Origin of the sequence: Blastococcus haudaquaticus (assembly GCF_900230285.1) — a bacterium.
GTDB classification, from domain to species: domain Bacteria; phylum Actinomycetota; class Actinomycetes; order Mycobacteriales; family Geodermatophilaceae; genus Blastococcus_B; species Blastococcus_B haudaquaticus.
In genome coordinates this window covers 282,239-333,537 of sequence record NZ_OCNK01000005.1, presented here as the reverse complement: position 1 = coordinate 333,537, position 51,299 = coordinate 282,239, and the positions used below count along the sequence as shown (strand labels likewise).

At 73.1% G+C, this 51,299-nt stretch carries 49 protein-coding genes, 1 tRNA gene and 2 riboswitches (1 of these 52 cut by a window edge); of the genes, 23 read left to right on the top strand and 27 right to left on the bottom strand.

What is annotated here, in order from left to right:
- Positions 1-294: 294 nt before the first annotated feature.
- Entirely contained in the window at positions 295-939 is a 645-nt protein-coding gene (locus tag CRP30_RS19515) for a dihydrofolate reductase family protein (RefSeq protein WP_097185653.1), read from the top strand.
- 4 nt (positions 940-943) lie between these two features.
- Here the strand turns inward: CRP30_RS19515 and CRP30_RS19510 are convergent, their stop codons facing one another.
- Positions 944-2,092 (bottom strand): ferredoxin-like domain-containing protein, encoded by a 1,149-nt coding sequence (locus CRP30_RS19510; protein ID WP_097185652.1) that lies wholly within the window; start codon positions 2,090-2,092, stop codon positions 944-946.
- Between the two features lie 89 nt (positions 2,093-2,181).
- Between CRP30_RS19510 and CRP30_RS19505 the strand changes: the two genes are divergently transcribed.
- The 10 genes from CRP30_RS19505 (at position 2,182) to cobN (ending at position 13,928) form a co-directional block, all read left to right on the top strand.
- Positions 2,182-3,792, top strand: coding sequence for an ABC transporter substrate-binding protein (locus tag CRP30_RS19505; protein WP_097185651.1), 1,611 nt, complete (start codon positions 2,182-2,184; stop codon positions 3,790-3,792).
- A complete protein-coding gene (locus CRP30_RS19500) occupies positions 3,774-4,880 on the top strand; it encodes an ABC transporter permease (protein WP_200814863.1) in 1,107 nt (368 codons plus the stop codon). The genes CRP30_RS19505 and CRP30_RS19500 overlap by 19 nt, the downstream gene beginning before the upstream one ends.
- Complete coding sequence (locus CRP30_RS19495) at positions 4,877-5,728, top strand: ABC transporter permease (RefSeq protein WP_097185650.1); 852 nt, start codon at positions 4,877-4,879, stop codon at positions 5,726-5,728. The genes CRP30_RS19500 and CRP30_RS19495 overlap by 4 nt, the downstream gene beginning before the upstream one ends.
- Positions 5,725-6,525, top strand: a complete 801-nt coding sequence (locus CRP30_RS19490; RefSeq protein WP_200814862.1) for an ATP-binding cassette domain-containing protein — start codon at positions 5,725-5,727, stop codon at positions 6,523-6,525. The genes CRP30_RS19495 and CRP30_RS19490 overlap by 4 nt, the downstream gene beginning before the upstream one ends.
- A complete protein-coding gene (locus tag CRP30_RS19485) occupies positions 6,525-7,154 on the top strand; it encodes an ABC transporter ATP-binding protein (RefSeq protein WP_097185649.1) in 630 nt (209 codons plus the stop codon). Before CRP30_RS19490 ends, CRP30_RS19485 begins: the two co-directional genes overlap by 1 nt.
- Before the next feature lie 58 nt (positions 7,155-7,212).
- On the top strand, positions 7,213-8,322 hold the full coding sequence (locus CRP30_RS19480) for a sensor histidine kinase (protein ID WP_097185648.1): 1,110 nt from the start codon (positions 7,213-7,215) through the stop codon (positions 8,320-8,322).
- The gene (locus CRP30_RS19475; RefSeq protein ID WP_097185647.1) at positions 8,319-8,975 is read left to right on the top strand and encodes a response regulator; all 657 of its coding nucleotides are present in this window, start codon (positions 8,319-8,321) and stop codon (positions 8,973-8,975) included. Before CRP30_RS19480 ends, CRP30_RS19475 begins: the two co-directional genes overlap by 4 nt.
- A gap of 78 nt (positions 8,976-9,053) precedes the next feature.
- The gene (locus tag CRP30_RS19470; protein WP_200814861.1) at positions 9,054-9,476 is read left to right on the top strand and encodes a hypothetical protein; all 423 of its coding nucleotides are present in this window, start codon (positions 9,054-9,056) and stop codon (positions 9,474-9,476) included.
- A 64-nt stretch (positions 9,477-9,540) separates the two neighbouring features.
- Positions 9,541-10,074, top strand: coding sequence for an FKBP-type peptidyl-prolyl cis-trans isomerase (locus CRP30_RS19465; RefSeq protein ID WP_097185646.1), 534 nt, complete (start codon positions 9,541-9,543; stop codon positions 10,072-10,074).
- Between the two features lie 85 nt (positions 10,075-10,159).
- Positions 10,160-10,245, top strand: a riboswitch (cobalamin riboswitch).
- A 50-nt stretch (positions 10,246-10,295) separates the two neighbouring features.
- Positions 10,296-13,928: a cobaltochelatase subunit CobN gene (cobN, locus tag CRP30_RS19460; protein ID WP_097185645.1), complete on the top strand. Its 3,633-nt coding sequence runs from the start codon at positions 10,296-10,298 to the stop codon at positions 13,926-13,928.
- Between the two features lies 1 nt (position 13,929).
- Here the strand turns inward: cobN and CRP30_RS19455 are convergent, their stop codons facing one another.
- The 3 genes from CRP30_RS19455 to CRP30_RS19445 all read right to left on the bottom strand — a co-directional run bounded on the left by CRP30_RS19455 (position 13,930) and on the right by CRP30_RS19445 (position 16,541).
- Entirely contained in the window at positions 13,930-14,892 is a 963-nt protein-coding gene (locus CRP30_RS19455; protein ID WP_097185644.1) for a tetratricopeptide repeat protein, read from the bottom strand.
- A gap of 74 nt (positions 14,893-14,966) precedes the next feature.
- A complete protein-coding gene (locus tag CRP30_RS19450; RefSeq protein ID WP_097185696.1) occupies positions 14,967-15,848 on the bottom strand; it encodes a siderophore-interacting protein in 882 nt (293 codons plus the stop codon).
- Between the two features lie 93 nt (positions 15,849-15,941).
- Positions 15,942-16,541, bottom strand: coding sequence for a helix-turn-helix transcriptional regulator (locus CRP30_RS19445; RefSeq protein WP_200814860.1), 600 nt, complete (start codon positions 16,539-16,541; stop codon positions 15,942-15,944).
- Between the two features lie 78 nt (positions 16,542-16,619).
- Here CRP30_RS19445 and CRP30_RS19440 point away from each other — a divergent pair, with 78 nt between their 5' ends.
- On the top strand, positions 16,620-17,576 hold the full coding sequence (locus CRP30_RS19440) for an NAD(P)/FAD-dependent oxidoreductase (RefSeq protein ID WP_097185642.1): 957 nt from the start codon (positions 16,620-16,622) through the stop codon (positions 17,574-17,576).
- 6 nt (positions 17,577-17,582) lie between these two features.
- Here the strand turns inward: CRP30_RS19440 and CRP30_RS19435 are convergent, their stop codons facing one another.
- Positions 17,583-18,662, bottom strand: a complete 1,080-nt coding sequence (locus CRP30_RS19435) for an aldose epimerase family protein (protein ID WP_097185641.1) — start codon at positions 18,660-18,662, stop codon at positions 17,583-17,585.
- A 207-nt stretch (positions 18,663-18,869) separates the two neighbouring features.
- Between CRP30_RS19435 and CRP30_RS19430 the strand changes: the two genes are divergently transcribed.
- Positions 18,870-19,697 carry a phytanoyl-CoA dioxygenase family protein gene (locus tag CRP30_RS19430; protein WP_097185640.1) on the top strand — a complete coding sequence of 276 codons (828 nt, stop codon included), beginning with the start codon at positions 18,870-18,872 and terminating at the stop codon, positions 19,695-19,697.
- 102 nt (positions 19,698-19,799) lie between these two features.
- Here the strand turns inward: CRP30_RS19430 and CRP30_RS19425 are convergent, their stop codons facing one another.
- The 3 genes from CRP30_RS19425 to CRP30_RS19415 form a co-directional block, all read right to left on the bottom strand.
- Positions 19,800-20,834, bottom strand: coding sequence for an acetamidase/formamidase family protein (locus CRP30_RS19425; protein WP_097185639.1), 1,035 nt, complete (start codon positions 20,832-20,834; stop codon positions 19,800-19,802).
- Positions 20,831-22,276, bottom strand: a complete 1,446-nt coding sequence (locus CRP30_RS19420; RefSeq protein WP_097185638.1) for an APC family permease — start codon at positions 22,274-22,276, stop codon at positions 20,831-20,833. Before CRP30_RS19420 ends, CRP30_RS19425 begins: the two co-directional genes overlap by 4 nt.
- Positions 22,277-22,363: 87 nt before the next feature.
- Positions 22,364-23,407: an ABC transporter substrate-binding protein gene (locus tag CRP30_RS19415; RefSeq protein WP_097185637.1), complete on the bottom strand. Its 1,044-nt coding sequence runs from the start codon at positions 23,405-23,407 to the stop codon at positions 22,364-22,366.
- 20 nt (positions 23,408-23,427) lie between these two features.
- Between CRP30_RS19415 and CRP30_RS19410 the strand changes: the two genes are divergently transcribed.
- Positions 23,428-23,883, top strand: coding sequence for a MarR family winged helix-turn-helix transcriptional regulator (locus CRP30_RS19410; protein WP_097185636.1), 456 nt, complete (start codon positions 23,428-23,430; stop codon positions 23,881-23,883).
- A gap of 20 nt (positions 23,884-23,903) precedes the next feature.
- Here CRP30_RS19410 and CRP30_RS19405 read toward each other — a convergent pair whose 3' ends face one another.
- Genes CRP30_RS19405 through CRP30_RS19390 form a run of 4 tightly spaced genes read right to left on the bottom strand, consistent with a single transcriptional unit; the run spans position 23,904 to position 26,442 of the window.
- Positions 23,904-24,647, bottom strand: coding sequence for an esterase/lipase family protein (locus tag CRP30_RS19405; protein ID WP_097185635.1), 744 nt, complete (start codon positions 24,645-24,647; stop codon positions 23,904-23,906).
- A gap of 29 nt (positions 24,648-24,676) precedes the next feature.
- On the bottom strand, positions 24,677-25,468 hold the full coding sequence (locus CRP30_RS19400) for a class E sortase (RefSeq protein ID WP_235003558.1): 792 nt from the start codon (positions 25,466-25,468) through the stop codon (positions 24,677-24,679).
- Between the two features lie 31 nt (positions 25,469-25,499).
- A complete protein-coding gene (locus tag CRP30_RS19395; RefSeq protein ID WP_097185634.1) occupies positions 25,500-25,805 on the bottom strand; it encodes a hypothetical protein in 306 nt (101 codons plus the stop codon).
- Between the two features lie 58 nt (positions 25,806-25,863).
- The gene (locus CRP30_RS19390) at positions 25,864-26,442 is read right to left on the bottom strand and encodes a hemerythrin domain-containing protein (RefSeq protein ID WP_097185633.1); all 579 of its coding nucleotides are present in this window, start codon (positions 26,440-26,442) and stop codon (positions 25,864-25,866) included.
- Positions 26,443-26,577: 135 nt separating this feature from the next.
- On the opposite strand from CRP30_RS19390, the gene CRP30_RS19385 reads away from it, so the two are divergent.
- Entirely contained in the window at positions 26,578-26,841 is a 264-nt protein-coding gene (locus tag CRP30_RS19385; protein ID WP_097185632.1) for a hypothetical protein, read from the top strand.
- 12 nt (positions 26,842-26,853) lie between these two features.
- On the opposite strand, the gene CRP30_RS19380 is transcribed toward CRP30_RS19385, so the two are convergent.
- Positions 26,854-28,053, bottom strand: coding sequence for an acyl-CoA dehydrogenase family protein (locus CRP30_RS19380; RefSeq protein WP_097185631.1), 1,200 nt, complete (start codon positions 28,051-28,053; stop codon positions 26,854-26,856).
- 116 nt (positions 28,054-28,169) lie between these two features.
- Between CRP30_RS19380 and CRP30_RS19375 the strand changes: the two genes are divergently transcribed.
- Positions 28,170-29,201 carry an ion channel gene (locus CRP30_RS19375; RefSeq protein WP_097185630.1) on the top strand — a complete coding sequence of 344 codons (1,032 nt, stop codon included), beginning with the start codon at positions 28,170-28,172 and terminating at the stop codon, positions 29,199-29,201.
- A 4-nt stretch (positions 29,202-29,205) separates the two neighbouring features.
- On the opposite strand, the gene CRP30_RS19370 is transcribed toward CRP30_RS19375, so the two are convergent.
- The 4 genes from CRP30_RS19370 to CRP30_RS19355 are packed head-to-tail and all read right to left on the bottom strand — an operon-like array spanning position 29,206 to position 33,255.
- Positions 29,206-30,429 (bottom strand): serine/threonine-protein kinase, encoded by a 1,224-nt coding sequence (locus CRP30_RS19370; RefSeq protein WP_097185629.1) that lies wholly within the window; start codon positions 30,427-30,429, stop codon positions 29,206-29,208.
- A gap of 27 nt (positions 30,430-30,456) precedes the next feature.
- The gene (locus tag CRP30_RS23245; protein WP_255407390.1) at positions 30,457-30,579 is read right to left on the bottom strand and encodes a hypothetical protein; all 123 of its coding nucleotides are present in this window, start codon (positions 30,577-30,579) and stop codon (positions 30,457-30,459) included.
- A gap of 53 nt (positions 30,580-30,632) precedes the next feature.
- The gene (locus tag CRP30_RS19360; protein WP_097185627.1) at positions 30,633-32,282 is read right to left on the bottom strand and encodes an AMP-binding protein; all 1,650 of its coding nucleotides are present in this window, start codon (positions 32,280-32,282) and stop codon (positions 30,633-30,635) included.
- A 4-nt stretch (positions 32,283-32,286) separates the two neighbouring features.
- Complete coding sequence (locus tag CRP30_RS19355; RefSeq protein WP_097185626.1) at positions 32,287-33,255, bottom strand: cyclase family protein; 969 nt, start codon at positions 33,253-33,255, stop codon at positions 32,287-32,289.
- Between the two features lie 134 nt (positions 33,256-33,389).
- Here CRP30_RS19355 and CRP30_RS19350 point away from each other — a divergent pair, with 134 nt between their 5' ends.
- The gene (locus CRP30_RS19350) at positions 33,390-34,679 is read left to right on the top strand and encodes a hydroxyacid-oxoacid transhydrogenase (protein WP_097185625.1); all 1,290 of its coding nucleotides are present in this window, start codon (positions 33,390-33,392) and stop codon (positions 34,677-34,679) included.
- Positions 34,680-34,777: 98 nt separating this feature from the next.
- Here CRP30_RS19350 and CRP30_RS19345 read toward each other — a convergent pair whose 3' ends face one another.
- The 3 genes from CRP30_RS19345 to CRP30_RS19335 form a co-directional block, all read right to left on the bottom strand.
- Positions 34,778-35,194 (bottom strand): PaaI family thioesterase, encoded by a 417-nt coding sequence (locus CRP30_RS19345; RefSeq protein WP_097185624.1) that lies wholly within the window; start codon positions 35,192-35,194, stop codon positions 34,778-34,780.
- Between the two features lie 71 nt (positions 35,195-35,265).
- The gene (locus CRP30_RS19340) at positions 35,266-36,315 is read right to left on the bottom strand and encodes a hypothetical protein (RefSeq protein ID WP_097185623.1); all 1,050 of its coding nucleotides are present in this window, start codon (positions 36,313-36,315) and stop codon (positions 35,266-35,268) included.
- Positions 36,316-36,486: 171 nt separating this feature from the next.
- Positions 36,487-38,457 (bottom strand): family 43 glycosylhydrolase, encoded by a 1,971-nt coding sequence (locus CRP30_RS19335; protein ID WP_097185622.1) that lies wholly within the window; start codon positions 38,455-38,457, stop codon positions 36,487-36,489.
- Positions 38,458-38,842: 385 nt separating this feature from the next.
- Here CRP30_RS19335 and CRP30_RS19330 point away from each other — a divergent pair, with 385 nt between their 5' ends.
- The gene (locus CRP30_RS19330; RefSeq protein WP_097185621.1) at positions 38,843-40,999 is read left to right on the top strand and encodes an acyltransferase family protein; all 2,157 of its coding nucleotides are present in this window, start codon (positions 38,843-38,845) and stop codon (positions 40,997-40,999) included.
- 312 nt (positions 41,000-41,311) lie between these two features.
- Here CRP30_RS19330 and CRP30_RS22355 read toward each other — a convergent pair whose 3' ends face one another.
- A complete protein-coding gene (locus CRP30_RS22355) occupies positions 41,312-41,815 on the bottom strand; it encodes a GyrI-like domain-containing protein (protein ID WP_159961810.1) in 504 nt (167 codons plus the stop codon).
- Positions 41,816-42,107: 292 nt separating this feature from the next.
- Here CRP30_RS22355 and CRP30_RS22350 point away from each other — a divergent pair, with 292 nt between their 5' ends.
- The gene (locus CRP30_RS22350) at positions 42,108-42,575 is read left to right on the top strand and encodes a hypothetical protein (protein WP_143278504.1); all 468 of its coding nucleotides are present in this window, start codon (positions 42,108-42,110) and stop codon (positions 42,573-42,575) included.
- Between the two features lie 112 nt (positions 42,576-42,687).
- On the opposite strand, the gene CRP30_RS19320 is transcribed toward CRP30_RS22350, so the two are convergent.
- Together CRP30_RS19320 and CRP30_RS19315 are read right to left on the bottom strand one after the other, a co-directional pair.
- The gene (locus CRP30_RS19320; RefSeq protein WP_097185619.1) at positions 42,688-42,867 is read right to left on the bottom strand and encodes a hypothetical protein; all 180 of its coding nucleotides are present in this window, start codon (positions 42,865-42,867) and stop codon (positions 42,688-42,690) included.
- A tRNA-Ile gene (locus tag CRP30_RS19315) sits at positions 42,840-42,916 on the bottom strand. Before CRP30_RS19315 ends, CRP30_RS19320 begins: the two co-directional genes overlap by 28 nt.
- A 174-nt stretch (positions 42,917-43,090) precedes the next feature.
- Positions 43,091-43,237: riboswitch (cyclic di-AMP (ydaO/yuaA leader) on the top strand.
- Positions 43,238-43,248: 11 nt separating this feature from the next.
- On the opposite strand from CRP30_RS19315, the gene CRP30_RS19310 reads away from it, so the two are divergent.
- The gene (locus tag CRP30_RS19310; RefSeq protein WP_235003557.1) at positions 43,249-44,478 is read left to right on the top strand and encodes a M23 family metallopeptidase; all 1,230 of its coding nucleotides are present in this window, start codon (positions 43,249-43,251) and stop codon (positions 44,476-44,478) included.
- A 31-nt stretch (positions 44,479-44,509) separates the two neighbouring features.
- Positions 44,510-45,169 (top strand): TVP38/TMEM64 family protein, encoded by a 660-nt coding sequence (locus CRP30_RS19305; protein WP_235003556.1) that lies wholly within the window; start codon positions 44,510-44,512, stop codon positions 45,167-45,169.
- A 12-nt stretch (positions 45,170-45,181) separates the two neighbouring features.
- Here the strand turns inward: CRP30_RS19305 and CRP30_RS19300 are convergent, their stop codons facing one another.
- Complete coding sequence (locus tag CRP30_RS19300; RefSeq protein ID WP_097185617.1) at positions 45,182-46,075, bottom strand: maleylpyruvate isomerase N-terminal domain-containing protein; 894 nt, start codon at positions 46,073-46,075, stop codon at positions 45,182-45,184.
- A 221-nt stretch (positions 46,076-46,296) separates the two neighbouring features.
- Between CRP30_RS19300 and CRP30_RS19295 the strand changes: the two genes are divergently transcribed.
- Both CRP30_RS19295 and CRP30_RS19290 read left to right on the top strand, forming a co-directional pair.
- Entirely contained in the window at positions 46,297-47,361 is a 1,065-nt protein-coding gene (locus CRP30_RS19295) for a GGDEF domain-containing protein (protein ID WP_159961808.1), read from the top strand.
- 377 nt (positions 47,362-47,738) lie between these two features.
- A complete protein-coding gene (locus CRP30_RS19290) occupies positions 47,739-48,239 on the top strand; it encodes a DUF3145 domain-containing protein (protein ID WP_097185615.1) in 501 nt (166 codons plus the stop codon).
- A 183-nt stretch (positions 48,240-48,422) separates the two neighbouring features.
- Here the strand turns inward: CRP30_RS19290 and CRP30_RS19285 are convergent, their stop codons facing one another.
- The 3 genes from CRP30_RS19285 to CRP30_RS19275 all read right to left on the bottom strand — a co-directional run.
- Positions 48,423-49,835, bottom strand: coding sequence for an acyl-CoA carboxylase subunit beta (locus CRP30_RS19285; protein WP_235003555.1), 1,413 nt, complete (start codon positions 49,833-49,835; stop codon positions 48,423-48,425).
- A gap of 79 nt (positions 49,836-49,914) precedes the next feature.
- Positions 49,915-51,156 carry a beta-ketoacyl-[acyl-carrier-protein] synthase family protein gene (locus CRP30_RS19280; protein ID WP_097185613.1) on the bottom strand — a complete coding sequence of 414 codons (1,242 nt, stop codon included), beginning with the start codon at positions 51,154-51,156 and terminating at the stop codon, positions 49,915-49,917.
- An 89-nt stretch (positions 51,157-51,245) separates the two neighbouring features.
- Positions 51,246-51,299, bottom strand: the 3' end of a protein-coding gene (locus CRP30_RS19275; protein ID WP_097185612.1) for an acyl carrier protein. The gene runs 192 nt beyond the window's last position; the window shows 54 of its 246 coding nt (coding positions 193-246); its start codon lies off the right edge, out of view — the gene reads right to left on this strand; the stop codon is at positions 51,246-51,248.

Below are 51,299 nucleotides of genomic sequence, written 5' to 3'. Positions count from 1 at the left end.
ATCCCGCCGAGCTGCTCCCGCGGCGAGAGACCCCGCACGTCCTCGGCGGCCAGGGCATCCAGCGCCGATTGCAACTCGCCCATGACCACCCTCCCCACCTGTTCGAACATGTGTACGAAGTCTATGCCAGTGAGCCGCTTCCGGCCAGATGAATCCCCAGGTGAGAGCGCTGTCCACAGTCTCGCGACGCGCTTGCTGAGTCGTGTCCGGTCCGATAGGCATGCGTGCCTGAACGCCGATGACTTCCGCGGACGGCGGCGGTCCTACGGACGTCGACCGATCAGAAGGAGCCCCGTGGACCAGCTGCTCAGAGTGCAGAACTTCACCGTCTCGAGCGACGGCTTCGGTGCCGGCGAGGGCCAGAGCCTGGAGCGACCGTTCGGGCACGCCGATCCCCGGGAGCTGATGGCCTGGGCGCTCGCCACGGCGAGCTTTCCCAACCGCAGCGAACCCGGGGGGAGTCGCGGTCTGGACGACTACTTCACGCGCGACTTCAGCCACGGCATCGGCGCCGAGATCATGGGCCGGAACAAGTTCGGGCCGCAGCGGGGTCCGTGGCAGGACCACGAGTGGCAGGGCTGGTGGGGCGACGAGCCCCCGTTCCACACGCCCGTGTTCGTCATGACCCACCACGGACGTCCGTCGTTCTCCCTCTCCGACACCACGTTCCACTTCGTCGGCGGGGAGCCCGCGACGGTTCTCGACCAGGCGAAGGGGGCAGCTCAGGGCAAGGACGTCCGGCTGGGTGGCGGGGCGACCGTCATCCGGCAGTTCCTCGAGGCCGACCTCGTCGACACGTTGCACGTCGCGGTCGCGCCGGTGGAGCTCGGTTCCGGGACGAGGCTGTGGACGTCACCCGACGAACTCGGTGACCGCTTCCACGTCGACGTCGTGCCCAGCGCGAGCGGTGTCGTCCACCACCTGTTCTGGCGGAGGTGACAGGTCAGCCGACGCGGTAGCCCGCCGGCGTCGCCACGACGTCCACGACCTCCCCGGAGGGGCGGCCGCAGCGCCGCTCGCAGCCGACCCAGTGCTGCCGGGCACCGTCCGCCGGGAGCGTCCGGCCGGCCACCGCCCGGGTCACGTCACCCCGGACGTCGGCCAGCGACCTGGCGCAGCCGGGCCGTCCGGCGCACGCGGTGACCCGCAGCCAGTCGCTGGCGGGGTCGAGGACGAGGTCGGCCGAGGCCAGCACCTCGGCGGCCGACGGGTCGGGCAGGTCGGGCACGACGATGCTCCGCCACGGGGTGAGCTGCACGTCGCCCCCGGCGGTGTCGGCGAGAAGATCGGCCTGGGCGGCCGTCAGTCGGCCGAGCGGGACGACGGCGACCACTGCGGTGCGGCCGTCGTCCTGCGCGACCGCCCCGGCCGGGCCGGTCGTCGGTGGCGAGGGGACGGTGAGAGGCTCGGCGCGCGACCCGGGCAGAGCCGCCGCGATCCGGGCGGGACCGCCGGCCAGCTCGCTCACCCGCCACGCGGTCCCGCCCTGAGCGGCGCGTTCGTCCAGGAAGGCGCGGGTGGCGGCGAGGGCCAGCGGGACGGCGTCCGCGGGTCGGCACCGCAGCCCGGTGTCCGTCCCCGCGAGCAGGAGCGCCACGTCGCCGGAGCCGCGCGCCAGGAGCCCGACGTCGGCCCCCAGCCCGGCCACGTCACCCCGGCCGTCGTCGAGAGCGGCGAGAAAGCGCCCGGGCAGCGCGGCGAGCGCCGGGTCGGCACAGAGGGCGACGTCGAATGCCGACACCCACGGGCGCACATCCAGGAAGCCGCCGACCCGACCGCTCAGCACGCTGGCGAGGACGTTGCGCGCCGTCTCGTGGGTGGCGCTGGGCAGCAGTCCGGCGTCCGTCAGCCGGGAGCCGAGCTCGACCTCGGCTCCCGGGCGCAGACCGCGCAGCTGCACGTTGGCGCGGCTGGTGAGCTCCAGCGCGCCGTCGCCGAGGTCGCGGGCGGCGGCGGCCAGCACCAGGAGCTGGGCCGCGGACAGCGCTCCGCCCGGCACCCGCACGCGCGCCAGTGCGCCGTCCGCGGCGGCATGGGTCTGCAGCGCACCGGGGCAGGCGTCGGCGCGGTGCCTCACGGGAGGAGCTGTCATCGCGCCAGCGAGGCTACTGCGACCTGCCCGGACGATCTCTTGCGAACTGTTTGCAATAGGCTTCGGTGCAGGTCGATGGAGGGACACGGATGGCTCCGCACGGACGAACGGCGCGCACGATGGCGGTGGGCGGGGCCATGGTGCTCGCGGTCAGCGCGTGCGGCGGGACCGCGGGCGGGACCGCCACGTCGGAGTCCCCGACGGAGCTGCGGCTGGCGATCGGCGGTGAGCCGGACGACGGCTTCGACCCCACGCTCGGCTGGGGAAGGTACGGCTCCCCGCTGTTCCAGTCCACGCTGCTGGCGCGCGACGCCGACCTGGGCATCGTGCCGGACCTGGCCACCGACTGGTCGGTGAGCGAGGACGGCCTGGTGTGGACCGTCGACGTCCGCACCGACGCCCGGTTCAGCGACGGCGAGCCGGTCACCGCGGCCGACGTCGCCTACACCTTCACGACGGCCAGCGAGAGCGGCGGCCTCACCGACGTCACCGCGCTGGCGGAGGCAGTCGCCGTCGACGACGACACCGTGGAGCTGCGGCTGCAGCGACCGCAGAGCACGTTCGTCAACCGGCTGGTGTCGCTCGGCATCGTGCCCGAGCACGCCCATGGCGACGACTACGCCCGCAACCCCGTGGGCTCGGGCCCCTTCGCCCTCGTGCAGTGGGACGAGGGGCAGCAGCTCATCGTCGAGCGCAACGACGACTACTACGGCGACCTGCCGGACTTCGAGCGGATCGTCTTCCAGTTCACCGGCGAGGACGCCTCCATGGCAGCGGCCTCGGCCGGCCAGGTGGACATGGCCGCCGTTCCGAGCCAGCTCGCCGGCACGGAGGTCCCCGGCATGCGGCTGGTGCCGGTCCCGTCGGTCGACAACCGGGGGATCATGTTCCCCTACGTCCCCGATGAGGGCCGGACGACCGAGGACGGCGCTCCGATCGGCAACGACGTCACCTCCGACCTCGCGGTGCGGCAGGCGGTCAACTCGGCCGTCGACCGCGAGCTCCTGGTGGAGGGCGTCCTCGAGGGCTTCGGCTCGCCGGCCACAGGACCGGTCGACGGCCTGCCCTGGTACGAGCCGGCCTCCGCCGTCGGGGACGCCGATCCCGCCCGCGCGGCGCGCCTGCTGGAGGACGCCGGCTGGGTCGACGGGGACGGCGACGGGGTCCGGGAGAGGGACGGCGTCCGAGCGGAGTTCGCGCTGCTCTACCCGGCCGACGACAGCCTCCGCCAGGGGCTCGCGCTGGCGGTGGCCGACATGCTGGCCCCGATCGGCCTCGAGGTCTCCGCGCAGGGGGAGAGCTGGGACGTCATCGATCAGCGCCTGCACGCCGACGCGGTGCTCTTCGGCTGGGGCAGCCTCGACCCGACCGAGATGTACAACCTCTACTCGTCGAGCCGGGCCGGCGTGGAGTACTGGAACCCCGGTTTCTACGCCGACGCCGACGTCGACGCGAACTTCGACGCGGCGCTCGCCGCGACGGACCAGGAGACGGCGAACGAGCACTGGCGCGCTGCCCAGCACGACGGGGCGGGCGGCGGCTTCGGTCCCTCCGGCGACGCGGCCTGGGCGTGGCTGGTGAACCTGGAGCACACCTATCTCGTCGACGAGTGCCTGGACCTGGGCGCCCCGCGGATCGAGCCGCACGGCCACGGCTGGCCGATCACGGCCGGGATCGCCGGGTGGCGGTGGACCTGCTGACCGCCCGGCTGCGCGGCGCCGTCGGGCGGCTGCTCCGGCTGGTCCTGCTGCTCGCCGCCGTGGCAGCGGCGTCCTTCACGCTGATGGCCCACTCGCCGATCGACCCGGTGGACGCCTACGTCGGTGGCGACATCGCGGCCATCGGCCCGGAGCAGCGGGCGCAGATCGCCGAGCGCTGGGGCCTCGGGGACCCGCCGCTGGAGCGCTTCGGCGCGTGGTTCGGCCAGCTGCTGCAGGGCGACCTGGGGCAGTCCCTGACCTTCAACCAGCCGGTGACCCAGGTGATCGGCGAGCGCTTCCCGGCCAGTCTCGCGCTCATGGCGACCGCCTGGCTCCTCTCGGGGCTCTTCGGCTTCTCGCTGGGCGTGGTGGCCGGCGTCCGGCAGGGGCGGGTCGCCGACCGGGCGATCTGCTGGTGGGCCTACACGCTGGCCTCCGCGCCGACGTTCTGGGTCGGGCTGCTCCTGCTCTACGTCTTCTCCGTCTCGCTGGGCTGGACGCCGGTGTGCTGCGCGGTGCCGGTGGGTGTGCTGGCCGAGGACGTGACGCTGCTCGACCGGCTGCAGCACCTGATCCTCCCGGCGCTGACACTGTCGATCGTCGGCGTCGCGCCGGTCGTGCTGCACACCCGCCACGCGGTGATCCACGCCATGGCCAGTGACCACGTCGCCTTCGCGCGGGCGCAGGGCGAGTCGACCCGGGGAGTGGTGGTGCACCACGTGCTCCGCAACGCCGCTGCGCCGGCCGTCCTGCTCCAGTTCGCCGCGCTCGGCGAGCTGTTCGGCGGCTCGGTGCTTGCCGAGCAGGTCTTCTCCTATCCGGGTCTGGGCGCCGCCACGACCGCGGCGGCACTCGGCCAGGACGTTCCGCTGCTGCTGGGCATCGTGCTGTTCACCACGGTGTTCGTCTTCGTGGGCAACCAGCTGGGCGACGTCGCGCACGCCCGGTTGGACCCGCGGGTCGGGCGTCGGCCGTCGAGGGGACGCCGAGGACGCGACGGCGAGCCGGCCGGCCTCCCGGCGGCACCGGAGGCGTTCCCGCCGCCGCCCACGGGGGAGCCCGAGCCCGCCGGCCGGGGTGTCCGGTGACCGCCCTCCTGGCGCTGCCGCGGCTCGCCCTCGGGGACCGCCGCCGCCGGACCCTCGCCTATGTCGGTCTGTCGTTGCTGGTCGTCCTGGGAGTGCTCGTCGCCGGGGGGCTGGCCGCCGACCCGGCGCAGACCACGAGCCTGGCCGACCGGAACCTGGGACCGTCGGCCGACCACTGGTTCGGCACCGACCGGCTCGGTCGCGACGTGCTCGCCCGCACCCTGACCGGGCTGCGGCTGAGCCTCCTGGTCGGGGTGGCCGCGGCCTCGATCTCCGCCGTCATCGCGCTGCTGCTGGCCTGCCTCGCGGCGGTGTTCGGCGGGGTGGTGGACCGGGCCGTGACCTGGCTGGTCGACCTCTTCCTGTCCCTGCCCCACCTGGTGCTGCTCATCCTCCTTGCGTTCGCCCTGGGAGGAGGCACTCGGGCGGTGGTCGTCGTCGTCGCCCTGACGCACTGGCCGTCGCTCACCCGGGTGCTGCGGGGGAGGGCGGGCGAGGTCATGTCGTCGGACTACGTGGCCGTGTCCCGTCAGCTGGGCCGGGGCCGGTGGTGGATCGCGCGCCGTCACCTGGCCGGTCACCTGACCGGTCACTTCCTCGTCGGCGCCGTCCTGCTGTTCCCGCACGCGATCCTGCACGAGGCCGCGCTGTCCTTCCTCGGCCTCGGGGTCGACCCGGGGGAGCCCTCCATCGGCGTGCTGCTGGCGGAGTCCATGCGCTACCTCACCGCCGGCGCGTGGTGGCTCGCAGTCCTGCCCGGGCTCTGCCTGCTGGTGGTCGTGAAGCTCGTCGACACGATCGGCGAGAACACCCGCGCCCTGCTCGATCCGCGGAGCCACCACCTGTGAGCGCGCTGCTGGAGGTCCGGGGGCTCGAGGTCGACTTCGTGCAGTACGAGCGCGGCCTGCGCCGCCGCTCGGTGCCCGCCCTGACCGGCATGGACCTCACCGCGTCCCCCGGGGAGGTGGTCGCCCTCGTCGGCGCGAGCGGCGCCGGCAAGAGCCTCCTCGCCCACGCCGTCCTGGGGCTCCTGCCGCCGAACGCGGTGGAGTGCGGCACCGTGACCTACGACGGCGTGCCCCGGGACCCGGCCGCGCGCCGGCGTCTGGCCGGCCGCGAGACGATGCTGCTGCCCCAGTCGGTGAGCTTCCTCGACCCGGTCAACCCCGTCGGCCGCCAGGTGCGCAGGTCCGCCCGGCTGGCCGGCCGGAGCGATCCCCGACGAGCCGCCGAGGAGGCGCTGGCGCAGCGCGGTCTGGGCCCCGAGGTGCTGCGGCTGTACCCGCACGAGCTGTCCGGAGGGATGGCGCGCCGGGTCATGGTCGCCATGGCGACCCTGCGCGCGCCGCGGCTGCTGCTCGCCGACGAACCCACCACCGGCCTCCCGCCCGAGACGGTCCGGACGACGCTCGCCGAGTTCCGGCAGCTGGCCGACGACGGGTGCGCGGTCGTCGTGGTCACCCACGAGCTGCTGGCCGTGCTCGACGTCGCCGACCGCGTGGTCATCTGCTCGGCGGGGCGCACCGTCGACGTCGCCGATCCGGCCGACTTCACCGGCGACGGCTCGCGGCTGGGGCACCCCTTCAGCCGGGCGCTGTGGCAGGCGCTGCCGGTCAACGGCCTGCACGTGTCGGGGGTGTCCTGATGCTGCAGGCGCAGGACGTCTGGTTCCGCTACGGAGCACGCCGGCCGTGGGTGCTCGAGGCAGTCGACCTCGCGGTCGCACCGGGCGAGGTCGTCGGTCTGTGCGGTCCCAGCGGTGGCGGCAAGAGCACCGCCGGCCGGCTCCTCGCCGGGCTCCTCCCGCCGGCGCGCGGGCGGGTGACGGTCGACGGCGCGACGCCCCGGCCGCGGCGGACCCCGCATCCGGTGCAGCTGGTCCTGCAGCACCCGGAGCGGGCGATGGACCCCCGCTGGACCCTCCGCCAGGTCCTCGCCGCCACGGGCGCGGGTCCCGGAGCGGTCGCCGCGCTGGACCCCGAGCTGGTCGCTCCGGGGTGGCTGGACCGCTATCCGCACGAGATCAGCGGCGGCGAGCTGCAGCGGGTGAACCTGGCGCGGGCGCTGCTCGCCCGGCCGCGGTACCTGGTCGCCGACGAGCTCACCGCCAGCCTCGACGCGGTCACCCAGGCACGGATCTGGCACCTGCTCCTCGACCGGTGCCGCGCGGCCTCGATCGGGGTCCTGGCGATCGCGCACGACCGGCCGCTCCTGGAGGTCGTCGCCGACCGCGTCGTCGACTGGGACCGTCCCGCGGACACGCGACCCGCCTGACAGCGGCTCACCCGTCCGGTCGTTGACCGACCGCTCGCCGGCCCCGCACAGTGGACGCGTGACCCGCGCCCTCGCCGTGCTGACCTGCGGGGCGTTCATCACCCTCGTGGCCGAGGCGACCGGCCTGGAGCACCCGCTGCCCCCGATCGCCGTCGCGCTGGTCTTCTCCCTCGTCGCGGTCCTCGGCTTCCGCTGGGTCGACCGGCAGGAGCCGCGACGACGACGCCGGCTCGGGGTCCTCTACGTCCTGGTCCAGCTCCCGATGACCTACCTGGTCTTCATGACGGGCAGCGTGGGCGTGGGCGCGACGCTCCTCACGCTGGTCCTGGTCAGCCAGAGCGTCCTGCTCCTGCCGCTGCCGGGCGCCGTCGTGGTCGCCGCCGTCGTGCCCCTGGTGCACCTCGGCATGCCCATGGCCGACGGGCTGCGCACCATGCTGGGTACCTACGTCGCCGCCGCGTTCACCGCCGTCGTCACCGAGCTGCTGCGCCGCGAGCAGCGGGCTCGCGCCGAACTGGCGCGGGCGAACGCCCGGCTGCGCGACAACGCCGCGCAGCTGGAGGAACTCGCCACGACCCGGGAGCGCAACCGGGTCGCCCGCGACATCCACGACGGGCTCGGCCACCACCTCACGGTCGTCCAGATGCAGGTGCAGGCCGCTCGCGCGGTGCTCGCGGCCGATCCGGCGCGGGCCGACGCCGTGCTCGCGAAGGCGCAGCAGCAGTCGACGGAGGCGCTCGCCGAGGTCCGGCGGTCGGTCGCCGCCCTGCGCGAGCCGCGCGTCGTCCCGCCGCTGCCCGAGGCGCTGGAAGCGCTGGTCGGGGACACCTCGGGTGCCGGGATCCCCACCGATCTGCAGGTCACCGGGACGGCGCGCCCGCTCGGCGCCGACGCCGAGGAGTCCCTGTTCCGCACGGCCCAGGAGGGCCTGACGAACGTCCGCAAGCACGCGGCGGCCGCGAGCGCCTCCGTCGTCCTCGCCTACGGCGACGACGGGATCGTCCGGCTGGAGGTCCGTGACGACGGCTGCGGGACCGCGGAGCTCGCCGACGGCGCCGGCTTCGGCCTGCTCGGCCTGCGCGAGCGGGCCGCCCGGCTCGGGGGCTCCGTCGACGTGGTCTCCCGGCCGGGGTCCGGGACGACGGTGCGCGTGGCGGTGCCCGGGTGAGCCGGCCCGTCCGGGTCCTGCTGGCCGACGACCAGGCACTGTTCCGGGAGGCGCTGGCCACGCTGCTCGGGGTGCGCCCGGAGATCGAGGTCGTCGGCGAGGCCGGGAACGGCGCCGAGGCGCTCGACCGGGCGGCCGCGCTGCACCCCGACGTCGTCCTCATGGACCTGCACATGCCGGTGCTGGACGGCGTCGCCGCGACCCGCCGGCTGCGGGTCGAGCAGCCCGGCACGCGGGTGCTCGCCCTCACCACGTTCGACGACGACGAGGACGTGTTCGCGGCCCTGCGTGCCGGGGCCGTCGGCTACCTCCTCAAGGACGTCTCCGCCGACCGCCTCGTCGAGGCGCTGCTCGCGGCCGCGCGGGGGGAGTCGGTCCTGCAGCCGTCGGTCGCCGCGCGGGTGGTGGCGCGCTTCGCCGCGATGCCCGAGGACGCCGGGCCGCGCGCGCAGCCGCTGGTCGTGCCGCTGTCGGAGCGCGAGCTGGAGGTGGTCCGCCTGCTCGCCGACGGCGGGAGCAACCGGGAGATCGCCGCCGCACTGTTCCTGGCGGAGGGGACGGTCAAGAACCACGTCACCAACGTGCTGGCCAAGCTGGGGGCGCGCGACCGCACCCAGGCTGCCCTGCGCGCCCGGGCGCTCGGCCTCGTCTGACCAGGTCACCGCGGACCATGACCCCGGTCATGACCTCCGGCACCTGTTCCGACGCCCGCGTCGCCCGACGATCACCACATGACCACGGACATCCGCACCCACTCGCACGCCCGCACCCGCAGCCACTCCCGCAGTCACCGCGTCCGCCACTTCCTGCGGCACTACGTCGAGATGGTCGTGGCGATGATCGCCGGGATGATGGTGCTCGGCCCCGTCGTCGACCTCGTGTGGCCGTCGCTGACCGCCCGCGCCGACGTGGGCGTCATGGTGATGGCCACGAACATGGCGATCGGCATGGGGGCGTGGATGCGATTCCGCCGCCACTCGTGGCGGTCGATCGCGGAGATGTCGGCCGCGATGTACGTGCCGTTCCTGGTGCTGCTCGTGCCGTTCTGGGCCGGCGCGATGGGGGAGCACGCGATGATGACCTGGGGTCACGTCCTGATGCTCCCGGCGATGGCGGCGGTCATGCTCCTGCGGCCCGCCGAGTACGCCCACTGAACCGTGGTCCACTGGGAGAGCAGCGCGGCGGACCCCCGTCGGCGCACCCTCGACCGGGAGATCCATGAACCGCCGCACCACCGCCCGCCTGCTCGCCGTCCCGACCGCCCTGGTCCTCTCCCTCACCGCGTGCGGTGACGACGGCGCCGGTGACGAGCCGACGTCCCAGTCCTGCGAGACCCGGGCCGAGACGGCCGACGCGCCGGACGACGTGTCCACGGACCTCGCCGAGAAGCCCGAGGTGCCGACGACGGACGCCTCGCCGCCGTGCGGGCTGCAGATCAGCGACGTGGTGGTCGGGGACGGTCCCGAGGCCGTCCAGGGCGCGTCCGTCGCCGTGAAGTACGTGGGTGCCTTCTACGGGACGGGGGAGGAGTTCGACTCCTCCTGGAGCCGGGGGGAGAACGAGACGTTGCCGGTGACCGTCGGCGCCGGACAGGTCATCACGGGCTTCGACCAGGCGATCGACGGCATGCAGGTGGGGGGCCGCCGCATGGTCACCATCCCCAGCGACCTCGGCTACGGGCCCACCGGTCAGGGCCCCATCCCCGGTGACGCGACCCTGGTGTTCGTCCTGGACCTGGTCGAGGTCGCCTGACGCGCACGGCTGCCGCCGCCTCGGCCACGGGCTGACGGGCGGTCCGACGGCGCCCGGTACGGTCAACCCATTCACGGCAGTGCGCGAGGAAGCCGGTGCGATACCGGCGCGGTCCCGCCACTGTGACCCCGGGGCTCTGCACGTCAGGAGCCCAGGGGGAGCCAGATACTCCGGCTGCCGTGCCCGACGACCCGGGGCGCGGACCCCGAGTGAGGCAGTGCATGTTCACCCTGCTCTCCACCAGCGACACCGACCTGCTCTCCGCCCGGGCCAGCGCCGCGGACTGGCGCCTGGGCAATCCCGCCAGGCTCGGCCCGGAAGGCATCGCGGCGCTGGTCGAGGGCAGCGCCGTCGTGGTCGTCCGGATCCTCGGCGTCCGGCGGCAGTACGAGGAGATGCTCGCGCCGCTGATCGCCGGGCCCGCGCCCGTCGTCGTCCTCGGTGGCGAGCAGGTACCCGACGCGGAGCTCATGGAGCTCTCCACCGTGCCGATGGGCGTGGCCACGGAGGCGCACGGCTACCTGGCGCAGGGCGGCCCGGACAACCTGGTGCAGTTGCACCGGTTCCTCTCCGACACCGTGCTGCTGACCGGCGAGGGCTTCGAGCCGCCGTCGGTCGCGCCGGACTGGGGCGTGCTGGAGCGGTCGTCCACGGCCGACGGTCCGCGCATCGCCGTCCTCTACTACCGCGCGCACCACCTGTCCGGGAACACCGGCTTCGTCGAGGACCTCTGCCGCGCCATCGAGGACGCCGGCGGCACGGCCCTCCCGGTGTTCACCGCATCCCTGCGCTCGGTCGACCCCGGCCTGCTGGAGACGCTGCGCGGGGCCGACGCGATGATCGTGACGGTGCTCGCCGCCGGCGGCTCGAGGCCGGCCACCGCGCAGGCCGGTGGCGACGACGGCGCCTGGGACGTCGGTGAGCTCGCCGCCCTCGACGTGCCGGTCATCCAGGGCCTGTGCCTCACGCGGTCCCGCGCCGAGTGGGCCGCCGACGACGACGGGCTGTCACCGCTGGACGTCGGCAACCAGGTCGCCATCCCGGAGTTCGACGGCCGCCTGATCAGCGTCCCGTTCTCCTTCAAGGAGACCGACGCCGACGGGCTCACGCAGTACGTCGCCGATCCCGAGCGGGCCGCCCGCGTGGCCGGCACCGCCGTGGCCCACGCCCGGCTGCGGCACACGCCGCCGGCCGAGCGCCGCATCGTGGTGATGCTCAGCGCCTACCCGACCAAGCACGCCCGGATCGGCAACGCGGTCGGCCTGGACACCCCCGCGTCGGTGGTCCGGCTGCTGGCCGCCATGCACGGGCAGGGCTACGACATCGGCCCGTTCGACGGGCCGGACGCGCTGCCCGGCGTCGCCGACCTGGACGGCGACGCGCTGGTGCACGCGCTCATCGCCGCCGGCGGGCAGGACGAGAACTGGCTGACCGACGAGCAGCTCTCCGGCAACCCGGTGCGCATCCGTGCCTCCGAGTACCGGAAGCACTTCGACAGCCTCCCGGCCGACCTGCGCGCGGCCATGGTCGAGCACTGGGGCGAGGCGCCCGGCTCGCTGTTCGTGGACGGTTCCGGCCAGGACCAGGCGATCGTCCTCGCCGCGCTCCGGGCGGGCAACGTCGTCGTGATGGTCCAGCCGCCGCGCGGCTTCGGCGAGAACCCGATCGCGATCTACCACGACCCCGACCTGCCGCCGTCGCACCACTACCTGGCCGCGTACTGGTGGCTCCGCTCCGCGCAGTCGGCCGGAGGGTTCGGCGCGCACGCGCTGGTGCACGTCGGCAAGCACGGCAACCTCGAGTGGCTGCCCGGCAAGAACGTCGGGCTGTCGGCCTCGTGCGGGCCGGACGCGGCGCTCGGCGACCTGCCGCTGGTCTACCCGTTCCTGGTGAACGACCCGGGCGAGGGCAGCCAGGCCAAGCGCCGGGCGCACGCCACGCTGGTCGACCACATGGTCCCGCCGATGGCCCGCGCGGACTCCTACGGCGACATCGCCCGGCTGGAGCAGCTGCTCGACGAGCACGCCAACATCGCGGCGATGGACCCGGCCAAGCTGCCGGCCGTCCGCGCGCAGATCTGGACGCTGCTGCAGGCCGCCAAGCTCGACCACGACCTCGGCCTGAACGAGCGCCCCGAGGACGACCACTTCGACGAGATGATCCTGCACGTCGACGGGTGGCTGTGCGAGATCAAGGACTCGCAGATCCGCGACGGGCTGCACGTGCTCGGCACCCCGCCGTCCGGCCAGAACCGGGTGGACCTGGTGCTTGCCATGCTCCGCGCCCGGCAGATCTGGGGCGGCGCGGTCGCGCTGCCGGGGCTGCGCGAGGCACTGGGCCTGGTCGAGGACGGCACCGCCGGTCTCCAGGCCACCGACGCCGTCGAGGCGCAGGCAGCCGCGCTGGTCGCCGGCATGGAGGAGCAGGGCTGGACCTCGTCCGCGATCCCCGACGTGGTCGGCGGCGTGCTCGGCACCATGGACGACGACGTCGCTGCGGTGCTGCGATTCGCCGTCGACGAGGTGGTGCCCCGGCTGGCGCGCACGACCGACGAACTGGACGCGACCCTGCACGCCCTCGAGGGCGGGTACGTGCCGGCCGGACCCTCGGGCTCCCCGTTGCGCGGGCTGGTCAACGTCCTCCCGACCGGCCGGAACTTCTACTCCGTCGACCCCCGCGCCGTTCCCTCCCGGCTGGCCTGGGAGACCGGCCAGTCGCTGGCCGAGTCGCTGGTGCACCGGTACCGGGCCGACACGGGCGAGTACCCGCGCTCGGTCGGGCTGTCGGTCTGGGGCACGTCGGCGATGCGGACGTCCGGGGACGACGTCGCCGAGGTGCTCGCGCTGCTCGGCGTCCGCCCGGTCTGGGACGACGCCTCGCGCCGGGTGACCGGGCTCGAGGCCGTGCCGCTCGACGAGCTCGGCCGGCCGCGGATCGACGTCACCGTCCGGATCAGCGGCTTCTTCCGCGACGCCTTCCCGCACGTCGTCACCATGCTGGACGACGCGGTGGCCCTGGCCGCGTCCCTCGACGAGCCGGACGACGCCAACTTCGTGAAGGCCCACGTGGATGCCGACGTCGCGGCCCACGGTGACCGCCGGCGGGCGACCGCCCGGGTGTTCGGCTCCAAGGCCGGCGCCTACGGGGCGGGGCTGCTGTCGCTGATCGACTCGCGGAACTGGCGCGGGGACGCCGATCTCGCCGAGGTGTACGCGGTCTGGGGCGGCTACGCCTACGGGCGCGGCCTCGACGGCGTGCAGGCCCGGCCCGACATGGAGACCGCCTACAAGCGGATCGCGGTGGCGGCCAAGAACGTCGACACCCGCGAGCACGACATCGCCGACTCCGACGACTACTTCCAGTACCACGGCGGGATGGTGGCGACGGTCCGCGCGCTCACCGGGACCGCGCCGGCCGCCTACATCGGTGACTCGACCCGGCCGGAGCAGGTGCGCACCCGCTCGCTGGTCGAGGAGACCTCGCGGGTCTTCCGCGCCCGCGTGGTGAACCCGAAGTGGCTGGCGGCCATGCGCCGGCACGGCTACAAGGGCGCCTTCGAGCTGGCCGCGACCGTCGACTACCTGTTCGGCTACGACGCCACCACCGGCGTGGTCGCCGACTGGATGTACGAGAAGCTGGCGCAGACCTACGTGCTCGACCCCGAGAACCGGGAGTTCCTGGAGACGTCCAACCCCTGGGCCCTGCACGGCATCGCCGAGCGGCTGCTGGAGGCGGCCGACCGGAAGATGTGGGCGGAGCCGGACCCGGCGCTGCTGGCCGAGTTGCAGCAGGCCTACCTCGACACCGAGGGCGACCTGGAGGGTGGCGAGACGCCGGCGCAGGTCGGTCGCTGACCTACTCCAGGAGGAGGACGACGTCCTCGCTCTCGCGGCCGGGTGCGCGGTCCAGCCACGCCAGGACGACGCGGAGCGCCTCGTCCCCGTCGCCGGCGATGCCCAGCCGACGCCCGCCGTCGGTGGGCACGTCCGGCCGGTGGTCGTGGGTGTCGAGGACGCCGTCGGAGCACGCACGGCACACCGTGCCCACCTCCGTCGTCCAGTCCTCGTGCGGTAGCCCGGCGAGATCGAGGGCGTGGCGCAGTTCGGTGACGTCCTCGTCGCTGCCCTTCACCTGCACGCTCAGCGTCGGCGTGGAGGACCGCTCCCAGAGCTCGATCTCCTCGAACACCGGGTACTCGTCGCCGTCGACGACCCGGGTCCCCTCCGGCGCACCGTCGTGCAGGACCACGTCGCCGTACCGGTGCCCGGACTCCGGCAGCGGCACGCTGGTGATGCGGATCCGCGCGGGGTCCAGGCGCCGGCCCCACACCACCTCGGAGTCCCCGGCCCGGCCGTCGATCTCGAGGTCGCGCTGGCCGATGTAGCGCACCGGCGGGTTGAGCCGGACCACCGCCGGTCCGAAGTCGCCGTCGATCGGCTCGTCGCCCTCCGGGTCGACGGGGAGGCCGTAGGCGGCCCAGGCCCGGCGGGCCGTGCCCCAGTCGCGCAGCGCCGTGGCGGCAACGGCGAGGTTCCAGGCCGACGGCCGCTCCGTGCGCTCGTCCTCCGGGGTCAGCTCGAGGGCGCGGGCGTTGAACTCCCGCGCCGCCGGCCAGTCGCGCCGCCACTTCGCCAGCAGGCCGCGGTCGTACCAGAGGCCGCGGTCCTCCGGTTCCCGGCGCAGCAGCTCGGCGGCGATGCGGTCGACCTCGGCGGCGCGCGCGTCGTCCGCGTCCTGGTCGTCCCCGGCGGACAGGTCGAGCTCGTCGTAGCGGTCCAGCAGGTCGTCGAGCGACCACTGCTCGAGGGGGGAGGCCACGGCAGAGATCCTGCCGGGTAGGGACCGGTCCTGCGGTCGCCCGTCCGGGTGGTCCGCCGGGGTGGGCCACCCCGTCAGGTGACGGTGACGGCGTCCTCGGCCTCGACGGCGGCGTTCCACTCGCGCTTGCCGGCCTGCCAGCGGTCCTCGGTGTCGCCCCGCCGCCAGTAACCGGAGATCGAGGTGAAGGCGGGGTCCAGCCCGCGCTCCGTGCGCAGGTGACGGCGCAGTTCGCGGACCGCGGTCGCCTCGCCGTGGACGAAGACGTGACCGCGGCCCTCGGGCAGCGGGACGCCCCGGACGGTCGCGACCAGGGCCTCGCCCGGAGCGGCGTCCCCGCGGTGCACCCACACGAGGTCGACGCCGTCCCCCGCGGGGACGTCGGCCTGCTCCTCCTCCGGACCGGCGACCTCGACGAAGGCCAGGACGCGCGAGCCCGCGGGAAGCGTGTCGAGCGTCGCGGCGATCGCCGGGAGCGCGGCCTCGTCACCGGCCAGCAGGTGCCAGTCCGCCTCCGGGTGCGGCGAGTACGCCCCGCCGGGCCCCATGAGCTGGATGACGTCCCCGGGCTGCGCGGCGGCGGCCCAGGGACCGGCCAGACCCTCGTCGCCGTGGTGCACGAAGTCGATGGTCAGCTCACCGGTCACGGCGTCCCAGGCGCGCACGGTGTACGTCCGGGTGACCGGCCACAGCTCGCGCGGCAGCTCCGCCTGCAGCTGCTCCACGTCGAAGGGCGCGCGGTAGGTCGCGCCGGCAGGTGCGAACAACAGCTTCACGTAGTGGTCGGTGAACTCGCCGACCGGGAAGCCGGTCAGCCCTTCGCCGCCCAGGACCACGCGGATCATGTGCGGCGTCAGCCGGCTGGTGCGGACCACCTGGGCGACCCGCGGCGCCCGCGGGCGCCGTCCCTCCCGTACCGGGGGAGCGGGACTGGACGCGACGGGCTGGTCGGTCATGCGGAAGGCCTCCAACGGCCCGCGGCACGGTCGGCGCGCGAGCAGGTAAGGGTGACCTTAGCCGCCGGACCTGCCGTCGGGCTGTGACATCGGTCAGCCCTTGCGCGCAGGGCGGGCACGCACGTGGATGCGCTCGCCCTGCGGGCCGAAGAGGGCGAGCACCTCGGTCGCGCCGGGGCCGGGGTTGGCCATCGCGTGCGGCGTTCGGGTGTCGAACTCCGCCACCTCGCCGGCGGACAGGGTCACGTCGTGCTCGCCGAGGAGCAGCCGGAGCCGGCCGGAGAGGACGTAGAGCCACTCGTAGCCCTCGTGCACCTTCTGCTCGAGCTCGCCGCCGGGCCACCCCGGCCGGTAGACCATCTTGTAGGCCTGCAGGCCGCCCGGCCGGCGGGTCAGCGGGATCATCGTGACCCCGTTCCGATCGAAGGAGCGCTGGTGGATCCGCGGGTCGCCGGTCTCCGGTGCGTCGACCAGTTCGTCGAGCGGCACCTGGTGGGCGCGGGCGAGGGGCAGGAGCAGCTCGAGGGTCGGCCTGCGCCGGCCGGACTCCAGCCGGGAGAGCGTGCTCACCGAGATCCCGGTGGTGGCCGACAACTGCCCGAGGGTCGCCCCTCGCTGCGTGCGCAGGGCGCGCAGCCGCGGCCCGACCGCGGTGAGCACCTCGTCGAGATCGGGCTCGTCCGTGTTTGCCATACCAGCAACGATAGTTGTCATTCCGGTCCTGGTGGGCGGACAGTCCTCGGCGTCATCCCGACGGACGAGGAGCAGCAGATGGACGAGCGGTACGACGTGGTGGTCATCGGTGGCGGCGCGGCCGGGTTGAGCGGCGCGCTCGCGCTCTCGCGCGCTCGGCGGTCGGTGCTCGTGATCGACGCGGGCCGTCCCCGCAACGCACCGGCCGGGCACGTGCACAACTACCTGGGCCGCGAGAACACCCCACCGGCGGACCTGCTGGCCATCGGCCGCGAGGAGGTCGCCGGCTACGGGGGCGAGGTGGTCGCCGGAGAGGTGACGGGTGCCGCCCAGGTCGACGGCGGCTTCCGGGTGGACCTCGCCGACGGCGCGACGGTGCACGCCCGCCGGCTCCTCGTGACCACCGGGCTCACCGACGAGCTGCCCGACGTCCCGGGGGTGCGCGAGCTGTGGGGGAGCGACGTCCTGCACTGCCCGTACTGCCACGGCTGGGAGGTGCGCGACCGGCCGATCGGCATCCTGGGTGGGCCGTTCGGCGTGCACGCGGCCACCATGTGGCGGCAGTGGAGCGCCGACGTCACCCTCTTCCGGCACACCGGTCCGGAGCTCACCGACGACGAGCGCGAGCAGCTGTCCGCGCGCGGCGTGTGGGTCGTCGAGGGGCGGGTCGCCGCGCTCGAGACCCGCGACGGACGGCTCTCCGGGGTGCGGATGGAGTCGGGGGAGTTCGTGGCCCGGGAGGCGGTCGTGGTCGCCCCGCGGTTCACCGCCAACTCCGCCGTCCTGCGCTCGCTCGGGCTCGAGCCGGTGGAGCAGGAGATGTTCGGCACCGTGGTCGGGTCCTACATCCCCGCGGACCCGACCGGCGCCACCGCCGTCCCCGGTGTGTGGGTGGCCGGCAACGTCGCCAACCTGCAGGCGCAGGTCGTCGTCTCGGCGGCCGCGGGGCTCAACGCCGGGGCGCGGCTCAACGCCGACCTCATCGCCGAGGACACCGACCTCGCCGTCGCTGCCGCCCGCACGAAGGCGGCGTGAGGGCCGTCAGCCGGAGGCCGGCTCCAGCGCGGGCCGGCCCGTCGTCCCGAACCGGAACGTGGTGCGGGTGGCGTACGTCTGCCCCGGGCGCAGGGTGGTCGAGGGGAAGTCCGGCCGGTTGGGGGAGTCGGGGAGGTGCTGGGTCTCCAGGCACAGGCCGTCGCCCTGCCGGTAGGCCCGCCCGCCCCGTCCCACCACGCTGCCGTCCAGGAAGTTGCCCGAGTAGAACTGCACGCTCGGCTGGTCGGTCAGGACCTCCAGCACCCGCCCCGACACCGGATCGGTCACGCGCGCCGCCCGGCGGAGGCCTTCGCCGTCGAGCACCCATGCGTGGTCGTACCCCTGCGCGTACCGCAGCTGCGCGGTCGCCTCGCGCAGCCGGTCGCCGACCCGGGTCGGTGACCGGAAGTCCAGCGGCGTCCCGGTCACCGGGGAGAGCTCCGTCGGGATCAGCCGGTCGTCGACGGCGACGAACCGCTCCGCGGGGAGCTCGAGCACGTGGTCTTCGATGCTCCCGCCGCCGGCCAGGTTCCAGTAGGCGTGGTTGGTGAGGTTCACGACGGTCGCCCGGTCCGTCGTCGCGCCGTAGGTCAGCGTCAGGCCCTCGTCGTCGAGGACGTACCTGACGGTGGCGGTCAGGGCGCCGGGGAAGCCCATGTCGCCGTCGGGGCTGGTCAACGTCAGCTCGACGCCCCCGGGCACCTCCCGCCCCGACCACAGCCGGGTGTGGAAGCCCTCCGGCCCGCCGTGCAGGCAGGACGTGCCGTGGTTCTGCGGCAGCACGTGCTCGGCGTCGTCGAGCACGAAGCGGCCGCCGGCGATCCGGTTGGCGAACCGGCCGACCACCGCTCCCACGTACGTCGAGTCCCCGAGGTAGCCGGCCAGGTCGTCGTACCCGAGGGCGACGTCGGCGACCGCACCCTGGGCGTCGGGAGCGCGGACCGACTGGAGGACCGCTCCGTAGGTCAGCACGGCGACCTCCAGGTCGCCCGAGCGCAGCACGTAGCGCTCGACGCCGCGCCCGTCGGGAAGCGAGCCGAACGGCTCGCGCTGCACGCTCACCCCTGGGGGCCGGGACCGGGACATGCTCCCGAGGCTATCGATCAGTGACCGGGGCCCGCTCTCGATGGGGTGGCTGACCGGTGACGGCGGACTGCACGCGGTTCGTCCGCGAGAGCACGGCCGGCCCGGCTCCTCGCTGAGCTCCCCGCCGGCCTCTTCTGGGCTGGCGCCCCGGCCGTCCCTGGTTCTAGCGTGGCCCACGGCGGCAGGCAGGCGACGAAGGAGTCCCGCATGACGACGACGGCCGGCACCATCGACCGCGCAGCCATCGAGCACGCGCTCATGACCGACGGCATCACGGCCCTCAAGGGCGCCTTCTCCGCCGCCTGGGCGGACCGGATGCGGGAGGACATCGAGGCCGCGTTCGAGGAGGCGATCGGCCGGGAGGGCGGCGCGGTGGGCCGCGGCCCCAACCGCTACTACGTGGAGATCCACCCGGAGCAGCTGCGGGGCTTCCTCGACATCGTCTCCCACCCCTGGTTCCGGGCGGTGTGCGAGACGGCGCTGGGTCCGGACTACAAGGTCCTCGAGCTGGGGTTCGACATCCCGTTCGCCGGCGCGCAGAACCAGCCCTGGCACCGCGACTTCCCGTCACCCCCGGAGACCTACGAGGGGCGGCGCCTCACCTCGCTGGCGTTCAACCTCACCGCGGTGGACACGACCGAGGACATGGGGCCGTTCGAGATCGCGCCCGGAACCCAGTGGGAACGCGGGGAGGACTTCGATCACGGCATGTTCCCGGCCCGGGAGACCTGGCCTCGCTACGAGGCGATCGCGCAGCGCAAGCTGCCCCGGCGGGGCGACATGTCGGCGCGGTCGGCGCTCACCCTCCACCGCGGCACGGCCAACCGGTCGCAGCTGTCCCGGCCGGTGCTGGTCGTCGGGGTCGACGCCCCGGGGGCGGGCCACGACGCCTTCCACGACATGGCCATGACGCAGGACTTCTCCGACAGCATCCCGGAGGACGTGCGGGCCCACCTGCTCGGCCGGGTGGTGGACCGGCTCGAGCCGATCGTCCAGCAGCACACCATCGAGGGCCTGGTGATGGGCGAGGCCTGACCCCCGCTCGGTCCGCCGCCGGGCGGAGCGTGCCCGGGCCGGAGCGCCGCGAGCCGCTGGGAGAGCCGCCGGATCGTCGTCGGACGACCCGGCGGCCCGGCGTCAGCGCTGGGACAGGTAGGCCGAAGCGGTGGACCGCAGCCGGTCGTGCGTCCCGTCGGCGACGACGGCGTCGCGACCCAGGAACCGCTTCGCCAGTTTCGCGACCATCGTGTAGTTGGTGTCCACGACGTTGCCCGCCGGGGCGAGACCCGCCTGGCTGACCAGCTGGTAGGCGTCCAGGCTGTCCCAGCCGGTGAGCTCGGCGGCCCAGGTGACGAGGTCGTGCTGGCTCACCCGGTAGGCGTCCTCGAGGGGCCGGGTCGACCCGGTCGACATGAGGAACTCGTCGCTCTCGATCCGCGGCCATGGTTGTGTGGCTGCAGGGCCGCCGCCCTTGATCAGGTCCACGACGACGACGGTGCGCATGGCGGCCTCGACCGCCGTGCCGCACACCTCGCCCTCGCCCTGCCGGCAGTGCCCGTCACCGAGGGACAGCAGCCCCCCGGGCACGTTCACGCCGAAGTAGGCCGTCGTCCCGGCTCGCATCTCGGGGGTGTCCATGTTCCCGCCGTGCGCACCGGGCGTGATGCTCGCGAACACCTCGCCGCCGGCCGGGGCGACGCCGATCGTCCCGTGCATCGGGTCGAGCGGGAGCTCGATCTCCGGCCCGCCCCTCCGGGGGCGGAACAGGCAGGTCCCCCTGTCGCGGTCGACCTCGTAGACCCAGACGACCTCCTCGAGCGGCTCGTGCAGCATCGCCGTGCTGTGCGTGGCGGTGAGGGCCCCGAAGTGGGGGAACGTCGCCGACACCGCCCAGTCGCGCGCGGGTGCGATGTCCACCAGGTGAACGGCGAGCGTGTCGCCGGGCTCGGCTCCCTCGACCGCGATCGGACCGGTCACCGGGTTCAGGTACGGGAACTCGCACACCTGGCTGGGCAGGTCCTCGGCGCTCCGCACGCGGCCGCCGAAGCAGTCCTCGGTGGCCAGCTCGACCACCGTGCCCGGCCGCACCGTGATGAGTGGCTCCGCGGCGCCGAAGGTGTACCGGAGCTGCTCCGGTGTCGGCGCGAGCTGGACGACGTCGAGGTCGCTCACAGGTTCTCCTCCGCCCTGAGCTCCGGCTTGCGCCCGGTGGCGAGCAGGACGACGAGCAGCACGACCCCGATGCCGAGCCAGGTGAAGCCCAGGGTCTGCGCCGCGACGTCGGCATTGACGACGACGGCCACGAGGATCGCGAAACCGATCACCGGGACGGCGAGGTGGCGCCAGTAGTCGTGACTCTTCCGGCGCACGAGGTAGTGCACGACCACCGACACGTGCAGGAGCAGGAAGGCCGAGAGGGCGCCGAAGTTGACCAGGGTCGACAGCAGCGTGATGCCGTCGTCCCGCTGGCTCATGTAGATGCCGAGGGCCAGGGAGATCACCGCGACGAACAGGGTGGCGTTGACCGGCACGCGGTGCTTCGGGTCGATCCTGGCGAGGACGGACGGCAGCTGCCGGTCGCGGGCCATCGCGAACAGCAGCCGCGAGGTGGCCGCCTGCGCGACGAGGGAGTTCGCGAAGCCCCAGGCGATCGCGGTGGCGACCGCGGTGAGCGTGCCCAGCCAGGCCCCGCCGGCGACCTCGGCCGCGTCGTAGAACGCCGTCCCGGCCGCGTCGCCCTCGGCGATGAGGGTGTCGGGGTCGGGGACGAGCAGCGCCGCGACCCAGGTCTGGACGATGAACAGCGTCCCGGCGAGCACGAGCGCCGCGATCATCGACTTGCCCAGCGAGCGGGCGGCGTCCTTGTTCTCCTCGGCGAGGGTCGAGATGCCGTCGAACCCGAGGAAGCTCAGTACCGCGATGGAGACCGCCCCGAGGACGAGTTCGAGGGAGAACGTGTCGCTGTTGTAGACCGGCGAGAAGTCAAAACCCCGGCCCTCGCCGGTGGCCAACGCGACGACGCCGATGACCAGGAAGATGGCCAGCACGATGAGCTCGCCGACCAGCATGATCCGGTTCACCCGCGCCGTGAACTCGATGCCGAAGTAGTTGACGATCGTGTTGAGGACGACGAACGCGACCAGCCAGACCCAGACCGGGACCGACTCGTAGATCGAGTTCATCGCGACCGAGGCGATCAGGTAGAGCAGGCCCGGGACGAGCACGTAGTCGAGCAGGATCATCCAGCCGGCGATGAAGCCGACCGGCTGCGCGACGCCCCGTCCGGCGTACGTGTAGACCGAGCCGGCCATCGGGAAGGCGCGCGACATCTGCGAGTACGACGCCGCTGTGAACGCCATCGCCAGCATGCCGATCGCGTAGGCGAGGGCGACCATTCCGCCGGAGGCCTGGAAGACGCCGCCGAAGATGCCGAACGGGGCGATCGGGACCATGAAGACCAGCCCGTAGACCAGCAGGTCGGTGAAGCTGAGGGTGCGCTTCAGCTCCTGGCGGTAGCCGAACGCCTCGACGCCTGGGTCGCCGGTGGCCGGGATCGGTCCCCGGGCGGCGCCGGGGACCGGGCCGGCCGGGTCGGTGGTGCGGTGTTCGCTCATCACGGGGCTCCTACGTCTCTCACCCTCCGGCGCTGAGCCGGGCCGGGAGGAGAGTAGGACGAACTGCTTCCATGTGGAAGTAACGATTCAGCCGCGCGACGTCCCGGTCAGCTCGCGGAAGGCCAGCCCGTCCGCCCGGGCCAGCCGGGGAGACGCCCGGCGGGCTCGACCCGGACGGCCGTCGGCCAGCGCAGCGGCCCGTCGCACCCCGTCGTAGACGCCGCGCGCATACGCGCACACCACGGGAGCGCCGGGCCCCGACCGGCGCGCGTGCCGTTCCTCCAGGGCCAGCTGCCCCTCGTCGGCGCCGTCGTCCGCGGCGGCGTAGGACGGCATGCAGGCGAAGAGGCTCCCCGTGACGTCGCCGCCCAGTGCGTAGAGCCCGTTCTCCTCGAGTGCGCCGGAGAGCCGCACCACCCGCCGGTCGAGCCCGGCCCGCGTGAACTCCCGGTTGAACGCCACCAGGTCACGGCCCACGAGGCTCAGGAGCACGGCGTCCGCCCGGCTCCGCGTGACCAGGTCCAGGAGCGGACCGACGTCGCCCGGGCCGAAGGGCACCAGTGCCTCGGCCGCGACGTACCCGCCGGTCTCGGCGAGCACGCGGTGCGCGGCGCGGTGCACCGCCCGGGGCCAGACGTAGTCGGTGCCGACCAGGGCCCAGCGACGGGCCCGGCGGTTCCGGACGAGCCAGGCGACGGCGCCGGCGTGCTGCTCCAGGGGTGAGGCGCCGATCCGCACCACACCGGGGCGGTGCCGACCGCCCTCGTGCGGGGGCGTGTAGACGTAGCGGACGTCCGGGGGGAGGGCGTTCTCCAACGCCCGGTGGACGTCGCTGGTGTGGAACCCGACCAGGAGCTCGAAGACGCCGGCGCGGGAGAGCATCGCGGCCTCGGCGGCCACCACGTCCGGGGCGCGGCCGGAGTCGACCGCGACGAGCTCCACCGGCCGGCCGCCGACCCCGCCGGCGGCGTTCACCTCGTCCGCGGCGAGGCCCGCGAGGTCGAGCGCCGAGGGGGCGGTCATCGCCAGCGGGCCCGACAGCGGGACGGCCAGGCCGACGCGGACGACGTCCGGCCGGGGGCCGGACAGCAGGACCTCCCAGGGGTCCAGGAGTCCGGGTTGGCTCGGCATCCCCTGAGTATGGTGCGGCCATGGTGCCGGGCGCAGATGCTGCCACCGGACCGCCCGTCCGGGTGTCGGACGCCCTCGTCGAGCTGCTCACGGTCACGCAGCGCCGGGTGGCCCGTGAGGTCGGGGCGGTCCTGGCCGAGGACGGGTCCACCCTCGACGGCTACCGGCTGCTGCGCTCCCTGGCCGGCCCCGGTGGCCGGTCGATGGGCGAGCTGGTGGCCGCCCTGCACCTGCCGCCGCCGACGCTGACCCGCCTGGTCGACGGCGCGGTCGACGCCGCCCTCGCCTACCGGCTGCCCGACCCGCACGACGGGCGGAAGGTCGTCGTGCACCTGTCCGAGCCCGGGCGCATCCGGCTGGCGCGGCTGGAGGCACTCGTGCGCGCCCACGAGCAGGCGCTCGCGCGCTCGCTGGGTCCCGACCGGGTGGCGGCGCTGGTCCGCGCGCTGGCCGACCTGGCGGTCGGCGAGGACTGAGCCCGGGGGGCGTCCCCGTGTCAGCTCTCGGCCGGGAAGAGCGTCCCGAGGCCGAAGCGGCTCGGGCGTGCGAAGGGCCGCCAGTCGTGCCGCGGCTGGGCGAGCCGGTCGGCCACCACCCACAGGACGGCGGGGTCGTGCCCCATGCCCAGGTGGCTGCTGTGCACGGCGACGTTCTCGCTGGCGGGACCGGCCTCCTGACGGCAGGCGCGCCAGTCCACGACGCCGTCCCACCTGGAGTAGACGGCGGTGCTCGGGACCGGCAGCGGACGGGCGAGGGACCGCCGGGGTGACCGCGACGGCCCGGTCACCCACGGCTGCGTGGAGGCGAACGGCGATCCCAGCGAGACGACCTGGCGGACCTGGCGCGGCGCCGTGCGGGCGAGGCGACGGGCGAAGATCCCGCCCAGGCTCCAGCCCACGATGCTCACCGCGGTCCCGTGCTCGCCGGACAGGCGGTCGAGGAGCCGGGGGAGCTCGTCGTCGATCTCCTGGCTGGGCCCGCGGTTGCGTCCCAGCGCCCAGCCGACGACCGGATAGCCCAGGCGCCCGATCCACGTGCGCAGCACCTGGGTGGAGGCGTCGGACGCCAGCAGCCCCGGCAGGACGAGCACCGGATGGCGCTCACCGCGCGGCGCCCAGCGGAGCAGGGGCAGCGCGGCGGCCGCGGCCCCGCCGGCGCTGAGCAGTGTCCGCGCCGGCTCGGTCGCGGCCAGGACCAGGGCACGACGTCGGGCGGCGCGAGGGTCGAGGCGTCCGTCCATGCCCCCTCCATGCCCGCCGACGGCCGGCGTCAGTCGGACGGGGACTCCTGCAGGGCCGCGGGGCCGTCCGGCAGCGCTGCGCGGGCCACGGGTGCGCCGGCGAGCACCGCGTGCACGATCAGCCGCTCCTCGGCGGAGTACTTGGGGTGGCAGGTGGTGAGCGTCAGGTAGGACGCCGTGGGCGCGACCCCCGGCTGCCCGGGGACGGGCGCGATGACGCCGATCTGCGTGGGATCCACGATCCGCCGTCCGGGGACGCCGTCGACCGCCACGGACAGGTCGCCGGTGGCCCGGTCCCCGAGCAGGCGGTACTCGTACCAGGCGACGGCGGTCTCGACGACGATCGGGTCGCCCGGACGCAGCAGGTCGAGGTCCAGGAACGGCGAGCCCTTGCCCACCCGGTGCCCGGCGACGGCCATGTTCCCCGGCTGGCCGGGCATCGCGGTGTCGACGTAGTGGCCGGGGCCGCCGGCCAGCTCGGCCTGCCCGGTGCCCTGGACGACGGCCCGCGGGAAGTCCTCGCCGAGGCGCGGGATGTGCAGGAAGGCGAACGCCTCGCCGACCGGTACGTCGGGAGGCTCCGCAGGAGGAGCGGCGGCAGCGGGCTGCCGTCCCCAGTCCTCGCGCAGCTCGCGGCTCAGGGTGTCCTGGGTGCGCTCGCTGATCACGTCGGTCACGTACAGCTCGTAGACCACGAAGAGGAGGACGATCGCGCCGGCGGTGACCATGAGCTCGCCCAGCCCGCGCATGAACGATCCGACGGGGTCGCCGCGCTCGACCGGCGGTCCGATCCCCCGCCCGGTGGGCGCGGCCGTCTCCATCGGTGCCGTCCCCGTCCCCGTCGTCCGGGCGTCAGTCGATGCCGGGCGGGAGCAGCCGGGGTGCGAACACCTCGTCGATCGGGCGGGGACCCACGTACTGGCGGCAGGTGCAGGGGACCCAGCTCACGCCGGCCCAACGGCCGCGCTTGTCGTAGTTGTCGCGCCGCAGCTCGGCGTAGCAGGTGTGCGTCTCCCGGTCGTGCTGGCTCAGCGTGTGGCCGCAGCCGCACAGCGGGGTCATCGGCGGGGGAGGGGCCGCACGGCGTCGCCCCAGACGCCCGGTGACGAAGCCGACCGCCAGCAACGCCCCGCCCACCAGCAGGCTGATCGGATCCATCCCCGCACCTCTCTCCGCTCGTCTGCACGGTAACGCGGGGAACCGCCGAGTAGTGCCGTCAGTCCGCGCGCTTGCCCCGCCCGCTGACGGCGTCGCGCAGGTGGTCGAGCAGGCCCGCGAGAGGCGCGGCGACGCGCCGCACGGTCGCGTCGTTGGGCGTCAGGGGGTGCGGGCGGGTCGGGGCGAACTTCTTGACCGACTCGACCTTGCCGGCCAGCTCGACCAACTGGCCGCGGCTGAGGTTCGCCCGGAGGGCGGCGAACATCCGGCCCTCCTCGTGCTCGACGTGGTGGCGGATCTCCCCGATCAGGTGCGCCACGACCGCGTCGAACTCCGGGTCGCCGGCGTCCATCCGCTCGAGCCGCTTCATCGTCTCCTCGGCCTCGGCGTGCTCCTCCTTGGAGTGCTCCGCCTCCTCCGCGTCCAGCTGCTCCTCCACGAGCGGGTAGACCTGGGTCTCCTCGGCCACGGAGTGCTGGGCCAGGCCGATGGTCACCTCGTCGACGAGCTCGCGCTTGCGCTGCACCACGTCGGGGCCGGTGGCTCCGCGCAGCTGCTCGAGCTCGCGGAAGATGCGGTCGAACTCGCGGTGGTCGGCGGACAGCAGGTCCACCACGTCGCGCTCGGTGTTTGTCATGGCCACTCCTCGGGACGGCGGTCCGTCCCGTGGTGATGCCCGGCACCGGTGCCGCCCACACGATCCGGCCCCTGATCGGCCGCTGCTGCCCGGACGGGGTGATTGACCGGCTGTGCGCTGGGGCACAGGGATCCCGTGGAGACGTATGCCGTGGGCTTCGCGAGGCCGGACCGCTGGTCGCGCGGGGACACCGCAGAGGACAGCCATCCCTGGCACGCCGTCGAGGCGCACCGCCCGACCGCCGAACTGGACGGGGAGGTGGAGCTGGCCGTCTGCGGCGCGATCGTGCAGGTCTGGGGATCGCAGAAGTGGGAGCGCGTGGGCAGTGGGCGCACCGCCTGCCCGGAGTGCCTGCGGGCCACCGCCGCGGCCAAGCCCCTGTCGACGTCGTCGCGCTGATCCCGGGCGCTCTCAGCGGGCGGGCTTGCGTCCGCTGATGGCCGACAGGCCGGTGATCGCCCGGCCCACGATGAGTGCCTGCACCGAGTCGGTGCCCTCGAAGGTGAAGATCGCCTCCATGTCGGCGTGATGCCGGGCGACGTGGTGCTCCAGCAGGATCCCGTCGCCGCCCAGGATGTCGCGGGCGTCGGCCACGATCGCGCGTGCCTTGGCGGCGTGGTTCATCTTCGCCAGCGACGCCATCGCCGCGGTCATCCGCCCCGCGTCCGCCAGCTTCGACAGCCGCCAGCACATCAGCTGCATCGACGTGATCTCGGCCAGCATCCGGGCCAGCTTGTCCTGCACGAGCTGGAACCCGGCGATGGGCTGGCCGAACTGCTCGCGCTGCAGCGCGTGGGCGAGGGCCAGCTCGTAGGACGCGGTCGCCAGCCCCAGCGCCCGCCACGCCACGGTGTACCGGGTGCGGTCCAGCATCCGGGACACGTCCGTGAAGGAGTGGCACTCGGCGAGCTTGTTCTCGACCGGCACGCGGACGTCGGTCAGCGTGATCTCGGCCTGCCACACGGCGCGCAGTGCGGTCTTGCCCGTCATCACGGTCGCCTCGTAACCAGGCAGCGAGCCCTCCCTGCCACCCGTCTCGACGACGTAGCCGCCGACCGCGCCGTCCTCCCCGCGCGCCCAGATGATCACGTGGTCGGCGATGGAGCCGTTGCCGATCCACTTCTTCTGACCGTTGAGCACATAGGTGTCGCCGTCGCGGCGGGCGGAGGTCTCCAGTCCGACGGCGTCGGAGCCGTGCTTGGGCTCGGTGAGCCCGAAGGCGCCGATCTTCTCCAGCCGTGCCATGGCGGGCAGGAAGCGCTCGCGCTGCTCCTCGGAGCCGAGGACGGCGATGGACTGCATCGCCAGGAAGCTGTGCACGCCGTTGAACGTCCCGACGCTGCCGTCGCAGCGGGCCAGCTCGGCCGCCACCAGCCCGGCGGCGACGTTGCTCATCCCGGGGCAGCCGTAGCCCTCGATCGTGCCGCCGACGATGCCGAGCCCGGCCAGCTTCGGCACCAGCTCGAAGGGGAACTCCGCGCGGTCCCAGTACTCGTTGATGCGTGGGGTCACCTCCTGCTCGCAGAAGGCGCGCACCCGGTCGCGGATCTCGATGTCCGCCGGCTCCAGGAGCTCGTCGATGGCGTAGAAGTCGGGGCTGGGGGCGGTCACCTGCCGGACGTTACGACGCGACACGGCATGCTGCCCGCTGTGCGCATCCTCGTCGGTCGGCCCCCTCTCGGGGGCGGTAGCTTGCGCTGTCCGCCCGAACGCCCTCGGAGTGCCCGGTGCCGTTCCTGATCCTCCGCCTGTCGCGGTTCCTCCGGGTGCGCCTGCACGGCTGGCGGTTGCCGCTGGCGGTCGCGCTGTTCGTGTTCCTGTCCAGCTGGCTGGCCATGGCGCTGGTCGAGCCGGCAAGCAGCGGGATCGCCGCGCCCGGCACCTACTGGTGGTACTTCCTCGTCACGTCGGCGACCGTCGGGTACGGCGACGTCTTCCCGGCGTCGACGGGCGGGCGGATCGTCGGGCTCTACGTGATCGTCGGCGGCATCGTCACGCTCACGCTCCTGTTCACCCAGCTGGCCGGTGCCCTGCAGTCGATCCGGGGCCGGCGACTGAGAGGTGTGGTTCCCCTGGACCTGTCCGACCACGTCGTCCTGCTCGGCTACTGGCCGGGCCGCACGGAGCGGATCGTCGCCGAGCTGACCGCGGAGGGCCGCTTCCAGGTGGCCCTGTGTGCCTGGGACGACGTGCCGGAGAACCCCATGCCGGATCAGCCGGCCGTGCACTTCGTCCGCGGTGACCTGACCCGCGAGGACGTCATGACCCGCGCCTGCGTGCAGCACGCCCGGACGGCGGTCATCGACGGGCGGGACGACAACGAGACGCTGGCGATCGCCGTGGCCATCGACCACGCCAACCCCGACATCCACCTGGTCGCCGCCGTCCGTGACCTGGGGCGGCGGGAGAACCTGCGCTACGTGAACGCGGGCGTGCAGGCCGTGCAGTGGCACATGCCGTTCCTGCTCTCGGAGGAGGCGACCGATCCCGGCATCACGCAGATCTACAACGACCTCATGAGCAGCGGCGGACACGGCAACACCTACTCGATGCGCGTGCCCGCCGGCTTCCCGCACCGGTCGTTCGGCGACTGCCAGACCTGGTTCGGGCGCACCTTCGGCGCGACCCTCCTCGCGGTGCGGGGCGGCGACGGCCTCGTGGTGAGCCCGCCGTGGGAGACGCCGGTCCCGGAGGGGACGACGCTCTACTACGTGGCCTCGGAGCGGATCGACGCGGCTCGGCTCGCGGCGAGGCGCTGAGCGGTCAGAGCAGGCCGAAGACCGCGGCCAGCGCGATCGCCGCCCCCACGAGCAGCGCGACGACGACCACCACGGTGGTGAGCACGGGGACGACGACCCAGCGTCGCTTGAAACGCCTGCGGCGCGGGGGAGCGGCAGGCGGCGCCGCGGCGGCCGGCCGGGCCGGGCTGCGGCGCTCGTCCTTGCGCTCGCGGCGGCGCTCGGAGAGGACGTCACGAGCGTCCCGGGCGACGGAGCCCAGGAGCGCCTTGGATGCGCTGGCCAGTTTCCGGAGGTCGTCGGAGTCGATCCGCTCCACCGAGTTGCCCGGGACACGGGCGGGGGTCGGCGGTGGCGGGGCCGCCGCCCGCGGCGGCGGTGCCGCCTGCCGCGGGGGAGCCGCGACCGGGTCCGGTACCCGGCCGGCGGCGATCGCCTGCAGGCGAGGTCGCACGGTCTCGGCGGTTCCGCGGCCGGCGGGGTCCTTGGTCAGGAGGAGCCCGAGAACCGGCTCGAGGGGACCGGCGCGCAGCGTGGGCGCCGGGTGCTCGGAGACGACGGACATCAATGTGGCCATCGCCTCGCCGCGGTCGAAGGGTGGACGTCCCTCGACGGCGGCGTAGAGCGTCGCGCCCAGCGACCAGAGGTCGACGGGTGGCCTCGGCTCCTCGCCGTGGGCCCGTTCCGGAGCCATGTAGGAGGGGGAGCCGATGAGCGCGCCCTGCGTGGTGAGGCTCGAGTCGCCGGTGCTGGTGGCGATCCCGAAGTCGGTGAGGCAGGCCCGGCCGTCGGCGGAGACCAGCACGTTGGCCGGCTTGACGTCCCGGTGCACGATCCCGATCTCGTGCGCCGCCTCGAGCGCGTCCAGGACGTCGAGGCCGATCCGTGCGACGGCGCGGGGTGGGAGCGGGCCCTGCTCCTCCAGCACTTCCTGCAGGCTGCGGGCGGCGACGTGCTTCATCACCAGCCACGGCTTGCCGCCCTCCTCCACGACGTCGTAGACGGTCGCGACGTGCGGGTGCTCCAGCCGGGCGGCCGCGCGGGCCTCCCGCATGGTGCGCTCGCGGAGGACGGCGCGTTCCTCCTCGGTCACGTGGATCGAGAAGGTGACCTCCTTGAGGGCCACCTGGCGCTCCAGGATTTGGTCGGTCGCCAGCCAGACGGTGCCCATGCCGCCCTTGCCCAGCATCTGGCCGAGCGCGTACCGCCCCGCGACCACGCGGGTCTGCGGTCCGGTGTCAGCGCTCATGCGCCTGTCCGTACCCCGCCGCCGCCGTCAGGATTCCCCCGACGGCTGACCGTCCGGTTCGCTCTGGGCCTCCAGGTCGGCCTCCACCTCGGCGCTCTCCTGCTCGACGGCGATGTCGCGGGGCTGCGGGTCCTCGGGTCCGGTGGTCATGGGAGCGAGCCTGCCGCACCCGACGGCGCGCCGCGCGCCGTCGGGTGCGCTGTTCATCCGCGGAGCTCTCGGCGCAGGATCTTGCCGGTCACCGTCTTGGGCAGCTCGTCGACGAGGACGACGCTGCGCGGGTACTTGTAGGCGGCCATCCGCTCCTTGCAGTGCGCGATCAGCTCCTCCTCGGTGACCGTCGCGCCGGCCTTGAGGCTGACGAAGGCCTTCACCGTCTCGCCGCGCTTCTCGTCGGGCACGCCCACCACGGCGGACTCCCGCACGGCGGCGTGCTCGGCCAGGACGTCCTCGACCTCGCGCGGCCACACCTTGTACCCCGACGCGTTGATCATGTCCTTCTTGCGGTCGACGATGAACACCCAGCCGTCCGGGTTCATGAACCCCACGTCGCCGCTCTTCAGCGCCCCGCCGGGCAGGTTGGCCGCGGTCTCCTCCGGCTTGCCCCAGTAGCCGGCGACCACCTGCGGCCCGTCGGCCACGATCTCGCCGATCTCACCCAGCGGCAGGTCGTTGCCGTCGTCGTCCTGGATGCGGACGACCGTGTTCGGCGCCGGCACCCCCACCGACAGGGCACCGGACGTCGGGTCCACCGGTGACGGCGAGCCGAACGGCGTGACCGTCATGGGCGACGTCGTCTCGGTGAGGCCGTAGGCGTTGTGCACCTGCTTGCCCGTCGCCTGGAGGAAGCCCTGCTCGGCGGTGGGGGAGATGGCCGCGCCGCCGGAGTAGATCGAGGTGAACGACGCGAAGTGGTCCTTGCTGAACCCCGGGGCGTTGAGCAGTGCGCTGAACGCGGTGATCGCCCCGATGGTGAACGTCGGCCGGTGCTCGGCGAAGGCGTCCAGCACCACCTGCGGCTCGAACCGGTAGGCCAGCACGAGCGGCGCCGGCGCGAGCATGCTCACGGCGATGTGGCCGATCAGCCCGGTGATGTGGAACAGCGGGGCGACGCCGAAGATCGCGCCGCCGTCCTGCCCGGCGTGCACCCAGTCGCGGTAGACCTGCGCGGTGAAGACGACGTTGCGGTGGGTGTTCATCGCGCCCTTGGGCACGCCCGTCGTCCCCGAGGTGTAGGTCAGGAACGCGACGTCGTCCGGGCCGAGTGCCACCGGGGGCGGGGCCTGCCCTCGGTGCTGCTGCACGAACTCGCCGAAGTCCGTCGTCCCCTCGTGGCGCCGGCGCTCCATGCCGGCGAAGAGGCGCTCGTCGTCCCGTGTCTGGAACTCGAGCTCGCTGGTGGTCAGGACCAGGCGGACGTCGGTGTCGGGGACCACGTCGCGGGCGACCGAGTCGTACAGCGCCTCCAGCGAGACGAGCACCGTGGCCCCGGAGTCCTTGAGCAGGTAGGTGAGCTCCCGCTGCCGGCTCATGGGGTTGATCGACACCATGACGCCGCCGGCCTTCCAGGCGGCGACCATCGCGATGACGAACTGCGGGACGTTCTGCAGGTAGACGGCCAGCCGGTCGCCCGGAGCGAACCCGTTCGCCAGCAGCCCGTTCGCCAGCCCGTCGCTGAGCTCGTCGAGCTCCTGCCGGGTGACCACGCCGTCGAAGTACCGCAGGGCGACGGCGGAGGGGTCCTTCGCCACCCCGGCCCGGAACATGTCGAGGGCGTCGTCGAACTCGATGTCGTAGTCGGCCGGCTGGTCGCCGTAGAGCGACAGCCACGGCCGTTCGTCGTAGGCGGTCATGGCGTCACTTGATGACGACGGGGTTGACCGGCGTGCCGGCGGCCTTCGCGACCTTCAGCGGGGCGGCGACGTAGAGGAAGGCGTACCGGCCGTCCTCGGCGCAGTCGGCGGCCAGCTGCTCCAGGTCGGCGATCTCGGTGAGCGTGACGCCGAGGTTGCGCATCAGCGCGCTGTGCAGCACGAGTGCGACGCCGTTGTTCGGGTCCATGGTCACCTCGTTGGCGATCGTGTCGGTGACGAGGTTCGGGATCTCCATGTCGGCGAACCACTGCACGAGCTCCGGGCTGTAGACCAGGCCCGGCTCGTTGAAGCCCTCGTAGAAGGCATCGCCCTGCTCGTGGAAAAGCGCGAGGAAGTTGGTCCGGACGACGAGGATGTCGCGCTTCTGGATGGGCGTGCCCTGCGCCTCGGCGCAGGCGACGAGGTCCTCGTGGGTGAAGGTCTCGCCCTTGTCCAGGGTGTTCTTGCCCCGGAAGCGGGCCATGTCCAGCAGGACGGCGCGGCCGACGATGCCGCGCTCGGCGATGGGCTGCACGCTGGCCTTCTGCAGGCCGCCGATGGTGGTGCGCGCGTCGTAGCCGTTCCAGATCTTGCCGTCGTACCAGAGGTGGCCGAGGGCGTCGTACTGCGTCGAGCCCTGCAGGTAGGCGTCGATCTTGTCGTCGGCGTAGTGCAGGCCGCCGGGGTACGACGGCCCCTTGCCGCCCTCGTCCCAGTCGCCCTCGTCGAGCACCTGGGTGCGGACCGCGGGGGTGCGGCCGGGCCAGACCGGGTCGCCCTTGGGGTCGCCGATGAGCCGCTGGAGGGTGAACACCTTGCCGGAGCTGACCAGTTGGACGGCGGCGAGGACCTGCTCGGGGCCCAGGTAGTTGAGGGCGCCGACCTCGTCGTCGTCCCCCCACTTCCCCCAGTTCGTCGGCGAGTCCTTCAGCAGGTCGCCGAGGGCGGGGGGAGTCGTGGGGGATTCGGTCATCGGGGCCTCCAGGGCTAGGAGCGGTGGTCGCGTTCCCGGAGTGTTCGCCGGTGTGGTGCTCACCACAAGCGCGTGCAACATTCGGTGCAACCGCCGCCCCGCACGCCCGCCGTCCGACCGCCGAGAGGGACGCCATGAGCGCCACGACACCCGCCAACCCTGAGTCCGTGTTCACCTACGGCGCGCCGCAGCTCAAGTTCGGCTCCGGGGCGTCCGACGAGATCGGCTACGACCTCAGCCGCTACGGGGTCGAACGCGTCCTGGTGGTCACCGACGCCGGCCTGGCCGCGACCGGGATCCCGCAGCGGGTGGCCGACCAGATGGCGCAGTTCGGCATCGAGGCCCGCGTGTACGACGGGGTGCACGTCGAGCCGACCGACCAGAGCCTCATCGCCGCGATCGAGGAGGCCCGGTCGAGCGGGCCGTGGGACGCCTTCGTGGCGGTGGGCGGCGGGTCGAGCATCGACACCGCCAAGGCGATCAACCTGCTCTCCACCAACCCCGGCGAGCTCATGGACTACGTCAACGTCCCGGTCGGCAAGGGGGAGGCGCCGCCGAAGCCGCTCAAGCCCCTGGTCGCCGTCCCGACCACGACCGGCACCGGCGCGGAGAGCACCACGATCTGCGTGATGGACGTGATCTCGGCGCGGGTGAAGACCGGGATCAGCCACGCACGGCTGCGCCCGACGCTGGCGGTGATCGATCCCGACCTCACGCTCACCCAGCCGTCCGGCGTCACGGCGGCCTCGGGGATGGACATCCTCTGCCACGCCCTGGAGAGCTACACCGCGCGCTGGTACACGACCTACGACCGGAAGAACCCCGACCAGCGGGTGCCCTACTGCGGCTCGAACCCCATCTCCGACATGTGGTCGGAGAAGGCCCTGTCGTTGCTCGCGGGCTCGTTCCGGCGGGCGGTGCGGCACGGTGACGAGGTGCAGGCACGGTCGGACATGGCGATGGCGGCCACGTTCGCGGGCATGGGGTTCGGCAACGCCGGGGTGCACATCCCGCACGCCAACGCCTATCCCATCGCCGGCCAGGTGAAGGACTTCCACCCCAAGGACTACCCGGCCGGCGAGCCGATGGTGCCGCACGGGATGTCGGTGGCCCTGACGGCGCCGGAGGCGTTCCGGTTCACCTTCGACGCCTCCCCGGACCGGCACGTGCGCGCGGCGCAACTGCTGGCGCCCAACGCCGGCATCCCGACGACGCCGCAGGAGTTCCTGCCGATGGTGCTCGCCGACCTGATGCGCGACATCGACATCCCCAACGGCGTCGGCGCCGTGGGCTTCGAGGAGAACGACATCCCGGACCTGGTGGACGGCGCGATGAAGCAGCAGCGGCTGCTCGCGACCAGCCCCAAGGAGGTCACCGAGGACGACATCGCCGGCATCTTCCGGAGGTCGATGTCGCTCTGGTGACGGCTGAGCGGCCCTCACCGCTCGTGACCACGCGGTAGGGCACCCGGTTCCGCGGCAGACCGCGCGGCCGGCGGCCATGGGGCGAGGTCGGCCCCGGATCAGCCGACGCGGACGACGCTCTTCGTCACCTGCGCGGCGGCGACGACCTGCCCGTCGACGGTCGCCTCGGCGCGCATGAAGGCGACCGCGCGGCCGCGGCGCAGCACGGTGCCGGTGATGTCCACCCGGGCGTCCGCGGCGACCGGCCGGAGCAGCGACACGGTGAGGTCGTGGGTGACCGCGTGCTCGGCGTCGGAGAGCGAGGGGAGCAGCGCCAGGAAGGACGCGACGTCCATGAGGGTGTAGACGACGCCGCCGTGCAGGACCGCCGCCTGGTTCTGTGTCGCCGGGGCCACCGGGAACCAGATGCCGGCCGACGGTTCGGCCGGGTCCCGCAGTTCCATCCCGAGGAAGCGGTGCAGCGGGATGTCGAGCACTGCCTGCACGCGGGCGGCCAGGACGCTGTCGGAGGGCACGGGACGGCCACCTCTCGTCGGGGGATCCCGCGAGCCTCGCACGGGAGCGCCCGGAGCGCGGCGCCGGTCGGTCAGAGGCGCCAGCGCAGGCCCGTCGGCCAGTCCTCCGGCCGGTAGACGAGGGTGCCGGTCAGGGCCGGGACGTCGACGACGATCGTCTGCGCGGCCGGCCGGCCCTCCTCGGCGGACGGCGGCAGTTCGGGCTCGACGAGGCAGGCGGCCGCGCTGTCGGTGTCGACATCGTCGGTGCGGGCGTCGCCATCCAGGAAACCGAAGTCCGCAGGGTTCGGGACGGGGGGTGTGGACTCCGGCGCCGCGGCGATCTCGAGGTGCAACCCGACGAGGTGCCCGTTCTCCGGGGGAACGCTGTCCGGGGCCGTACAGGTCACGTCGTCCTCCACCCGGACCAGCGTGAGGGAGAAGAGGAGCGTCCCGTCGGGGGCGAGGAGGTCGTAGCGCTCGCCGAGAGCCAGCACCCGGTCGGCGGGCGGCTCGGGGACCGGGGGAGCGGGCGGAGCCGGCTCGTCCGGCGGGGGCGGGATCACGGGCGTCGTCGGGACGGTCGGCGTCGTGACCGGCGGCGGGGGCGGCGGGCCGACCGGGGGCGGCGGGGGCGGCGGCTCGACCGGGGGCGGCGGGGTGTCGGTCGGAGCGGGTGGTTCGGGTGCGGCAGGGACAGCCGGAGTGAACGGCTCGGGAATCACCGGCTCGGGATTCACCGGCTCCGGCGGTGCGTCCTCCTCCGGGAGCTCGGCCCAGTCCGAATGACCCGGGATGTAGTAGTCCATCGGGGGCAGCGCCCAGTCGTCGCCGGCGTCCTCGCTCGCGTCCTCGGCCCCGCGGGCGGCGTCCAGCGCGGCGTACCGCTCGTCGTAGTCGTCGGGGACCTCGCCGATCGTCGGGATCTCGAGCGGCCCGCCGCCGAGGGGCGCCGATTCGTCGACGTCCTCCCAGTACTCGTCCCACTGGACGGCCGGGGCACGGTCGGCGCTGGGACGGGGCGCGGCGCCGGGCGCCGGATACACCGCAGAGACGACCGCGGCGACCGCGAGCGTGCCGCAGGAGGTGGAGAGGAGGTAGAACGAGCGCCCGGGGGAGGGCCGTCCCTGCTGCTTCGGCATGCACGTCCCCTCGCGCTCGGACCGACGTCACGGACCAGCCTGATCCGGATGTGCGCGTGCGTCCACGGTTCGCGGCACTGTTCGGACGCCGTTGTCCTTCCGGACACCGGGAGGGTCATCCGGGAGCAGGCCGGGCCGGGCGACAGGACAGGGACGAGAGGCCTGGAGGAGCTACCTCCTGGTGGGCCTCACCTTCAGGGTGGACACCCGCACGTAGTCGAACTCCGCCGTGAACTGCTGGTTCTGGTCGGTCGTCCCCTGGGAGAAGAGCGCGATCTGCTGGTCGTCGCCCAGCGTGTGAGTCCAGGTCTGGCCACGCGCCCAGTTCACGCCGTCCTGGCTGGTGTACCCGGTGTACCCGTGCGTGTCACCGCCGGCTGCGGCGCGCGCGGCACCGGAGAGCCTCTCGACCACGACGCGCAGATACGTCCACTCCTCCGACGGCGGGCCGATGACGGAGTTCCCGTAGCGCGACCAGCCCTCTCCCGCCTGTTTGGCACCGATCTCCTTGGCCCACTCGGTCTGCCGCGTATTGAAGATCGAGGTGTTGGTGAGCTTCACGTAGTGGTCCATGTCGCCGTAGATCCCGATGCCGGCCTGCGAGAAGTTGAAGCAGCAGCCCTCGTCCGGAATGTCGGTGCGCACCCGCGTCTCGGCCACGTAGTCGCCACGCGGCGCGTCGCGGGTCAGGACCCACGCGTCATCGGTGACGTTCGTGTCACCGTGCTGGACGTCGACGGTGAGCACGCCGTTGTCCAGCGTGTGGTCCGGCTCGGTGGCAGGAGCGTTCTCCCCGCGGTCCCACGTCCAGCCGCCGTCGAGCGTCTCGCCGTCGAACTCGTCGGAATGCTCCGCCAGCAGCTTGTGCGGTGCCTGGGTGTCGGCGAGACGCGTCCGGTGGCGGGAGACCTGGCCCTCCTGGGCGGCCGGTGCCGGCATCGTGCCGGTCGATGGGCCGCTGCCGCCGTTGACGGTCGGCCAGCCGTCGACCCAGTCGATCGCGTCGAGCAGGGCGGGCCGCTTCGTGAACCCGGGCTCGAACGCGAAGAACGGGTCGTTCTGGTCGACCGCGTGGTAGATCGTCCACCAGTCGCCGTTCGCGTCCTGGAACACGGTGTTGTGTCCGGTGCCGGTCCACTGGTTGCCGTTGCCGTAGAGGAACGGTGTGCCGCCTGCCTGCGCGTCGGTGAGGCTGTTGCCGTACTGGTCGACGAACGGCCCGAGCGGGCTCTCGGAGCGACCGACGAAGACGGCATAGCCGGTCAGTGCTCCGTTGCAGCAGTTCGTGGCCGACAAGAAGATGTAGTAGTAGCCGTCCTTCTCGACGACGTTGGCGCCCTCGTACTTGTTGTCGATGGCGACCATGACCGGCGCGCCCGTCGCCTCGGCGCCGTCCTCGGTGAGCGCCAGGGTGGTGCCGTGCACGCCGCCGTAGTAGCTGCCGTAGTAGAGGGTGCTGCTGTTCCCGACCGAGTCGCCGAGCACGTCCGGGTCGTACGTCCAGAGGAAGTCGCACCCGCCGCCGGCGCCGGGGCGCGGGTCCACGACGGGCTGGTCGGAGAACGTCCACGGGCCGGTCGGGCCATCGCTCACGGCAACGCCGATCGCGTTGTCGCTGTCGCAGCCCTCGACGCCGCTGATCGCGGCGGTCGTGTCGGTGACACCGAAGAACAGGTAGTACTGGTCGTAGGTGGTGGAGTGGACGACCTCGGGTGCCCAGAGGGCCGCGTCGTCGTCGGCCCAGTCGGGCAACCCGGCGGTGCCCTGCGGGAACGCGTCGCCGACGTAGGTCCAGTCGACCAGGTCCGTCGAGGTCATCATCGGGATCCGGTGGAAGATCGGATCACCGTCGGCGTCGACGTCCGCGTCGTTCAACGGGTCGGTGGTGCAGTACATGTGCCAGGTGATCTGCCCCGTTGCCGGATCCGGGGCACTGATCACGGTCGGGTCGGCGCAGCTCTCGACGAGGCCGCCCTCGGGGACGACCGGGAGCAGAGGGTTCTCGTAGGAGCCGGGATTCGCCCCACCCCGGCCGGGCGCGGCCGCCGCGGTCGTGGTCGGAACCACCAGCCCCACCGTCACGACGAAGGCGATCAGAAGAGCTGATCGCGTGAGGGAACTGCGGGCGGACCGTCGCGCCATTCGGGCTCCTCAGCGCCGCCGGAAAGTCGGGTGGGAGGCCTCCCCTTCTGGGAGTTTCAGGAACGTAACAGGCACGGTCCCATCCCGCCCAGGCTCAGCCCCAGCGTGCGGGTGGGGCGGGCTGCTGCGGTTCGGCCGCGTCGGCTGAGTTGCGAGCCCGACCCGATCGTCGTGTCGGTCACCCTGGCTAGATGCACTCCGGGGCGCTCACCGACGCGGATGTGCGTGCCACGGTCTGAATGTGGGCCTCGACCATCGGGCCCGGGACACAGAGTGCTCACCCGCCGGCGGCTCGGACACCCGATCCTGCTCCAGAAACGACCGGATGCAGCCCCATTAGGGACACCGGCAGCGTAGTGCCAGTGGTGTGTCTAGCCTCTGTCGGATGGAGGACCGCGGGCGGGCCTCCCGGTTCCGTCCCGACATCGAGGGGCTGCGCGCCGTCGCCGTGCTGGCGGTGGTGCTGTTTCACGCGGAGGTGCCCGGCTTCGCAGGCGGCTTCGTGGGCGTCGACGTCTTCTTCGTCATCTCGGGGTTCCTGATAACCGGTCTGCTGTGGCGGGAGACGGAGAGGACCGGAAGGGTTCGGCTGGGCCGGTTCTACGGCGCCCGTGCCCGCCGCCTTCTGCCGGCAGGTGTTCTGGTCCTGGTCACGACCGCGGTGGCGGCGTCCTGGCTGTTGCCCCCGCTGCAGGCGCGGTCTGTTCTGGGCGACGCCGTGGCCGCCGGGCTGTATGTCGGCAACTACCGGCTCGCCGTCCAGGGCACCGATTACCTCGCCGCGGACGTTCCGCCCTCGCCGGTCCAGCACTATTGGTCTCTCGGCGTGGAGGAGCAGTTCTACCTGTTCTGGCCGTGGGTGGTGATCGCCACCATGGGACTCATCTCGTGGCTCACCCGCGCCCACGACCGTGGGCGGTCGGCCCCCGGCAGGTCGATGCTTCCACCGCTGCTGGTCCTGGGGGTAATCGCGGCAGCCTCCTTCGCGCTTTCGCTCCGGTGGACGACCGACCTTCCACCGTGGGCGTTCTTCTCGCTTCCGGCGCGCGCATGGCAGCTGGCGGTGGGTGGGATGGTGGCCTTCAGCGTTGCGTGGTGGCGCCGACTGCCGCCGCTGTCAGCGGGTCTCATGGGGTGGGCCGGGCTCGCGCTCATCGTGCTGGCCTGCGTGCGATTGGACCAATCCACTCCCTACCCCGGCGTCGCCGCGCTGTTGCCGGTCCTGGGCGCGGCGCTTGTGGTGATCGGTGGCTGCGCGCGGCCGACGTCGGGAGTGGGCGCGCCGCTTTCTACTCCGCCGATGCGCCTGGTCGGACGCCTGTCGTACTCCTGGTACCTCTGGCACTGGCCGGTGCTGCTGCTGACGCCGGTGATCGTCGGCCACTCCCTGGACCTCGCCGCGCGCCTGCTGGCAGCCGCGGTGGCAGGGGTCCTGGCGATGCTCACGCTCGTGGCCGTGGAGAACCCGATCCGCTCGGCGGCGAACCTGCGCGGCTCCGGTGGCCGCAGCCTCCTACTGGGCGGTGGCCTCACCGCATCTGGCGTTGCCGCGTCGCTGGTTCTGCTGGCCGTCGTTCCGGTACCGGTGGGGCGCGGGGCGGCGGCGCGGGCTCCGGAGATTGAGTCGCAGGCGGCGCAGCCGGATTCGGCCACGCCGGCGCCTCCATCCCAGGACCCTGCGGAGGCGGCACTGAAGGCGATGACCGACCAGGTCCGGTCCGCGGTCGCCGCGTCTGCCGACATCCAGGCCGTGCCCTCCAACCTGACTCCTCCGCTCGCCGATACCTTCGCAGAGAAACCTGAGGTGTTCATCAACGGCTGCGTGCGGTCGTGGCTGTACGTGGGCCAGGACGAGTGCGCCTACGGGGCCACCACATCCGCGACCAGGGTGGCGCTGGTCGGGGACTCGCACGCCGCGATGTGGTCTCCGGCCCTGGAGCGGATCGCCGCCCAGCGCCAGTGGCGGCTGGAGACCATGGGAAAGGTGACCTGCCCACTGCAGGACCTGCCTATCACCAGCCCCTATCTGGGCCGGACGTACACCGAGTGCGCGCAGTGGCGGGGCCAGATCCTCGAGCGGCTGCGGAGCGAACGACCGTCCCTCATCGTCGTCAGCATGTCCCGCCGGTACGGCCCCGACTACGGGTTCACTGTCTACAGCCCGCAGTGGCTCGACAGCCTGACGCGCCTCGTCAGGGAGTTGCGCTCCACCGGCGCCGCCGTCCTCGTGCTGGGTCCAGTTCCGGATCCGCACTCCTTCGTTCCGACGTGCCTCTCCCAACACCTAGACTCGGCCACCGCCTGCAGCCCCGAGCGCGCCGTCGCGGTGAACGACGCCGGCATCGCCGAGGAGGAGCGGGCGACCGCAGCCGGCGGCGGTCACTACGCCCGTCTGACCGACCTCTTCTGCACGACCGCGCGCTGCCCGGTCATCGTCGGCGACCAGCTCGTCTACCGCGACGACAACCACGTCACCGTCGGCTACGCCAGCTGGCTCGTGCCCGTCCTGGACGCGCACCTCACGAGGGCAATGAGCCGGTGAGCGAGGGCAGCAAGCGACACAGCCGGGCTCGCCAAAGAGAATTTCTCGGCCAAACCGTCTGACGCCTCCACGTGCAGCCGTCCTCGTGACGGTGTCCCAGAGCCCGCCTTCCGGGCGACTCTCCCGTCGTACGACCGCGGACCGTGCCGGACTGCCGGCCCGCACACTTGCCGTCCGGAGGGGCCCCTTCGGGTAGGGCAGCGCGCCAATTGCTTCAATCAGCCGGTAGTGCGACGACGCACCCCTGAAATCCGCCCAAGGCGACGCTGAGCAACACGGCCTGCCGCACTGAGGCGCGACAGGCCGCGTTGCTCATGTGATCGGCTGCACAATTTGATGGTGCCATGTTGCTGGGTCAGGGAGACTGGCGTGCTTGGTGAACTGGTCGAAATCGATGAAGTGGTAGATCTCCCACGCCGGACCAGACGGCTGCTGATTGTTCTCCTGCATCCAAGCGGAGATACTTGCATACGCTGCACCTAGCCCTTTCGGGACACCAATATAATTTGCGGTCACTGCACGACCGTGGGGTAGTTCGGCGGCTCTTATCGGGCCTTCGTCAGGTAAGGCTGCCATGACCGGAAATCCTTGTTCAACATCGGCCTCGAGGTCCGCCACGTCATCGTTCGGCCCGATGCTGGGGAACATGTGGTAGCGCACAAAGGTCGGGCCTGTCGGCCGTGTCTGGTGGCGTGTCACGTACTCGCGCAGAGCGGGAACGCGGTCATCCATTGCTACCTCGAGGTCGGGAACCTTGATGATTCCTCTGATGCTGACGATGGGCTGTGCAGTCAGCTGTAGGACTTCTAACGTCACCGTTCGACGTTCCCTTCTCGTATTCTCCGCCGCAGAGTGGGATCGGATGGGTGAGCGACCCAATCCGTTGTGCGGCGCACCGCCCTTGAACGAAAGAGCGAATCGCCGCCTGCGATAACGATGGCGGTCCTGGCTGGCTTATGCCAGTGCCAGATCGGCCATGCTTCGCTGGTTTCCAGCCCGAGCCCCGCGCAGGGGCGCTCGTCTGACGGCGCTCGGCCGAGAGTCCTTAGACCAGCTTGCTGAAAGTCCCCACCCGTGGACTCCGCCAGAGACGGGGGCTCCTCCGAGGATGGCGATCTCTGACCACAGCACCACCTCGAAGGAACCCTGCCTCTCATGCTCACACGGGAGGACGACATCGACGCGTGCACGCGCTTCGTCGCCAGGCTGGACGATCTCGGCGATCACCAGACACCTGAGCCAAGACCGCAGGACGATCCGTGCCTACCTGACCGGCCGCCAGGCCGGAGTCAGCGCCCCGGCCGGACCGGACCTGTTCGCCCCGTTCATCGACTACTGCCGAGCCCGGCTGTCCGAGGATCCGCATGTGTGGGCCATGACCCCGTTCGACGAGGTCACTGCGCTCAGCTACGACCGCGTGTACTCCAGCTTCACCCGCCAGCTGCGCGCCCGGAACCTGCGACCGCAATGCGAACCGCGCCCCGGCCAAGGCCGGCCAGCCGGGGTGATCGACCACCCGCCTGGAGAGGAGACGCACTGGGACTGCGTCGAGCTGCCGGATCGGCCCGCCGCCTGAGCCGCCGCCGGCTCCCGGGCAAGGCGTGCTTGGCGACGGCGGCGAACGACGCACTCACCCGCCCGGAGCTGGGTGGCAGACGGTCGTCATCAGGTCGAACCGTCAGACCCGGTCAGCCCGTCCAGCGCGGCGAGAACCGGTGTAGGGCGTCGATCAGGACCGGCTGGTCCGTGCTGGAGCAGAGCACCCGCGCCAGCGGCCGGAGGGGCGCCACGACCAGCAGGACCGCGCTGTGCGGGATCCAGTACCCGTGTATTTGCCTGGTGGTGGGGCGGGTGGGGCTCGAACCCACGACCCAGGGATTATGAGTCCCATGCTCTGACCGGCTGAGCTACCGCCCCGACGCCGGACAGCCTGCCAGATCGGGCCCCGGCGGCCTCGCCCGTGGGGACCGCAGGGGGCTGACCTGCGCCTCGTTACCTCGCCGTGACATCCGCTCCGGCCCCACGTACGTTGGTTCGCGGCCCGCACGACAACCGCCCCTCGAACCCAGAGGGCATCGGACGGGCCCCGCCGAACTGCGTCGGCCTGAACGGCCGCGCGGACCGGGGAACCACCGCAGTACTGGGGTGAATCACGCCCGCGTTCACCGGACGCGGGTGCGTAGGGCGACTTCGACCCGAACCCGTCAGCTAACTCGGTAGGCGGACGCGAAGACAGGAGAAGCGTCGCTTTGGCGACCCAGCACCACACCGTTCCGACCCATGCCCAGCCGCTCCTCCAGCGCCGTCCCCGGCCCCTCCGGCGAGCCACGCTCGTCGCCGGCGCCCTGACCGCTGCGCTCCTGGCCACGTCGCCCGCGCACGCCGCGCCCGGGGACGGCGTCTCCGACGCACGCTCCACGCACGACGCCGTCGCCGCGGAGGTCGCCGCGATCGGCGCCCGTGTCACCGAGGCCGAGCAGACCCTCCAGCGGATGACCCTGGAGGCCGAGGCCGCGAGCGGGGAGGCCCTCGCCGCGCAGGCCGCCCTGGCCGCCGCCCAGGCGGAGGCGACCGCCACCGCGACCCGCCTCGCCGAGGCGCGCGGCGCCGTCGAGGACACCGAGGACGAGGTCTCGGCGATCGGCCGCGAGGCCTACATGGGCGGAGGTGACACGTTCGGCGACGTCGCCATCCTGCTCGACGCGGACAGCCCGACCGAGGTCCTGCAGCAGGCGGCCACCCTGGAGCAACTGGGCGAGGAGCGCACCGCGGTGCTCGAGCAGCTCGAGACGGCCGAGGCGCAGGTGGCCCGGGCCGACCGTGCCGCCCGCACCGCCGTGCAGGAGCGCGATCAGCTCGCACGCACCGCGGCGGAGAAGGAGGCCGCCGCGAACGAACAGCTGGCCACCGCGCAGGGGACGTACGACGCGGTCGCCGCCGAGAAGGCGGCGCTGGACGCGCAGCTGCGCGATGCGGAGATCAAGCTGCTGAGGCTCCAGGGCGAGCGGGACGCCGAGGCCACGTGGGCGGCCCAGCAGGCGGCCACGACGGCCCCGACGGTGACTGCCGCCGCCGGTGGCGCCGTCGCCCCGACCACCGGACGGGTCACCTCCTGCTACGGCTCCCGCTGGGGGACCCTGCACGCCGGGATCGACATCGCGGCCCCCATCGGGACGCCGGTCTACACACCCGAGGACGGCGTCGTCCTCTCGGCCGGTGCCGCCAGCGGCTTCGGCCTGGCCGTCGCCGTTCAGCACGGGGACGGCTCGATCACCCTCTACGGGCACGTCAACCAGATGTTCGTCTCGGCCGGCCAGGTGGTGCAGGGCGGCCAGCAGATCGCCGAGGTCGGCAACCGCGGGCAGTCCACCGGTCCGCACCTGCACTTCGAGGTGCACACCGGCGGGCTCTACGCCAACCGCGGCAACCCGGTGCCGTGGCTGAGCGCCCGCGGCATCTCGCTCGGCGGGGGCTGCTGACCCGATCCCACGGCTCGGCGAGGATGGGCCGGTGACGGGGGCGGCGCGGGCATGGGTGCGTGCGGCCGTGCTGGGCGTGCTGCTCGTCGCCGGTCTGGTCCTCGCCCTGACCGTCGACCTCCCGGGCGTGCCCACGGTGCGGACCTGGCTCGACGGCGCCGGGGGAGTGGCCTGGGTGGGGCTGGCGCTGGGCGTGGCGCTGGTCCTGATGGCGCCGGTCCCGCGGTCGGCGGTATCGGTGCTGGTCGGGGTCGTCGCCGGCTTCGGCCCCGGCACCGCCGTGGCGCTGGCCGGCGGGATGCTGGCAGGTCTGGCCGCCTTCGGGCTGGCTCGGCTCCTCGGCCGGGAGGCGGTCACCCGAGTGCTCGGTCACCGGTTGGAGGCCGTGGACCGGCTCATGGCCGACCGTGGGTTCTGGGCCGTCCTGGGTGGCCGGCTGCTGCCCGTCGTCCCCTTCGTCCTGCTCAGCTACGGCGCCGGGGTGACCGCGGTGCGGCTGTGGCCCTACGCGCTGGCGACGGCGATCGGGCTGGTGCCCGGGACCCTCGTCCAGGTCGGCATCGGGGCGTCGGCCGGTGTGCTGGCCGGATCGACCACCGCCACGGCCGCCCCGCTGGTCGCCGCAGCACTGGGGCTGTTCCTGCTCGGAATCCTGGTCGTGCGACGCCGGCGTCTCCCCTCCGGCTCCTAGCTGTCAGGACATCTAGCCCTTCCGGAAGAGCCGGCCGAGCATGCCGCCCGCGCCGCCGACGGTGCGCGCCGCGAGCTGCAGGATGGGCCCGCCCGGGATGCCGGGCACGGCCTGCACGATCGGGGCCAGCTGGAGCAGACCGCCGACGTCGTGCACCTTGAGCTTCCGCCGGGCCACCGCCGGCACCGGGTTGATCCGGCCGGAGGCCGCCTCCAGGAGCAGGTCCGCCGGCCCCTCCACGGCGGGGCCGTCGATCCGCCCCGCCGCCACCTGCTGCACCGTCCACCCACCGCTTGCGGACACGAAGGTCCAACCGCCGTCGGGTGTGGCGAGGGTGACCTCGCCGTCGATGGACATCGACGCCGCGAGCCCGCCGGTGACGTCGGTCAGCGCGGCCAGCCCGGACTGCAGGACCTCTGGTGGCGGGGGAGCGGCCCCGCAGGAGACCAGGTCGAGGCCGTGGACGGCGAGCTCGTAGGCCTGGCCGAGGACGACGCTCAGCAGCGGGATGCGGCCGACCACGGAGACCGTCGGCGCGGTGTCCAGCTCCTGCGGCTCGTCCGCGAGGTACCGGGCCGTGGCCTCGCGGTTGCGGTGCAGGCCGGCCAGCACCTCGTCGCGGGAGGCATCGCGGTGTGCGGCGATGACCCGGGCGTTCGTCGCGTCGACGTCCGGGACGGCGCCCGTGCCGCCCGCGCGGGCCGAGGCGACGAGGTCGGCCATGGGGGTGTGGTCGTCCCAGCAGCCGAGGTGCACGCAGATCTCCTGCGCGCGCCAGCCACTGAGCCGGGAGGGCCGGCCGAGGTCGACCGACTCCGCGCGCTCGATGAACGCGTCCCAGGCGCTCAGCACCCTGCCCGCGACCGCGTCCCGCCCGGCGTCGGCCATGCCCTGGTGTCGTCCCACACCGCCGACCTACCCCGACGGCGTGCGGTCAGGCGTCCCGTCGACCGGCACGGACGTGGCACGCGCCACTCCACGGGAAACGCTGCCTCCCTCCGAGGGGTGAGTCGGGTGTCAAGGACAGGCACGGGACGGTCGATCGCTGGACCGTGACCGATCGACTGCCTGGGGACCGCCGGGCCGCCAACGCGCCTGCCGTTCCCCGGCCGGGCCGAATGGGCGCCATGGCTGCCGCGCTGCGCGCCGGCCTCTACCGCCCGCTGGCCGAGGACGACGACCGGGCCGCCTACTGGGTGCGCCACGTGCGCAACGGGGTGTGGCTGACCGAGATCGCCGCCTGGTCGACGGTCGGCTACGTGTTCCTCACCGACACCCCCGGGCGCCAGCACCCGGTGATCCTGGCGCTCGCCGGCGCGGTGATCCTCGCCGTCCCCGGGCTCCTGCTGCTGCCGCTGCGGGCGATGATGCGTGACTCGCGCGGGCCGACCCTGTTCTACCTGTGGAGCATCGCCACCACCGTGGTGGTCATCATCGGGACCCGGCTGGACGGCGGTTCCGCCAGCCCGCTCGACGGGCTGCTGTTCGTGACCCTGACCTACATGGCGGTCGCCTACTCGCCGTACGGCGTGGTGGCCATGGGCTCGGTCATGATCGCGAGCTACTTCGTGTTCGTCGAACTGCCCGGCGTGAGCACCTCGGGGCTGTTCTTCCTCACCCTGCTCGGCTCGATCACGATGATCTGCGCGCTGGCCTCGGCCAACTCGTGGGCCGCCTACGACCGGCAGGTCCTGCTGGTCCGCACGCAGGAGACGCTGGCCGCCACCGACCCGCTCACCGGGATCCCCAACCGGCGCGCCTTCATGGACCGGGTCACGAGAGCGGTGACCGACGCCGCCTGGGGGCACCAGAGCGTCGTCTGCCTCGTCGACCTGGACGGCTTCAAGGCCGTCAACGACGCCGGCGGGCACGCGGCCGGCGACGCCATGCTCAAGGCCGTCGGCATCGCGCTCGGCGCGGCGGTCCGGGAGACCGACACCGTCGCCCGGCTGGGCGGCGACGAGTTCGCCGTCCTGGCCGATGCCTCCACGGGCACGTCCGGTGAGGTGCTCGCCGAGCGCCTCCGCGCGGCCGTCGCCCAGGCGGGCGGCGCGGCCGGGGTCACGGCCAGCGTCGGCGTCGCCGAGGTGGAGCCCGGGGACGACGTCGAGGACCTCATGCACCGCGCGGACGCCGCCATGTACCGGTCGAAGGGCGCCGGGGGCGACCGGGTGACCAGCCTCGCCTCCTGAGGGCCTGGCGCGTCGACGTCCCTCGGCCGGCGGGTCGCGGCTACCCTGCGTGATCAGTCGCGCGGTCTTGCTCACACGGCCGGACAGTGCCGTGCAGGCACTGGTGCAGGACCCCGGGCGGGTCCTCGGACAACGCGCCAGGTGGGGTGGACGTGTCGCGGGACGCGTGGTAATGGCACCTGACCAGGGATAAGTCGGAACAGCGGTGACCTTCCGTCACATTCGCACCATCCGTACCAACCGGGCTGGCGCGATCACCCCTCCATCGTGCAAACTGTTCCCAGGAGCCCTGCTCCGTCATTGCCGAATACAGCGCGTCACCGAATCGAATGGTCCGTAGGGGAAGACGAGACCAATCGAGTCGATGGAGGTGCCTCGTGCAGCGACGGTCTACCCAGGGTGTCGTCTTCGTGCACGCGTGCCCGAAGGCGCTCTGCCAGCATGTCGAGTGGGCGCTGGAACGCGTCGTCGGCGCGCCGGTCTCCCTGTCGTGGGCTGAGCAGCCCGCGGCGCACGGTTCCTACCGTGCTGAGGTCGCCTGGACCGGTTCGCCCGGTACCGGTGCCCGGCTGGTCGCTGCCCTGCGGGCGTGGCCGATGCTGCGCTTCGAGGTCACCGAGGAAGCGAGCCACGGCAACGACGGCGAGCGCATGTCCTACGTGCCCGGTCACGGCGTCTTCCGTGCGCCCACGAGCGCCAACGGCGACATCATGATCAGCGAGCAGCAGCTGCGGCAGCTGGCCGCCACCGCGTCGTCCGCCGAGGCCTTCCGCCACGGCGTCGACGAGCTCCTGGGCGCCGCCTGGGACTCCGACCTGGAGGTCTACCGGCACGCCGGCGACGGCAGCCCGGTCACCTGGCTGCACCAGGTCGTCTAGGTAACGAGTCCGCTACGACACCTCGGTCGAAGCCGGGAAGTCGTCGTAGCCTGGACGCCAGGTCGTCCGGACGCCGTCGGGGAAGCGGCGTCCGGGCGGCCTTCTCTGTCGTGACGTACTGGAGCGGCCCCGTGCAGGGTCCCGCCGCGAGCGTGCGAGCGGTGGGGGGCACGGGGTCCTTCTTCAGAGCGGGATGTTGCCGTGCGCCCCTCGCCCGGGGGGCGCCGCCGCCAGCGCGGCGACGAGTCGCCGCTTGGTCTGGCTCGGCTCCACCACCTCGTCGACGACGCCGATCTGCAGCGCCCGGTTCACACCGCCGGCGATCCGCTCGTGCTCCTCGGCCAGCTGTGCGTGCAGCGTCTCCCGCTCGCCGGGCGGGACGGCGGCCAGCTTCTTGCGGTGCAGGATGCCGACGGCGGCCTTGGCGCCCATGACGGCGACCTCGGCGCCCGGCCAGGCGAACACCGCGGTGGCTCCCAGCGACCGGGCGTTCATCGCGATGTACGCGCCGCCGAAGGACTTCCGGGTCACCAGCGTCACCCGCGGCACCACGGCCTCGGCGAAGGCGTGCAGCAGCTTGGCCCCGCGCCGCACGACGCCGTCCCACTCCTGGCCCACTCCGGGCAGGTAGCCCGGCACGTCGACCAGCACGACCAGCGGCACCCCGAACGCGTCGCACATCCGCACGAAGCGGGCGGCCTTCTCCGCCGAGGCGGAGTCCAGGCAGCCGCCGAGGCGGATCGGGTTGTTGGCCACGACGCCCACCGTCCGGCCGGCCAGCCGTCCGAGGGTGGTCACCACGTTCGGGGCGAAGCGCGGGTGCATCTCCAGCCCCGAGCCGTCGAGCAGGTTCGCGATCAGCGGCTTCACGTCGTAGGCGCGCTGCTTCTGCTCGGGCAGCAGTGCGCTGAGGTCGACGTCCTCCTCGTTCTCCGCGGGGGCGAACGCCCCCTGCGCGGCGAGCAGGTCCACCGCCATGCGGCCCGTCTCCAGGGCCGCCGGCTCGGAGTCGGTGACGACGTGGACCACGCCGCTGCGCCGGCCGTGGGTGTCGGGGCCCCCCAGCTGCTCCTGGTCGACGACCTCGCCGGTCACGGAGCGGACGACGTCGGGACCGGTGACGAACACGCGGCCGGCCGGGCCCATGATCACCAGGTCGGTCAGCGCCGGGCCGTAGGCGGCGCCACCGGCGGCCGCCCCCAGGACGATCGAGATCTGCGGGATCCGGCCCGACGCCCGGACCATCGCCGCGAACACCTCGCCGACGGCGTGCAGGGCCGTGACGCCCTCGGCCAGCCGGGCGCCGCCGGAGTGCCAGATCCCCACCGACGGGACCCGCTCGCGCAGCGCGGTGTCGATGGCGTCGACGATGTGCCGGCAGCCGTCGACCCCCATGGCGCCACCCATCACGGTCGCGTCCGTGCAGAAGGCCACCACCGGGCTGCCGTCGACCGTGCCGCGGGCTGCCAGGACGCCGGAGGCGTCCCGCGCGGCGAGCTGCTGCATGGATCCCGCGTCGAAGAACCGCTGGAGGCGGTCCTCGGGATCGCGCGGGTCGGGGGTCGGTAGGACGGGGGCGGCTTGGACCGTTGTCACGGGTACCTCCGGGTCTCGTGGCCCCGCTGCAGGGGCCCGCCGCGAGCTCGCGAGTGGCGGGGGGCAGCGTGGTCCTTCATCAGGCGGTGGTGAAGACCAGGGCGATGTTGTGGCCGCCGAAGCCGAACGAGTCGTTGACGGCGGCCGTGAGGGTGGTGCGCCGGGGCTCGTGGCGCACGATGTCGAGTGCCTGGACGGCCGCGTCGTCGTCCGGGTTCTCGAGGTTGGCGGTGGCGGGGACGATCTGCTCCCGCAGCGCGAGGATGGTGAAGATCGACTCCAGGGCGCCGGCGGCGCCGAGCAGGTGACCGGTCTGGCTCTTGGTGGCGCTCACCAGGACGTGGTCGCCGAGCGACGACTGGATCGCGGCCGCTTCGGCGGTGTCGCCGACCGGCGTCGACGTGGCGTGGGCGTTCACGTGCCCGATGTCGGCCGTGGTGAGCCCGGCGTCGCGGATGGCCGCCGTGATCGCGCGGCCGGCGCCCTCGCCCTCGGGGTGCGGTGCCACCAGGTCGTAGCCGTCGGCGGTCGCCCCTGCACCGGCGAGCCGCGCGTGGATGCGGGCACCCCGGGCCTTCGCCGCGTCGGCGCGCTCGAGCACGATGCAGGCCGCGCCCTCACCGAGCACGAAGCCGTCGCGGGCCTTGTCGAACGGGCGGGAGGCTCGCTCGGGCTCGTCGTTGCGGGTGGACATGGCGCGCATGGCGGCGAAGCCGGCCATGGGCAGCGGGTGCACGCAGGCCTCGGTGCCTCCGACGAGGACGACGTCCGCGCGGTCGAAGCGCAGCAGGTCCAGGCCCCACCGGATCGCCTCGGCGCCCGAGGCGCAGGCGCTGACCGGGGCGTGCACGCCGCCCTTGGCGCCGATGGCCAGGCCGACTGCTGCCGCCGGCCCGTTGGGCATGAGCATGGGGATGGTGAAGGGGGAGACCCGCTTGGGGCCCTTCTCCTCCAGGACGTCGTCCTGGCCCAGCAGGGTGAGCGCGCCACCGATGCCCGTGCCGATGACGACGGCGACCCGCTCGGCGGGAACGCCGGCGTCGGCGGCCCCGGAGTCGCGCCAGGCCTCCTCGGCGGCGATCACGGCCACCTGCTGGCTGCGGTCCAGTCGCCGCGCCCGCACCCGGTCGATCTGCTCCGCGGGGTCGGTCGCCAGCCGGGCCACCAGCTGGGCGGGGTACTCCTTGATCCAGTCGTCGGTGATCCGGCTGACCCCCGACCGGCCGGCGAGCAGCGCGTCCCAGGTGCTGGCGACGTCGCCCCCCAACGGCGTGGTGGCACCCAGTCCGGTGACGACGACGTCGGCGACGGGCGTGCTCATGGCGGTTTCTCCTCAGGAGTTCGGCCGTGGCGGCCGGGGTTGGCAGCGGGGCGGGCCCCGCCGCCGGGGAGGCGGCAGGGCCCGGGGCGTCAGCCCTGGTTCTTCTCGATGTAGCTGATCGCGTCGCCGACGGTCTTGATGTT

Bases quoted from the DNA above. Each gene is read 5' to 3' on its own strand.
- cobN (WP_097185645.1), top strand. From the start codon at position 10,296: ATGTTCACCCTGCTCTCCACCAGCGACACCGACCTGCTCTCCGCCCGG.
- CRP30_RS19450 (WP_097185696.1), bottom strand. From the start codon at position 15,848: ATGACCGACCAGCCCGTCGCGTCCAGTCCCGCTCCCCCGGTACGGGAG.
- CRP30_RS19470 (WP_200814861.1), top strand. From the start codon at position 9,054: ATGACCACGGACATCCGCACCCACTCGCACGCCCGCACCCGCAGCCAC.
- CRP30_RS19465 (WP_097185646.1), top strand. From the start codon at position 9,541: ATGAACCGCCGCACCACCGCCCGCCTGCTCGCCGTCCCGACCGCCCTG.
- CRP30_RS19280 (WP_097185613.1), bottom strand. From the start codon at position 51,156: ATGAGCACGCCCGTCGCCGACGTCGTCGTCACCGGACTGGGTGCCACC.
- CRP30_RS19440 (WP_097185642.1), top strand. From the start codon at position 16,620: ATGGACGAGCGGTACGACGTGGTGGTCATCGGTGGCGGCGCGGCCGGG.
- CRP30_RS19390 (WP_097185633.1), bottom strand. From the start codon at position 26,442: ATGACAAACACCGAGCGCGACGTGGTGGACCTGCTGTCCGCCGACCAC.
- CRP30_RS19415 (WP_097185637.1), bottom strand. From the start codon at position 23,407: ATGCCGAGCCAACCCGGACTCCTGGACCCCTGGGAGGTCCTGCTGTCC.
- CRP30_RS19360 (WP_097185627.1), bottom strand. From the start codon at position 32,282: ATGACCGCCTACGACGAACGGCCGTGGCTGTCGCTCTACGGCGACCAG.
- CRP30_RS19420 (WP_097185638.1), bottom strand. From the start codon at position 22,276: ATGAGCGAACACCGCACCACCGACCCGGCCGGCCCGGTCCCCGGCGCC.
- CRP30_RS19350 (WP_097185625.1), top strand. From the start codon at position 33,390: ATGAGCGCCACGACACCCGCCAACCCTGAGTCCGTGTTCACCTACGGC.
- CRP30_RS19505 (WP_097185651.1), top strand. From the start codon at position 2,182: ATGGCTCCGCACGGACGAACGGCGCGCACGATGGCGGTGGGCGGGGCC.
- CRP30_RS19430 (WP_097185640.1), top strand. From the start codon at position 18,870: ATGACGACGACGGCCGGCACCATCGACCGCGCAGCCATCGAGCACGCG.
- CRP30_RS19330 (WP_097185621.1), top strand. From the start codon at position 38,843: ATGGAGGACCGCGGGCGGGCCTCCCGGTTCCGTCCCGACATCGAGGGG.
- CRP30_RS19355 (WP_097185626.1), bottom strand. From the start codon at position 33,255: ATGACCGAATCCCCCACGACTCCCCCCGCCCTCGGCGACCTGCTGAAG.
- CRP30_RS19340 (WP_097185623.1), bottom strand. From the start codon at position 36,315: ATGCCGAAGCAGCAGGGACGGCCCTCCCCCGGGCGCTCGTTCTACCTC.
- CRP30_RS19445 (WP_200814860.1), bottom strand. From the start codon at position 16,541: ATGGCAAACACGGACGAGCCCGATCTCGACGAGGTGCTCACCGCGGTC.
- CRP30_RS19410 (WP_097185636.1), top strand. From the start codon at position 23,428: ATGGTGCCGGGCGCAGATGCTGCCACCGGACCGCCCGTCCGGGTGTCG.
- CRP30_RS19485 (WP_097185649.1), top strand. From the start codon at position 6,525: ATGCTGCAGGCGCAGGACGTCTGGTTCCGCTACGGAGCACGCCGGCCG.
- CRP30_RS19370 (WP_097185629.1), bottom strand. From the start codon at position 30,429: ATGAGCGCTGACACCGGACCGCAGACCCGCGTGGTCGCGGGGCGGTAC.
- CRP30_RS23245 (WP_255407390.1), bottom strand. From the start codon at position 30,579: ATGACCACCGGACCCGAGGACCCGCAGCCCCGCGACATCGCCGTCGAG.
- CRP30_RS19405 (WP_097185635.1), bottom strand. From the start codon at position 24,647: ATGGACGGACGCCTCGACCCTCGCGCCGCCCGACGTCGTGCCCTGGTC.
- CRP30_RS19335 (WP_097185622.1), bottom strand. From the start codon at position 38,457: ATGGCGCGACGGTCCGCCCGCAGTTCCCTCACGCGATCAGCTCTTCTG.
- CRP30_RS19435 (WP_097185641.1), bottom strand. From the start codon at position 18,662: ATGTCCCGGTCCCGGCCCCCAGGGGTGAGCGTGCAGCGCGAGCCGTTC.
- CRP30_RS19395 (WP_097185634.1), bottom strand. From the start codon at position 25,805: ATGGATCCGATCAGCCTGCTGGTGGGCGGGGCGTTGCTGGCGGTCGGC.
- CRP30_RS19400 (WP_235003558.1), bottom strand. From the start codon at position 25,468: ATGGAGACGGCCGCGCCCACCGGGCGGGGGATCGGACCGCCGGTCGAG.
- CRP30_RS22350 (WP_143278504.1), top strand. From the start codon at position 42,108: ATGGCGATCTCTGACCACAGCACCACCTCGAAGGAACCCTGCCTCTCA.
- CRP30_RS19510 (WP_097185652.1), bottom strand. From the start codon at position 2,092: ATGACAGCTCCTCCCGTGAGGCACCGCGCCGACGCCTGCCCCGGTGCG.
- CRP30_RS19295 (WP_159961808.1), top strand. From the start codon at position 46,297: ATGGCTGCCGCGCTGCGCGCCGGCCTCTACCGCCCGCTGGCCGAGGAC.